The following is a 57,671-nucleotide window of genomic DNA, read 5'->3' as shown; positions in this document are numbered from 1 at the left end:
GAATTCCCGGTGGAGGTCCTGACCAATCTTTTGTATCATTTAAAGGCACAGAAACTGGATCTGACAGAGAGCGACGAAGCGCTCCTTAAAATATTTCTGTACTCCATAAGGCTCGTTCAGAGCCAGAAGGACACGAGGGCCAGTGCGCTGAGCGGTGTCATTTTAAATGAGTTCTGTCAGGAAGTGCTGGCCAAATACAGCTTTGACTTACACCAGTCCGACGAGCTGTTCAACAATATGGCGCTTCATCTGGAGTATTTAATCCGCAGGATTGATACCGGATACCGGATCGACAATCCGATTCTGCAGGATATCAAAACCCAGTATCCATATGCCTACGAAATTGCGATTCTGCTCGTCCCGATCATGTTTAAATATAAAAGCATTCCCATCCGGGATGAAGAGATCGCCTATATGGCCCTTTATGTGGCCTACTTTCTGGAAAAGGTGAACCGGCGGTTAAAAACCGTGGTGATCAGTGCTCCGCGGCAGAGCGTCAACGCGGTTATCTGCAACTGGCTGGGCGATCATTTCCAGAATCAGATTGAACTTGTAAAGGTCCTTCCCAAGCACCAGCTGGAGTATCCCTCGCCGTATGGCGGCGAGGGGGCTGTTACTGCTTCTGCGGTGGATTTGATCATTTCCACCGAAGGGCAGAGAGTAAAGACGGACATACCCGTGTTCCGGATCAATGGAATTCCAAACCAGCAGGACTTTTCAGCGCTGAACGGGTTTATCAGACGCATGCGGGTGAGCAGACGGTTTACCACGATCGTCAACAAGTATTTTAACACACAGTGCATCAAGATCTTTGCAAAGGAGGCCGGATCCGCAGACTGGAATGGAAAGGCGCCGTTTGAAATTGTCATCGAGACGCTTTCCAGGAAGTTTAAGGAGCAGGATAAGATCGAGACGGTGGAAGAATATGTGGATGACGTCCTGTCCAGAGAAGTCAACTACCCCACAGTCATCGGGGAGTCCGTGATGATTCCCCACCCGCTCATGACCTTTGCGAAGGAGACTGCGGTGGCGGCAGCCATCTTAAAGCCGCCGGTCACGATCTGCAAAAAAGCAGTGAAGGTCATCTTCCTCCTGGCGATTGAGGGAAGACCCAACGACGATGTGAGTATTCTGTTCGAATTTTTCAAACAGGTAGCCATGAATGAAAACCTGGTGCACACCCTGTATGAGGCAAAAGATGAAACAGATTTCCTGAACCGCTTAATAAGCATATCAACTTCCATCGAGCTTTTTTAAGAGACAGGATGAGAGAAACAAAATATATCTAGTAGAAGGAGAATCATAGAATATGAATAAGAAAAAATTTTCCGTAGTAATAGCAGGCGGCGGCAGTACCTATACACCGGAGATTATTCTGATGTTGCTGGACAACATGGACAGGCTTCCGCTCCGCGCCATCAAGCTGTATGACAACGATGAGGAGCGCCAGGGCAGACTGGCTAAGGCCTGCGAGATTATCGTCAGGGAAAAGGATCCTTCCATCGAGTTTGTGGCTACCACAGATCCGGAGACGGCTTATACAGACGTTGATTTCTGTCTGGCCCATATCCGCGTTGGACAGCTTCCGATGAGAGAAAAGGATGAGAAGATCCCGTTAAAATACGGCGTAGTCGGCCAGGAAACCTGCGGCCCAGGCGGAATCGCCTACGGCATGCGCTCTATCCCCGGCGTTCTGGAAAACATCGAGTACATGGAGAAATACTCCCCGAACTGCTGGATGCTGAACTACTCCAACCCGGCGGCCATCGTGGCGGAGGCGTGCAGACGCTTTAAGCCGGATGCGAGAGTCATCAACATCTGCGATATGCCGATCGGTATGGAAAACAACATTGCGAAGATCCTGGGCTTTAACGACCGCAAGGAAATGACCGTGCGCTACTTCGGCCTCAATCACTTCGGCTGGTGGACCTCCATAAAGGACGACGACGGCAACGAATACATTGATAAACTCCTTGCGCATCAGTTGGAATACGGCAATACGCTTCCTGACGAAGGAAATAACGGAGACTATACGGACAACTCCTGGTATGAGACGGCGAAGAAGGTAAAAGATTTAACCGCCATTGATCCTACTATGGCTCCCAACTCCTATTTCCAGTACTACTTATTCGGCGACGACATGGTAGCCCACACAAATCCTGAATATACGAGAGCAAATCAGGTTATGGATGGCAGAGAGAAACGCGTCTTCGGCGAATGCGCAAGGATTGCAGAAGCCGGAACCGCTGAGGGAACCTCCCTGGAGATCGGTATTCACGCTTCTTTCATCGTGGATTTAGCGACAGCACTGGCCTTCAATACGCATGAGAGAATGCTGCTCATCGTAAGAAATAACGGCGCCATCGAGAATTTCGACAAGGATGCCATGGTGGAGATTCCGTGTATCGTTGGAAAAGACGGTTACGAGCCAATCACCATCGGAACGATCCCGACATTCCAGAAGGGACTGATGGAACAGCAGGTCGCAGTGGAGAAACTGACGGTTGACGCTTACGAGCAGGGAAGCTATCATAAGCTGTGGCAGGCACTGACCTTATCGAAGACCGTACCGAGCGCCAATGTAGCCAAGAAGATTCTCGACGATTATATCGAGGTGAACAAGGAGTACTGGCCGGAATTAAAGTAGGAGGAGACAATATGAAAATATTAATTTGCTGTAATGCCGGAATGAGCAGTTCCATCATCATGAAAAAGATGAAGGACGCGGCTGAGAAGCGGAATATGGAGCTTACCTGTGAGGCGGTGCCAAATGCGGGAATCAGTGATGAAATTGGTAAGTGGGACGTGTGTCTCGTCGGACCACAGCTGGTTTATGCGGTAAACAACATAAAGAGTATTTTAAATATACCGGTTGCAAGCATTGAACCAAGGGTTTATGCACTGGCCGATGGCGATAAAGCCCTGGATTTTGCGATTGAACTGGCAAAAAAATCATGAGAAAGGCTTAAAATATGGCTGATGTTACGAAATTATCGGAATGTGCAATGCAGATCGTGACCTATGCCGGCTGTGCCAAGTCCTGTTATATGCAGGCGCTGCAGGAGGCGAAAAAAGGAAACTGGGAGCTTGTGGAGCCGAGAATCAAGGAAGGCGAGCAGTTCTACCGCCAGGCTCACGAGCAGCACGGCGAGATCCTGTTAAAAGAGGTCAATACCCTGGAGCCGCAGATCACCCTGTTAATGTCTCACGCAGAGGATCAGATCATGTCGGCGGAGCTGGTGCGCGTTTTGGTAGAAGAATTGATAGAAATCTATACGAATCAGAAGGGAGCATGAGGATGGCAAATTACACGATATGGGCAAATGCCACGACAAAGAATGGTTTTGCAGCAGATGAGATCATCTCCTGTCTGCAGAAGTCAATCCGCCGCGGAATGGTGGAGGAAGCGTGTCAGTACGCGTATGAGCTGTACACCTCTGGTCCGGCCTTACTGGAAAAGGTATGGCACCGCCTGCTGTCAATCTCTGTGGAGGACATCGGATTCGGAGATCTGGACGCGGCAGGAAAGATCAATACCTTAGATGAAATGAGAAAGAAGTTCGCTTATGACGACGGCGACCAGCCCATGTTCTTTATCCATGCGATCAGAATTCTCTGCGCATGCACGAAGGACCGTTCCAGTGATTATTTAAAGAATATCATCATTAAAGAGGCGGCCATGGGCAAAGTACCGGAGATCCTGGATGTGGCGCTGGACAAGCACACAAGGCGCGGCCAGGAGATGGGACGCGGTTCAATCCATTTCTTTGAGGAAGGTGCAAAGGTGATTCCACAGCTTGACGTGGATAACGGATATAAGGAGCGTTACAGAAAGATCCTGGAGAATTACGACCCGTCGAAGGCGGTGCCGGGAGCATTTGTTTACAGTTCGGGGAGAGATTGATAAGATAGATTGCGGGCTGAGCCGTGTTAAATGCAGCAGTGTCGGGGAGACAGGGGCATTTGAGGCGGCAGGCCGCAGGGCTGTGTCTGATTGGCGTAAAGCCGCAGACATGGCCCTGTTTTCATCCTCTGACGGATCCGGTTAAGGAACAGCGCGGAGCGTTACTGATAAAAAAAGGTTAGTATAAACTAACCACATCCGTTGACAGCCAGAAAGGCAGAATGATATACTGTTTCATATGGTTAGTTGCAACTAATCAAAGAGACAGGAGGAAGTATGATGCTAAAAAAGAAACTGGTTCGAAAAACAGCAATATCTGTGCTGGCAGCGGTCTGCATGATATCACAGACCGGGGCGGCCTGGGCGGCGGGACCCGGGGAGATAAAAAAGGGTACATGGCAGTATGAGAGCGGGGGCTGGAAATATTATGAGTCGTCGGGGAATGCCGTGTCCGGCTGGATTGAGACGGAATCGGGATGGTACTATATCAATCCGTCAGACGGGGGGATGAGCACCGGATGGCAGCAGATTGACGGAAAAAACTACTATTTTAATCAGGAAAAGGATGGGACAGCCGGACGGATGCGTACCGGGTGGTTTCAGGACGAGAACCGGAACTGGTTTTTCATGAATACGGTTCACGATGGGAGCTTCGGCAGCGCGGTAACCGGCTGGCAGTGGATCGACGGACACTGTTACTATTTTGAGGAAGCAGACGGCGACAGTGCGGGAAGAATGTATGCAGGTGAGACAACACCCGACGGTTTCCTGACCAATGCCGACGGCCGATGGACCGAAAAAGACGGCACCGTCCATTATGAGGCCGGCCGGGGAATTCCCTCGACGGAGCAGAAGGCGGCGGACGCGAGGACTGCGGGGGGGAATGACAGTAGTAGCGGTGGAAGTGGAAGTAGTGGCGGAAGCGGAAGTGGGAACAGCGGCGGAAGCGGAAGTGGGAATAGTGGCGGAAGCGACATTGGGAACAGCGGCGGAAGCGATAGTGGAAACAGCGGCGGAAGCGATGGAAACAGCGGCGGCAGCGACAACGGAAACACCGACGGTACCGATTCCGGTTCGGGATCCGGCAGCGGCGACGAGGGGCAGACAACACCGGAAGCCGCTCTGGTAAACACTCAGAAGACGAAACTTCTGGACCTGGGCTGGATACAGTACGTTGTGGTTACCTTTGAAAATGGAACCCTTGACGACTATACGGTTTCTGTTGATGGAACGGATATTACAGCGTCACTGACCAGAGTGGACGACGATGGAACTGTTGTTAAATGGGAAAGTACTGTAGTAAATCCGGAGATGGTTACGGTGGCAAGAAAGAGCGACCATAAGGAGCAGCAGGTAAGAATCGGAAATAAAGCAGCGACAGCGGCCCCTGAATCCGGCAGCGCAGATTCCGCCCCTGCAGCGATTCTCGCCAATGGTCCGGTTTCCGGTTTTGACTATTATCTCGACGTGTATGATGCCAATGGTAACGTCCGCAAAGAACCAAAGCGTACCACCTTTGATTTGACAGGAAAGCGGGACGAAAAACCAGCTGAGATACCGGCAGAATATTACGTCCCGGACGCATTGATTGATAACGAGTCAGGCGATGGAGAGATCACTGTGAAGCTGTCCTTAAAGACAGAGGCGCAGGCGGCCTGGTTTAATGGACTCGGAACGGTCCGGGCGCTTGATACGGAAAACAGCGTACTGAACGACAATCTGTCCTATATAAAGCAGACTGAATCAGGTACATACGGCAAGACAGGAATAATCCGGATCCAGCTGCCGCAGTCGAATTTATTTTCGAGAGGACGCGTCCAGATTCATCTGTCTTCCAATTACAGCAGCGCTGCCATGACGGTACCGGCACATCTTGTAGATAACAGACTTTTTACCATGCAGTTAAATACTCTGAATACGAGTCCGAAGCCGGGGGAGTGCTTTGCGTTTGTGATCAAAGGACCAGAGGGCGAGACATTCGGCACAGAGATTCTTTCCCCCATATACCGGGTGGAATTAACGACTCCGTCCGGAGAAGTAAAGACTCTGAAGGAAATCTCGGAATGGTATGAAATCGGTGATATGCTTCATATATGCGGCACTAACACCGAGGACGAAAAGGTCACAAAAGAAAACGGAATTTATAAAGTAAAGGTTTATGCAAATGGCTATCAGACCATGACAAAGTCTGTGGAAATACGTGACGGAGAGTCGAGATCAGGCTTTAATACGCTTGCATCGGTGAGAAGCTATGGAATTGATGCGATTTCCAGCGCTTCCCTTGGAGGCGGTTCCGGTTCTTCAGGAGACTCCGGTTCGTCTGGAAGCATCAATATAAATGCATTTCTGATCTTCGATCAGGATCTTCTCGCCAATGCCATGATTCTTAATGAGATTGGGATCGATAATCAGGCTTCCGAGACGGTTCTCTCACGCTGGGCCGATATGACACCGGTTTCCGTGATGGATGGAGAAGCAGAGGAGCTGTACGATTTTATCTCCTATCTGAACGCAGTGAAGGATGCGAAGCTGGAAGACGGAAAATCACTTTCCTTCAGCGAATATGCGGAAATGGGAGCGGGATTGACGAAAAACCGTCCATATCAGGTCAAACGTGTGCTTGAGGATGGCCTTCTCGGTTCTGCATTCCGTTTTAACGATGTCGTTGGGAAGAAATCCCCTCAGCTGGAAGGGGTAGAGGGCGCTCTCGGAAATGATATAGTAATCAGGTGCAGTGTAGATCCGGCTTACCTTTCCGCTGTGACCGCTTTGTATCTGGATGACAATGCGGTTCAGATGCGAAACGATGATTATATCAGCCAGTATTCTTACGATGAGGCGGAAGGTACGCTTACTATTTACGCGACAACAAAAGGAACCGCAGGAGGAACGCTTCAGCTGACCAAGGGGACTCATACCCTCCGTTTGACGGCAGAGGGCTACCAGACAGCAAACGTGGTCTTAAAGGTAGACGGTTCCCTGGAAATATTTGAATTATCTCTTGTAAATCCCAATCCGGCGGCAGGAGAAGAGTCGGAGGATGCATCTGTTTATTATACCGGACAGGACGTTCCTGTTATTGCAGCCTGCGGCGAATCCGATGAGGAGCAGAAAGAAATCCGCGGTGATTTCATGAAGCATTTGACGGGGATAACACTGAAGAGACCGGATGGAAGCAGTTCTATAGTAACGTCGGAGACAGAAGGCACCATAGGAGGAGATGATAATTACATCCGCAGCGACTATGGATTTATCCTTCAGAAAGGACTGTTTGAAGATGCCGGAAAATATACCGTAACAGCCAGGGCAAAAGGATATACGCCAAAGGTGCTGGAATTTACCATTGAAAAGAAAGCGGATCAGGGCGGTCAGGAAGAGGAAATCAAAAAGGTACCGGGAGTGGAGGCGCAGGAGTACGTGGAAGCCGGTTTCCTGTCAGGCAGTTACTATCGGGTTACATTTGATGCCTCCGATGAGGCATTGCTGAAAGAGTTTTTAAATAGCAAAGATCTTAAAGTGACTGTTAATGGAACTCCATATGCGAAGGTATTGTCGGGGCTTTATGACGATCAGACCAAATCGTATAAACTGTCCAAGGACAGCAGCGCGGTGGAGAAATATTTAGATTTGTCGACGGATGGATTTACGGAAAAAGAGAACCGCGTAGTTATGGAAGCGAAGGGATTTGAAAAGCTGGAATTTGTCATCAACGCAAAGGATAGCGCCGAAGGCAGAAAAGAGACACCGAAGATAGAATCCTATGAACTTGTGAAAGACATTTTTGTATCCTCAGGTTACTATCGGGTGAGCTTCCTCGCAGAGGATGAAGACTCATTGAAAGAATATCTGGAGAGCAGGGATTTAAAGGTAACGGTCAATGGTAAAACGTATCAGAGAACCTCGATGAGTTTCTCCGACAGTGATAAGCAGTTATTTAAAGTATCTGGAGAAAATGGAGTGATGAAGTATCTGGATCTGACCTCGGACTGTTTTACTGAGGCGGAAAATAAGGTGACAGTCGAGAACGAGGGCTATGAGACGCTGGAGTTCACGATTGATTCAGATGAAAATACAGCAGAGAAACTGACCCCGCAGATGAAGTCTTATAAATACGTTGAAAAATCCTTTTTATACGCGGATTACTACAGAGTCGTCTTTGATACAACAGACGAAAAAGCGGCAAAGGAATATCTGGAAAATGAAGCTTTAACAGTATCGGTTAACGGCGTGCCATATACGAGAATTTCCATGGGTATATATGATGACTCTGAAACCTCGTTCAAAGCAACCAGAGAAAATGGTGTAGTGAAGTATCTGGATCTGTCCGCAGATGGTTTCAGCGAAGGAGATAATACTGTGACCCTCGAAGCGGATGGCTATGAGGTGCAGGAATTTATCATCACTGTGGAAGAAAAGTCCGCAGCGGTTGACTCGGCTGATTTAGCAGTCACGGTGCCGAAGGATAATCCGGCAGAGGAAGAAAATACCGGCGCCCAGCTTCCAGAGAATGGAAAGGACAACGGAGAGGGCGAAGGAGAGAAAGTGGAAACGCCGGAAGCCGGAGATGGAGAAGGTGAAAAGGTGGAAATACCGGAAGTCGGAGATGGAGAAGGCGAGAAAGTAGAGACGCCGGAAGCCGGAAAGGAAGAAGGTGAGAAAGCAGAAACACCGGATACCGGAGAGGCCGATGGAGAGAAAATAGAAACACCGGATACGGAAGATGGAAAAGGTGAGAAAGTGGATACACAGGAAGCTGGAGATGAAGAAGGTGAGAAAGCCGGGATGCCGGAATCCGTAGATGGAAAAGTTGAGAAAGCAGAAACACCAGAGGAAGGAGATGTAGACGGGAATCTGTAGAGCACTGAATAGTTTATACCATGAATCTTAGAAATATGCCCTTAAAGATGATGATTCAAATAAAATGATCGTCTTAGGGGCATATTTTTGTATATGAGATAGAAAAATGGAAGAACCAGCCAGTTTCCGCACAAAAATCAACGGGAAAATGCCTTATCCGGCGCATAAGTGGCTGTTCTGTGTTCAAAATACTGGTTTGCAGCAGCGTATCTATGAATATAAGAAGAAAAATTTCAAAAATCGCTTGCAAAACTAAAAAAGACCAGTAAAATAGAGAGAAGACGTGTTATTCCCGCGAAAGCGGCGAAATACAGGGAAGAAATGAATAAAATGATAACGGAGTGAGACGTATGGCACTGAAAAAGAAACCGGTTACCGGCATGAAAGATATCCTGCCCGCAGAGATGGCGGTACGGGAATATGTAATGAATCAGATTCGTGAGACATACGGTGGATTTGGATTTAATTCCATCGAGACCCCGTGTGTGGAACATATTGAAAACCTGACCAGCAAGCAGGGCGGCGATAATGAGAAACTGATCTTCAAGATCATGAAGCGTGGAGACAAGTTGCGCCTCGATACCGCGGAGACGGAGAACGATCTGGCAGACAGCGGTCTTCGCTATGATTTAACCGTACCGTTATGCCGCTATTACTCCAATAATGCGGCGACGCTTCCAGTGCCGTTTAAGGCGCTTCAGATGGGCAGCGTATGGAGGGCGGACAAGCCTCAGAGAGGCAGATTCCGTCAGTTTGTTCAGTGTGATATTGATATTTTGGGCGATCCGACCAGACTGGCTGAAATCGAATTGATTCTCGCAACTACCACGCTTCTTGGCAAAGTCGGCTTTAAGGGTTACCATGTCCGCATCAATGACAGAAATATCTTAAAGGGAATGGCGTCCTACTGTGGTTTCCCGGAGGAATCCTTTGACCAGGTGTTTATCATTCTGGATAAGATGGATAAGATCGGCATGGAAGGCGTTGCGGCCGAGCTTTTAGAAGCCGGTTATGAGAAAGAGAAGATCGATCAGTATTTAGCCCTGTTCGGTTCGGTGACACCGGATGCGGCGGGGGTACGTTCTCTCGGCGAGACATTAAAAGACGTAATGGATCCCGAGATGACAGAGAATCTGGCAGCCATTATGGACAGTGTAAACAGTATCGCTACCAGTCAGTTCGATATTATATTCGATCCGACCCTGGTGCGCGGAATGTCCTACTACACCGGCACAATCTATGAGATTCAGGTGGATGGGTTCCCGGGATCTGTTGGCGGCGGCGGCCGCTACGATAAGATGATCGGCAAATTTACCGGCATGGAGACACCGGCCTGCGGCTTCTCCATCGGTTTCGAGAGAATCATTACCATCCTGATGGAAGAGGGCTTTACCGTTCCGGGAAGTACGGAGAAGAAGGCATTTCTGATCGAAAAGGGCGTCAGTGCCGATGTGATGACAGCGGCTATTCAGGAGGCCATGGACGAGCGTGCAAAGGGTGTCTGCGTTCTCGTATCTCAGATGAACAAGAACAAGAAGTTCCAGAAGGAGAATTTACAGAAGGAAGGCTATACCGAATTTAAGGAATTTTACAGGGAAGCTTTGAAATAATATTACGATTAAGTTGGAGGAACATTATGGCAGAATCAATGCTGGGACTGAAAAGATCCCATAGATGTACAGAGGTAACGAGCAGCAATGCCGGTGAGACCGTCACCGTTATGGGCTGGGTGCAGAAGAGCAGAAATAAAGGCGGAATTATTTTCGTGGATTTAAGAGACCGTTCCGGTATTCTGCAGATTATCTTCGAGGAGAGTGACTGCGGCGCTGAGAATTTTGCAAAGGCTGAGAAGCTGAGAAGCGAATTCGTAATTGCGGTAACCGGACACGTGGAGAAGCGTGCAGGCGGAGTGAACGAAAATCTGGCAACCGGTGACATTGAGGTCAGAGCAGAGAGTCTTCGCGTTCTTTCCGAATCAGAGACACCGCCATTTCCGATTGAGGAGAACAGCAAGACGAAGGAAGAACTTCGTTTAAAATACCGTTATCTTGATTTGAGAAGACCTGATATTCAGAGAAATATTATGGTCAGAAGCCAGGTCGCGATCATCACGAGAGCATTTCTGGCAGAGGAAGGCTTCTTCGAGATTGAGACTCCTACCTTGATTAAGAGCACACCGGAAGGCGCACGAGATTATCTCGTACCGAGCCGTGTTCATCCGGGAGCCTTCTATGCGCTTCCGCAGTCCCCGCAGTTATATAAGCAGCTGCTCATGTGTTCCGGCTATGACCGGTATTTCCAGCTGGCCAGATGCTACCGTGATGAAGACTTACGCGCCGACAGACAGCCGGAATTTACACAGATCGATATGGAGCTGTCCTTCGTGGACGTGGAAGACGTCCTTGAGGTAAATGAGAGACTGTTAAAGAGATTATTTAAGGAAATCTGTAATTTTGATCTGGAACTTCCAATTCCCAGAATGACATGGCGCGAGGCGATGGACCGCTTCGGTTCCGATAAGCCTGATATGCGTTTTGGCATGGAATTAAAGAACGTGTCCGATGTGGTTCGTGGTTCCGAGTTTGCAGTATTTAAAAATGCCCTGGAAGCAGGCGGTTCCGTGCGCGGTATCAATGCAGACGGCCAGGGAGCCATGCCTCGTAAGAAGATCGACGCCCTGGTGGAATTCGCAAAGGGCTTCGGTGCAAAGGGACTGGCTTACATTGCCATAGCTGAGGATGGAACTTACAAGTCCTCCTTTGCAAAATTCATGACAGAGGATGAGCTTCACGCATTAGTGGAAGCCATGGAAGGAAAGCCGGGAGACTTACTCCTCTTTGCGGCTGACAGAGATAAAGTGGTATTCGATGTATTAGGAAACTTAAGACTTGAGCTGGCCAAGCAGCAGGATTTACTGAAGAAGGACGACTTCAAGTTCTTATGGGTAACGGAATTCCCGCTTCTTGAGTATTCCGAGGAACAGGGACGTTTCGTTGCCATGCACCATCCATTTACCATGCCGATGGACGAGGACTGGCATTTAATCGACAGCGATCCGGGCGCAGTGCGTGCAAAAGCCTACGATATTGTATTAAATGGTACCGAGATGGGCGGCGGCTCTGTCCGTATCCATCAGGGAGACATCCAGTCCAAGATGTTCGAAGTACTGGGCTTCACCCCGGAGCAGGCACAGGAGCAGTTCGGATTCCTGCTTGACGCATTTAAATACGGAGTACCGCCTCACGCAGGTCTGGCTTACGGCCTCGACCGTGTGGTCATGCTCATGGTAGGTGCTGACAGCATCCGTGACGTAATCGCATTCCCTAAGGTGAAGGACGCTTCCTGCATGATGTCAGAAGCACCGGCGCCGGTTGATCCAAAACAGCTGGAAGAGCTGTACATTGAGATCGCAGAGACAGAAGAATAAAAAGAAATAGAGACAGATACAGACAGCCCGCATCTCGCGCCGGAAATGGCGCCAGGATGCGGGCTGTTGTTTGTCATTCCGTCAGCTTATTTCACTAATATAAGAAAAAAACAGGAAAACAATACCCTTATTTTACATTTATCTGTTATAATAAACTTAAAGGTAAAAAATGTAAAAAAGGAGGCTTTAAGAAATGAAAAGAAGCGGAAAAAGAAGGTTTCTGTCTCTGTGGCTCACGCTGCTGATGGTGCTGTCCCTGGCCACTGGCATGTCGTTTACTGCGGCGGCGGCAGACCACGATATCGTTGTGCTGTATACCAACGATGTCCACTGCGGCGTTGATGACAACATCGGATATGCAGGGCTGGCGCTTTATAAGAAGCAGATGCTTGAGCAGACACCGTACGTTGTCCTCGTGGACGCCGGCGATGCCATTCAGGGCGCGCCCATCGGAACGCTTTCCGATGGAGGCTACTTAATCGATATCATGAATAAGGTTGGCTATGACTTCGCCATACCTGGAAACCATGAATTCGATTACGGTATGCCCCGTTTCCTGGAACTGGCGGGGAAACTGAACTGCGGCTACTATTCCTGTAACTTCCTGGATCTGCGCACAGGACAGACCGTATTCGCCCCGTACAAGATGATGACATACGGAGATACGAAGGTTGCCCTCGTAGGCGCCAGCACACCGGAAAGCTTTACGAAATCCACTCCGGCGTATTTCCAGGATGCAAACGGAAACTATATCTACAGTTTCTGTGAGGATGAGAGCGGACAGAAGCTCTATGACCGGATTCAGTCCAGCGTGGACGCGGCCAGAGCGGATGGAGCCAATTACGTCATTCTCGTCGGCCATCTGGGAGAAAACGGAACCACCGAGCGCTGGTCATCTGACAGCGTCATTAAGAATACCAACGGGATTGATGCTGTGATCGACGGCCACTCTCATGAGACGGTTCCCTCTAAGGTTGTGAAGAACAAGGACGGAAAAGATATCACGCTTACGCAGACTGGTACGAAGCTTCAGGATATCGGAAAGATGACGATCAAAAAAGACGGAACAATCACGACAGAACTGATCTCCAAGGTAGAGGCAGGAGGCGCTTCGAGGGCGTATACGGTGAAATCCGGGGATTCCTTAAGCAGAATTGCAAAGAGAGAACTGGGATCCTATAACCGCTGGAGAGAGATTTACGATGCCAACAGAGATAAGATTAAAAATCCTGATATGCTGACGATCGGCATGCAGCTCACTCTTCCAGGCGGAAGTGCCGTCACGGAGGACGGGAAAAATGTGGACTATGACACCGATCAGTTCATCAAAGGAATTCAGGCGCAGTACAATGAGACGTTAAAAGCAGTTCTGGGGCATAGTGACGTGGACTTGACCGTCAACGATCCTGCGACGGGAGAACGCGCAGTGCGAAGCGCCGAGACGAACCTGGGCGATCTGACTGCTGATGCATACCGCTACGTACTGGGCGCCGATATCGGATTATCCAACGGCGGGGGCATCCGTGCCAACATAGCGGCAGGCAATATTACATATAACGATACACTGGCAGTATTCCCATACGGCAACATGGGATGTGTAGTGGAAGTGAAGGGTCAGCAGATTAAGGACGCTCTGGAGATGGCTTCCAGAAACTGCCCGGATGAAAACGGCGGCTTCCTTCAGGTATCAGGACTATCCTATACCATCGATACGTCTGTTCCGACTACGGTTCAGACCGATGAAAAGGGGAACTTTATAAAAGTTGGCGGCGCTTACCGCGTGACCGATATCAAGGTAGGGGCGGAAGCTCTGGATGTAAACAAGACATATACGGTCGCTTCCCATAACTACATGCTGAAATCCGGCGGTGACGGAATGACCATGTTCGCAGGTGCGAATATCACAAGGGACGAGGTCATGACGGATGTGGACATTCTTTCCGCATATATCAATACAAACTTAGGCGGCAATGTAGGCGCTGATTACGGCGACCCGCACGGCCAGGGAAGAATTACGGTAAAATAGTATCAGTGAATGAATGACATCAAATAAAATGTTATAAAATCAATACCATAAAATGACGCATTAGCGACTTTATTAATACTTATTATAAAAAGAGCGGTCTCACGATCTATAATTCGTGAGCCGCCTTTTTAATATATATCAATCGTCTTTAAGCCTTTGTCTTCATCCCCATCTATTCCTCCTCCCGTATCTCCTCCGCCAGCTCCCGTACCTTATCCCAGTCCAGGATTCGGACGCCCTTTGGTACACGCTCCAGAATCTGTTCCTCACACATGGTGGAGATTAGATGCATCAGGTGGCGGTAGGAGATCGTTAAGTACTCCGCAATCTCTGTGTATTTCACAGACAGCAGTCCGCCGTTCTGGAGAAGGAGGAGACAGGCGGCAAAATTGTTGCGGCTGGGATAGGCGGTCAGGCTCATGTATTTGCGGTTCTGGGCCACATTCTGTTTTAAGGCCATGCTGCAGCAGAACCTCAGAAACTGTGCATCCTGCAGAAGTCCGGCGCGGCAGCCCTTTGTATCGATCTCGATAAAGCGGCATCTCGTCTGTGCCACCAGGGGATAGGGGCGTTTGTTCTCCTCAAACAGCTCCGGTACGCCGAAGAGGCTGAACGGCGTAAAAAAATTAATCAGCGACTGCCGGCCATTTTTATGGAAGCCATACAGCTTCGCCGTCCCAGAAAACAGGTAGAGAATCCTCGCCAGCTGATCGGTGTTGCGGATAATATATTCGCCCTTTTCATACTCTGTGACACGGACATGAGGACGGATATCAAAGGAAAAATGGCTCTCAAACTCATGCTCCTTAAGTATCCTGTCCGTCACGGCAGTGCTCTCTGCACTCTTCATTTCGCACCTCCTAAAATTCACCAAAATGTGAGAAATCTCATATTCTTTTCATTTCCTTTATTATATACTAAGTAAAGCAAAATTAATATGAATATTTGTATAGGAGTACAAACGTGTATAAGAAAATTGATTTCAGGGTACGCCCGCCCTACGGAAATTATCTGACCATGTTCCAGAACGAACAGGCGCATTTTGCACGACTCGCAGACGCATTCGATATGACCGTCTCCGACTCACAGCGCACGGGAAATCTGGAGCAGTTTGTAAAAGAAATGGATCTGGCAGACATTGAGATCTCAGTCGTTCCCGGAAGAAAGAATCTGGGAGTGGACAGCGAGGGAATGTTTCCGCTTACAGCGAAATATCCCGGACGTTTTATGATCTTTCCCTACATCGATCCGACCGACGGGGATGAGGCTCTTTACGAGATCGACCGATGCAGAGACCGGTGGGATATCCGGGGAGTGAGCATAGAGCCGACCTATCAGCCGAAGCCCTATGCCTTCGATGATCCGATCGCATTTCCCATGTATGAAAAACTCGAAAAAGAGGATCTGGCCCTGTTTGTGAGCTACAGCGCCAAGCTTCTGCCGGTGGTTGATCCGGACACGGTACGCCAGTTGGGGAGTGTGCTGCACCATTTTCCGGATTTGAAGATCATTGTGGGCCATGGAGGTTGGCCATGGCACTTAGAGGTGATGGCCATGGCATTTAACTCACCTAATATTTACATTGTTCCGGATATGTACGGATTAACCGGAGCGGGAAGCGGGGATTATATTAAAGCGGCCAATACGCTGATGAAGCACCAGATGCTGTTCGGCACGGCCTATCCCATCCTCAACATCATGGATACAGCCAGGTTTTACGAAAACTGCGGCTTAAAAGAATCCGTAAAGCCGGATTTCTTTTACAATAATGCAGCAAAGCTGCTCAAACTGTAACTGACCTGGCTGTACAGCCACCGCCAAACGCACAAAAAGAGGAGGAACGCAACATGAAAAAAGTATTATCTATCGGACTGTCAATCTGTATGGCAGCAGCCCTGTTCGGGTGCTCGTCCGGAACTGGCAGGGACACGGCTCCGCAGACGACGGCTTCCGCAGAAGCAGACACAACGAAGGCGAAGTCGTCCATCGATGACTACGTATACGACGGCGATCCGATTGAGATTCATCTGGGGGACATCAACAGCCAGTTTCCATTAAATCTGGCTTACAATCTGGGATATTTGCAGGAAGAATTTGAGGGAAGCAACGTGACCTTTACGATGGATTACTTCCAGAACGGTCCGGCCATCTCCGAGGCGTTCGCTTCCGGTGATCTGGATTTCGCAGAGTTCGGCGAACAGGCGGCGATCGCGGGTATCTCCGCTGACTACGGTTATAAGATTATCGGCCGCAACTGCGATACGGAAACGATGTATCCGCTGGTGGCGGGCAAAGATATTACGGACGCGGAGGGACTCAAGGGGGCTAAGGTCGCCGTATCCGTCGGCACCAGCGCCCACTACCTGCTTTTGACATACTTACATTCTCTCGGACTTTCCGAGGATGACATCGAACTGGTCAACACGAACGATACGGTAACTCTTCTCGCTTCCGGTGAAGTACAGGGTGCGGCCGACCAGCTGGCAAAATTCAGTTCTATGATCGATGCCGGTGACGTACATGTACTGGCTGACGGAGCTGTCAGCGAGACCTGCCAGATCAGTGCATTTGTGGGACGTACGGAATTCTGTGAGAAATACCCGGAAATCACGGCCAAGGTCCTGAAGGTGGTTCAGCGCGTGGATGACTGGATGGCGGAGAGCGAAGATAATCAGAAAAAAGCATTTACCACACTGGCGGAAATCACCCAGCGGGAGGAAACCTGGTTTTCCACCATGTACAGCGGCTCTAATTTCGGCATCAACTTGACGGAACAGGATCTGCGCGTGTTGGGCGAGGTGCTGGAATTCATGAAGAGTAATGATCTGTTATCCAATCCGGATATCACCATGGACGATATTCTGGAACTGAAATATCTGGAAATGGCCGGTTACCGGTAAATGGCATTAAAACCGGCGGCTGTCCGTCTGACTGGATGGTCCGCCGGTTTTGCCGTACATCGGAATATATGTGACTGTTCAGCCGTGCGGCGGTTTGCGCGGAAAAGTATGTTACAAGCTTGCTTGTATAAGTACTTTTCTGTGTAAACTGACATAGGGCTGAACGCCCGAGCTTCTTGTTTTCGTGCTTTTCGAAAACAAGAAGATGCACGGCTGAACAGTTACAAATATATGGAAAGGAAGTTTACGAATGTTCAATCTCAAAACCCAAAACAGCGCAAGACAAAATAAAATACTGCCGGTAATCGCCATTGTATTTCCCATCCTGGTGATTCTTATCTGGCAGTATGCGTCAACTCACGGACTGGTGAAGGCTTCTCTTGTACCGGCTCCCCTGACGATTGCGAAGACATTTCTGTCCTATATCGAATCAGGAAAGCTCTGGAAAAACTTAAGTGTCAGCTTCGGCCGTGTGGCGTGCGGTTATGTGATCGGCGCGATGTGCGGCGTGGCAGTGGGATTTCTGATGGGGTTGTTTAAGCCGGTGAGCGCAGCCTTAAACGGTATCGTCAGCGTACTCCGCCCGATTCCGACCATCGCGCTGGTCCCGATTGTGATCCTGTTAGCTGGTATCGGATTCTCGTCTAAGGTTGCAATTATCGCTTTCGGCTCATTCTGGCCGGTGCTGCTCAATACCATGCACGGAATTCAGACCGTGGACAACAAGCTGTTGGAAGTGGCCTACACATACCGGATACGGACCTCAAAAACTATTTTAAGGATCATCGTTCCCTCCTCCATCCCCGCCATTCTCACAGGCCTCCGGCTTGGAATGAGCAATGCGTGGATGAGTGTGGTTGCCGCAGAAATGATCGCTTCCTCCACCGGAATCGGTTATTTAATCACCCTGTCCCGCGAGACGGCAAATGCCCGCGTCATGTACATGTGCGTGCTGGTCATCGGCGTGATCGGCCTGATCATCGACAAGGGCCTGACCCGGCTGGAACACTATTATCTGGCAAAGACCCGCGGCATTATCGACAGCAAATAAGGAGGGCGGATATACCATGGCAGAGAACACAAATATTCTTGAGATCAATGGCCTGCATAAGAATTTCTTTATCAGGGGGCAGAAATTCGAGGTGCTCGCAGGCGTCGATTTAACGGTTAAAAAAGGGGAGCTGCTGGCCATAGTCGGAGCCAGCGGATGTGGAAAAAGCACGCTGTTAAAGCTGATCACCACTCTGGAGACGATCAGCTCCGGCGAGATCTTACTGGATGGGGAGCCGGTAAACGGGCCATCTCCCAAATGCAGCATGATATTCCAGGAGGCAAGGCTTTTTCCCTGGCTGACCGTAGAGCAGAACATCGAGTTTGTAATATCCGATACTGTGCCGAGGACCGAGAAAAAGAAAATGGTGGATTATTACATTAAACTGGTAGGGCTGACCGAGTTTACAAACGCCGTGCCGAACCAGCTTTCCGGCGGCATGCAGCAGCGTGTCAGCATCGCCCGCGCGCTCGCCACAAGGCCTCAGCTGCTTCTTTTGGATGAACCATTCGGCGCGCTGGATGCATTTACCCGTATGGCCATGCAGCAGGAAGTGCTGCGCATATGGGAGCAGGACAAGACGACGATGATGATCGTCACGCACGATATCGACGAGGCGATCTACTTAAGCAACCGGGTTGTGATTATGGGGAAAAATCCGGGTGTTGTAAAGAAGATTGTACCTGTAAACCTGCCATTTCCAAGGGATCGTACCGATTCCGCATTCCTGGAAATCCGCGGGGAGATTATGAAAGAATTTCTGGATACGTAAATTCGGAAGCGATTGCGATAGAGACGCTGGGAAAGGTAGAGAGTACACTACGTTTCACAGCGTCTTTCTTGAATTTCCATTTCCTCCGGAACTGTGGTATACATGAAAGAAGAGGTCCGGACCCGGTTAAGGCCGCAGAAATCCTGTAAAATCTTCTGTCAGAAGCCCCCGTTGAAAACTTTCAGGAAAAATGGTACACTGTTAGTTACAAAACAGGAACAGGAGAGATATCATGCTATTGAAAGAACCACAGTCCCGCTTCGAGGAGTACTACCGTATCTATGAAGAGTCCTTCCCCAGTAAGGAGCGGAGGACTAGGGAGCAGCAGAGAGACATTTTAAGTCATCCGCGCCACCGTGTCAGGATTAAGGAGGAAGACGGCAGTATGCTGGCGTTTGTGAGCTATTGGGAACTGCCCGGCTGTCTGTTTTTGGAACATCTGGCTACCACGGAGCGATGCAGGGGAAAAGGGTATGGAAAGCAGTTGGTGGAGGAATGCCTTGCCGAGACGGACAAACCCGTGTTTCTGGAGATTGAACCCGTGACGGAGAAAGACCCGATGACGGGAAGGCGGGCCGGTTTTTATGAACGACTGGGCTTTTTCATCAATACGTTCCCCTATATGCAGCTTCCGCTGAAGGAGGAGGACCATCCCATTCCGCTGTGGGTGATGAGTTATGGAAAACCTGTGACAAAAGAAGAGTTTGAACCTTATAAGAATGAAATACACGAGATTGCCTATGGAACGGCTTCTGACCGTTTCCGGCAGAAATAGAGAAAATGACAGCGAACCGGTGCTGCGGTGAATCAGGGGAAGCCGATGAATATTAATGAAATAGCGAAGCTGGCGGGAGTGTCCAGGGCGACGGTCTCACGGTTTTTAAATGACGGCTACGTCAGTGAGGATAAAAAAGAGAAAATAAAAAAAGTGATCGAGGAGACCGGGTATAAGCCTTCCGCCCAGGCCCAGACGCTGAGGACGAAGAAGACGAATCTGATCGGGGTGATTATCCCGAAGATCAATTCCGCATCCATCAGCCGTATGGTGGCGGGGATCAGCGCAGTGCTGTCCAAAGCAGGCTACCAGCTCCTCCTTGCCAATACGGATAATGATGAGAAGGAAGAGGTCAAGTATCTGCGTGTGCTGGCCGAGAACCAGGTCGATGGAATTATCCTGATCGGAACCGTGTTTACGGCGGCTCATAAAAAGGTCCTGAAGGAGCTTGCCGTTCCGGTGGTGATCCTGGGCCAGAGCCTTGCGGGGTATTCCTGCGTCTATCACGATGACTATCACGCAGCATACGACCTGACTTCTCTGCTGCTCGCCCATGGAAAGAACCCGGCCTGCATAGGCGTGCTGGAGCGTGACGAGGCGGCTGGTAAGCGAAGAAAGGAAGGCTTTCTGGAGGCGGTGAGAGACGCCGGAATCGGCGCGGACCGGGTACCCTATGCGGAAGGCAAATTCAGCATGAATTCCGGATACGAGCAGACAAAGCTCCTTTTGCGTGAAAATCCTGAGATCGATTCCATTTTCTGCGCAACGGACAGTATCGCCATAGGCGGTGTGACGTATCTGCGGGAGATCGGAAGGCGGGTCCCGGAGGAGATTCAGATTGCCGGAATCGGAGATTCTGACACAGCACGGGTATGCGTGCCGAGGCTGACCACCGTTCACTACTACTATAAGACGAGCGGGGAGGAGGCCGCGCGTATGCTGGTCAACATGCTGAGCACCGGAGACCAGATTCGCCGGGAGGTGAAGATGGGATATGAGATTGTTTATGGGAAGAGTACGATAGTTCAGGGGGAGTAAAGTTAAGTAAAGTAAAGTAAAGTAAAGTCGGATCGGACACAGGATATGGATACTGTTCGGCCCGGCTTATTTTAATTGAAAATTAATGGAAAAATTTAATGAGAAATTTAATGAGAAATTTTAGCGCAAGATTTTAATGGGAAATGTCTTTAAATAGGAAGACCAGCAGATTTTGTGCATTTTATACAAAAAAATAGTTTTTGTTTGTTGTATTGGACGGTTTACAGTAAAGATTGTAGGGTATATAATAAAAACAAGATATGAGATCGATCTCATATAAAATTAAAAGTAAACACAAAGAAGACAGAATAATAAAAGGGAAAAAGAATGGGAACAATTTCATAAGATGTATAGGAGGGTAATTATGGATTACAGGGAATCAGCAAAACAGGTATTTGAATTGATCGGCGGAAAATCCAATCTGATATCGGCAGCCCACTGTGCCACCAGACTGCGCCTTGTGGTGGCAGATGAGTCGGTCTGCAAAAAGGGAGCCATAGAAAATGTAGACGGGGTGAAGGGAGTATTCAGTGCCTCCGGCCAGCTTCAGATCATTTTCGGCACGGGCACGGTGAATAAAGTCTATGAGGAGTTTATCACTGTGGCCGGGATTACAGCCGCATCGAAGGATGAGGTAAAGCAGGCCGCCGCGAAGAAGGGGAATCCGTTCCAGAGAGCGATCAAGGCGCTCGGTGATGTGTTCGTCCCCATTATTCCGGCCATCGTTGCCAGCGGTCTCCTGATGGGACTTTTAGAAGGTATCTGCAAGGTATACCCGGCGCTTGCCGGATCGGGAACCTATACGATTCTTCACCTGATGAGCAGTGCGGCCTTCACTTTCCTTCCTGTCTTAATTGCGTTCAGCGCGGCAAAGGTTTTCGGCGGCAATCCATTTCTGGGAGCCGTTATCGGTATGGTCATGATCCATCCGGACCTCCTAAACGCATGGTCCGTGGCGGGAGCCGAGTCGATTCCGACTGCTTCCGTGTGGTTTGGTCTCTATAATATTAATCTAACCGGTTATCAGGGCCATGTAATACCGGTCGTCATCGCGGTGTTCTTCATGTCGAAGCTGGAGAAGAAGCTGCATAAAGTCGTTCCTGAGATGTTTGACTTATTTGTAACTCCGCTAGTGACGGTCCTTGTGACAGGATACGTAACTCTGACTGTTTTTGGCCCGGTCTTCTCGCTGCTGGAAAATGGCGTCCTGGAAGGCGTGAAGTTCCTGATCACCATTCCATTTGGCATCGGTTCGTTCTTTGCCGGCGCGGTCTACGCCCCGACGGTTGTGGCCGGAGTTCATCATATGTATAATGCACTGGAAGCCGGTCTGTTAAGCTCTGCCGGAATCAACACCTGGATGCCGATTGCCACGGCTGCCAATGTGGCCCAGGGCGGGGCGGCTCTCGCTATAGCCATGAAGACGAAGAATAAAAAAATGAAAGAGCTGGCGCTTCCGGCCTCCCTCTCCGCATTTCTGGGAATTACGGAACCTGTTATTTTCGGTGTGAACTTAAGATTTATAAAATCCTTTATTGCCGGCTGCATCGGCGGCGCCTGCGGAGCCATGGTATCCGGTATTCTCGGTGTCGGCGCTTCCGCTTACGGAATCACAGGATTGTTCGGATTCCTCATCACTACCGACTATGTATGGCAGTATGCGCTGGTCATTCTCGTGGCAGCAGCAGTGGCGTTCTTCCTTTCCTGGTCATTTTTCCACGACGAGAAGGAAGAAAAAGAGGCAAACGATAAAAAAGATGCAGACAACGAGTCTCATGATTCCAAAGAACCTTTCGTGAACACAACCGCAGAAAGTACTCCGAACACGCCTCATACCGTTTACAGCCCTCTGAGCGGAACTGTCATCCCTATGACAGAAGTAAAGGATCCTACATTTGCTGCTGAAGTTCTCGGTAAGGGAGCGGCGGTGGTACCATCTGAGGGAAAAGTCTTTTCCCCGTGTGACGGCACTGTAGTCACGATCTTTGAGACCTGCCATGCGATTGGACTGATGTCCGGAGATGGAACGGAGATTTTAATCCACGTAGGGCTCGACACCGTACAGCTGGGAGGAAAGCATTTTACTCCTCATGTGAAGAGCGGAGACACCGTGAAAAAGGGGGATTTAATGCTGGAATTCGATGCGGAAGCCATTCAGTCGGCGGGATACGATATTACGACACCAGTGATCATCTCCAACAGTTATGCATATTCGTCTGTGGCAATGAGCGCGGAGGGCGCCGTCAGAGCAGGAGATGTTTTGATTACAGTAACCGAAGGATGACCGCATCGGGATTTCCCCAGAATAAAACCGATGCGGCGCCAGATTTGAAAGGAGCCGGCCATGAACCGAACCACCGGAAATGAAACAAAGGACCCTTATCGTTTAAAACTTCATTTGACGCCCCCCGCTGGCTGGCTCAACGATCCCAACGGCTTATGTCAGTATCACGGCACATACCATGCATTTTATCAGTATGTGCCGGAGAACGCCCTGGGAAAGGGGAGAAAATGCTGGGGTCACGCGGTCAGCAGCGATCTGATCCACTGGAAAGACGAGGGCATTTTCCTGGAACCCGACCGTCCCTTCGACCGGGATGGCGTCTATTCCGGATGCGCCTGGACCGATGAAAATGGAATCCATCTCTTTTACACCGGAAATGTAAAGGAAGAGGGAGATTATGATTATATCCACGAGGGCAGGCAGGCCGCCCAGGTATTGGTGGAGACAAAAGACGGAAGCAGGGCGGGAGAGAAGAGGCTGCTTCTCACCAATGATGACTATCCGAAGGACTGCACGCTTCACGTCAGAGATCCCAAGATCTGGAAGGAAAATGGCAGATATCATATGATGCTGGGCGCCCGGAAGAACAGCGGCCAGGGCGCGGTGCTTCTCTATGAATCGGCCGATATGGTGACCTGGGAGTATGTCGGTGAGATGACAACAAAAAATCCATTTGGCTATATGTGGGAATGTCCGGACTGTTTTGAGATGGAGGACGCCGCATTTTTATCCATCTGTCCGCAGGGGCTGCCCCGGGGTGAATTTCAAAATCAGAATGTCTACCAGTCCGGTTATGTCCACCTTAAGGAAGGGATCGCCAAACCTCAGATAGTGGAAGCGGAGGCATTTACGGAGTGGGACAAGGGCTTTGATTTCTACGCACCGCAGACATTTACCGATGAACAGGGAAGGAGAATCTTAATTGGCTGGATGGGGCTCCCTGATATCGAGGGAGAGTACAGCAATCCGACGGTGGGCGATGGCTGGCAGCATGCCCTGACGCTTCCGCGGGAAATCACGTATGAGGCCGGCCGGCTGTGCCAGAGGCCGGTGGAAGAATTAAAGCGGCTGCGCCGAAATGAGAGAGAGGTAAAAACAGGAGAAACCTCCGTCCTTTCTGAGGGGATATATGAGGTAGAGATAGATAAAATAGAAATAAATCAGAAAGATATCAATCAAAAAGGTATCAATGGAATGGAACCGGCTTCCTGCCGTATCTGTTTTAACCAGGACCTGGTTCTGGATTATAAGGACGGAGTTTTCTCCATGAAATTTTTAAACCGGACGGGCGCAGGGCGTACTGTGAGGCGTGCCGAAATCGGCAGTCTGGAGGATATCCGCATCATCATGGATACCTCTGCAATTGAAGTTTATGTAAACCAAGGCAGCACGGTATTCACTTCCAGATACTATCCGGTATCCAGAGAATCTCGTGTCATGATCGATTGTGAGAAGAGCAGAATCAGACTGTGGGACTTAGAAAGTGTCTGATAATTGTGTTTCACTGTCCGGTCAATGGGTTCAGGGGGGATCAGGATTGGTTTACCTGACAGCGTCTTCCATGTTGTCAAGGTAAAGAAGGCAATCCATGATATCCCCCCTGGAAAGATCTATGCATTCCCTCATATAGGCGAAATGCTGTTCATCCAGCCCACTGCCTTGATTGATCGCCTTATCGTTAGAAAAATTCACATCTTCACAGGCAAAAAACATGTAGACATACAGATTGCCGCCTTCCATTGTCTTGAAATACGCCTCCAGATAAGCGTGCTCATCTTTTAACAAGGCCTCTCCTGCCTTCCGGTTGGCGTTTAAGAAATTCAGCCATTCTTCTGCGGTTTCCTCTTTCCCTTTGATGATCTCATACTTATACAGCCTGATATCCATTTCCTTTTTCATGTGTAGGACCTCCTTTTGAAATAGAGTTCTTTTTATTTGAAATATGGTTAGATGTAACTAACTATATTATACATGATTGATGCCTATGCGGCAATCATTCCTTTTAAATTTTATCAGCGCTCTTTTCTTTCGCTAATCATCTGGTATAATAAAACATAATGCTATAGGCGGTGATCATAAAGTAAAACTACAAAACCATAGCGGTATTAAAAGGAGAGACAAAAATCATGGCAAAATTTACGATTGTATTTCACAGTGTCTGCGGAAACACGTATCAGATCGCAGACTGTTTTTACAGAGCGCTTCAGGAGAGAGGGCAGGAGGTGGCTCTTTACAGAACCGCGGATGCCTCCTTCGAGTCAGGGGAAAAGAGGATAGAGGATTTCAAGTGTCTGCAGGATGCAATAGAGGCGGTGCCGGTCATAGAGGAAGCGGCGCAGGTTCTGGGAAGTGATGTGCTGCTTCTCGGTTCTCCGACGTATTACGGATGCGTTTCGGCGCAGATGAAGGCATTTATGGATTCCTTCGAAAAATTGTGGGTGGAAGCGCCTACGGCCGGGATGTATTTCGGGTGCTTCACATCAGCGGGAGACGGATGCGGCGGGCCGGAGCTCTGCCTGCAGGTGATGAATACCTTTGCCCAGCATATGGGCATGGTTCCGATCTCTGTTCCGTGCAATATCAAAGGAGCGGTTCAGCCGGCGTATGGAATCAAACACGTGTCCGGCGAGATGGCGGACCGGGCGGTGACGGAAGAGACAAAAACAGCGGTGCAAAATTATGTGGACCACATTCTGAAGGTCATTTCGTGACGGCAAAAGGCGGATGGAGGAGAGAAAGAAGGGCCTGAGACACGTAGAAAAGATACACAATTTTCAGGAAAAGATGTTCTTTTTTATGATATCTCAAAGAAAGGATTGAATTAAAAACTTCCTTGTGTTACCATGAGATTGGTCAGTTATTTCTACAAATTAATACATATTACAAGGAGGGTTCTTAATAAATGGATATCCGTTATTCAGCCAATCAGAAGGATTTTAAACGTTACACAACAGAAGAGACGAGAAATGAATTTTTAATCGAGAATTTATATGCTGCTAATGAAGTCGTAGCCGTATACTCCCACGTAGACCGTATGGTTACACTGGGATGCATGCCGACTACGGAGACTGTTTCCATCGACAAGGGAATCGACATCTGGAAAAACTTCGGGACAGGCTATTTCCTGGAGAGACGTGAGATCGGTATTTTCAACATCGGCGGAGCCGGCAAGATCACAGCTGACGGCGAAGTTTTCGATATGAACTATAAAGACTGCTTATACATCACAAAGGGAACAAAGGAAGTACTCTTCTCCAGCAACGATGCAGCGAACCCTGCAAAGTTCTACATGGTGAGTGCACCGGCTCACAAGGCCTGCAAGACAACCTTTATTCCGATTGAGAAGGCAGCAAAGAAGCCACTGGGCGCTATGGAGACTTCCAATAAGCGCGTAATCAATCAGTTCATCCATCCGGACGTTCTTGAGACCTGCCAGCTTTCCATGGGCATGACCGTGCTTGATCCGGGCAGCGTATGGAACACCATGCCGGCTCATACTCATGAGAGACGTATGGAAGTTTACATGTACTTCGAGATTCCGGAGAACAATGTGGTATTCCACATGATGGGCGAAGGAAACGAGACAAGACACATCGTAATGCAGAACGAGCAGGCTGTTATCAGCCCATCCTGGAGCATTCACGCAGGCGCAGGCACCAGCAACTATACATTTATCTGGGCTATGGGCGGCGAGAACCAGGCATTTGATGATATGGATGTAATCTCTACGACGGAACTTAGATAATGTAAATTCCATTGCCGTACAGGATACTTTCTGACGAAAAGAACGGGAATTGGCATAATTGATATGCCATTCCCGTTCTTTTTGTGTTACCTGTCCTGGAGTGTGTCTTAAGAATTTTCTGTGCAGTATCACCTTACAGAGGGGGAAAACGGCCTGAAATATGGATAAAAAATATAAAAATGTTAAAAAATGCAATAAAATATTAGAAATTACAATTCATATTGATTTTTGAAGCTGGTATGATTGTATCATCTTATAGAGAAGGAAAATCGTTCAAAGGAGGATCATATGAAAAGAAAATGGATGGCGGGGTTACTTACAGCAGCAGTGGTAATGGGACTTGCAGGATGCAGTTCGGGAAACAAAACGGAGCCGGCGGGGACTACGGCAGGGGAAGCTGCGGCAGAAACGACGAAAGAGGCAGCGGACCAGAAGGAGGCGGAGCAGGAAAAGGTAGAGCTGGAGCTGTTTCTTTCCAAAACAGAGATACAGCCGGTTATGGAAGAGCTGGCAAAGAAATTTGAAGAGGAAAATCCGAATATCAAGATCAATATAACTGTGACAAGCGATGGGCGGACTGTTCTGCAGACCAGACTTTCAACAAATGAGATGCCGGACCTGCTGAACACCTATCCGGCGGAGCAGTTTTATAAAGATATGTTCCGGGAAGGAATCATGATTGATATCTCGGACCAGGAATTCTTAAATCAGGTATCCCAGGAATCCCGGGATATGACAGTCTGTGACGGTAAGTACTATGCCCTTCCTTATTCGGTCAGCGCATTTGGTATCTACTGTAATAGCCGGTTGTTTGAACAGCAGGGAATCGAGCTGCCAACCACGTATGAAGAGCTGATTGCAGCGTGCGACAAGTTCCAGGCAGCAGGGATTCAGCCCATGGTGTCCATCGATAAAGAGCTTGGCAATATCGCACAGCGGTTTGAGCGTCTGGTCGGAGTCATCAACAATGACAGCAACTCCGAATTTGAGAAAATTGCAAAAGGGGAGATCAAGGCAGAGGATTCCGTAGCTTTGAATACCATAGCCGATGTCATGTATAAACTGTATGGATACAGCGGAGATGACTCCCTCGGTGTTGACAGCAATATCGGATATGCGGCCATGGCAAATGAGGAAGCCGCTATGATGCTGTGCGGTACCTGGGGGCTTACCACACTGAGAAATAATAATCCGGACGTCGATGTGGTTCTGATCCCATTCCCGAATCCGACCGGAGAGAAGACTAATGTTCCGATTAATGTAGACTGTTCCTTCAGCGTATGCACGAATACGAAGCATCCGGAAGAAGCCACGAAGTTCTTGGAATTTTTATCGCGCACAGAAAATGCACAGACCTACTGTGACGCCGATGGAAACCCGAATCTGATCAAAGGCGTGGAATATAAAGTAAGCGAGCATGAGCAGATCAACGCTGCGATTCAGAGCGGAGATACCTTCTTGACCGCAGTTAATTTCTGGCCTAATTCCCTTCGCGAGGAACTGCGGACACCAGTTCAGCAGCTATTCATAGACGGAGATAAGGAAGAATTCCTGCAGTCCTGCGATACCGCAATAAAGAGCTTCTATAATCAATAAATGACAGGGGAGAGAGTAAACATCTCTCTCCTTTTTTAAAGGAGAAGATAGAATGTCAAAAAGCAAAGCTGATGCAAAAAAGAGAAGGACATTTATGGTATTTACGATTCCTGGTTTCCTTCTGTATTCTGCTTTTTTTATTTTTCCTATCCTGATGGGAGCGTATTACAGCCTGACGGATTGGGATGGGGTAAAAAAGAAGTTCAACATGATAGGAATGCAGAATTACGTGAAGATCTTCCAGGATAAGCAGTTTATCAATGCGCTCGGATTCACACTGAAGTATAGCCTGTTTCTGATTATTCTGACCATTATTCTTGCGGTATGTCTGGCGCTGTTTTTGAATCAATCGGTAAAGGGCCGCGGGTTCTTCCGCTCCATGTATTTTATACCGGCGGTGCTCAGCATGCTGACGGTCGGTCTGATTTTTAATCAGATTTTTTATTATATACTGCCGCCGATTGGAAAAGCTCTTGGAAATCCCACCTTAAGCAAGAGCCTGTTAAGCAGCCCCAGAATGGCGATATGGGCAATTCTCTTCGTCAATTTGTGGCAGGGGCTTCCGATCCCGACGCTGTTGATTCTGGCCGGTTTACAGTCCATCCCCATGGATTTGCTGGAAGCCGCCTCTTTAGACGGAGCCAGGGATTTTCAGAAATTTCGGTTTATCACGGTTCCGTTTATTTTGCCGGTGCTCAGTGTCGTGTTGGTCCTGACACTGAAGGGTGGTCTGATGGTCTTCGATTATATCCAGAGTATGACCGGGGGCGGCCCGGGCGGAGCGACAAGAAGTATCGCACTATTGATTTATGAACATGGATTTACACAGAACAAATATGCTTACAGCATCGCGGAAGCCATCATCGCAGGTATTATTATCGCCGCGATTTCTGCGGTCCAGATTACATTTACGAATAAGAAGAAGGGGGTGTAAGTACGTGACAAAAAAGAAAAAAGTTCGTATACTTACCTATTTCGTTCTGATTTTGGGGCTGATTCTCATTCTGTTTCCGCTTTATATCACGATCGTGACAGCGTTTAAGACGAATATCCAGACGGCCAAAAGCTTTTTTACGCCCCCTCTCCCTGCAACCATGGAAAATGTGTGGGTAATCCTGACATCAAAGGAGTATTGGTCCGCCTTTAAGAACACTGCGTATATCACCGTGTTTGTGCTTCTGGGCAATATGATTATCATGCCTGCCATGAGCTACGCCATAGCGAGAAGTATGCCGTCAAGCCGTGTCTACCGGTGGATCTACTATTTTCTCCTGCTGGGAATCTTCATTCCGTTTCAGGTGAAGATGATGCCGTTGGTTAAGATGATGAGTTACCTGCATATGTTAAATCCCACGGGTCTGATCATTCTGTGCATCTCCAGTTCTACCTGCGAAAGTGTATTCCTGTTGGTCGGATATATGGGAGCGATTCCCCAGGAGATGGAAGAGGCGGCTTATGTAGATGGGGCCAGCACGTTTCAGACCTATACGAAAATTGTGTTCCCGCTGTTAAAGCCCATGCTTGCAACGGTTCTGATTAAAATGGCGCTCTGGACGTGGAACGATTTCATGCTCCCGCTGGTTACCTTAAACCGCTCCTGGAAGTACTGGACGCTGACATTGTTCCAGTATAATTTTAAGACGGAATATATGATTAACTATGGCTTGACCTTTGCAACGATTCTCATGTCCATGCTGCCGATTCTTATCTTTTACGCGTTTATGCAGAAATACATTATCAGCGGACTGACCAGTGGTGCCGTAAAATCATAGGAGGCTGTGAATGAAAATACAATATCTTGGAACCGCGGCAGCGGAAGGCTGGCCAGGGATCTTCTGTAACTGTCCGGTATGCAGGGAGGCTGTCAGAAGAGGCGGTAAAAATATACGGAGCCGCAGTCAGGCCCTGGTCGATGATTCCCTGTTAATCGATTTTCCGCCGGATTCCTATTACCATATGATTCAGTACCACGTCCCGATGGCGGCCGTGCAGAATATTCTTCTGACTCATGCCCACCAGGACCATTTTTATCCCCTGGACCTGACCATGAGAGGAAACGGATTCTCGGATGAGGTAACGGGAATCCTTCAGATCTATGGAAACGAATTATGCTGCGAATGGTTCGGGGAGGCCGTGAGAACCGCATCTCCATACATGGAACTGGATCGCAGACTTGCCTTTCATACCATAACGAAATTTCAAACTCTGAATTTACAGGGATATACCATTACTCCCCTTCCTGCGCTTCATGACAGGAGGCAGAACTGCCTGATCTATCTCCTGAAAAAGGACGGGAAGAAACTGCTGTATGGAAATGATACCGGCTGGTTTCCGGATGAGACCTGGAGGTTTCTGGAACGGGAGGGGCACCTTGACGGAGTCAGCTTAGACTGTACCATGGGAAGGCAAAAGGAGGGAACCAACCATATGGGAATTCCGGATAACCGGGAGGTCATAAAACGGCTTAAATTGTATGGATGCGTGGATTCGGATACGAAAATAGTGATCACCCATTTTTCCCATCATGGCGGTGTCCTTCATGAGGAATTGGAGCAGGAAGTGGGAACCGATGGCTGGTATGTGGCATACGATGGCTTTTGCCTGGAGATATAGTGGAGATGAAAAAGCTTACAAGAAAGGTAGAAACGCTGCTGCGGGGAATATCCATACGGCAGAGGCTGCTGTCTCTTGGACTGATCGTGCTGGCTGTGGCATGCGCCTGTCTGTTTTATCTGACGCTCAGATCGGTACAGGTGACCAGGGCGACCATCCGGAACAGTAACTCTACGGTGGTGACTGTCATCTCCATCAACCTGGATGACTGGCTGAGAGATTTGTATATTGCCACGAAAATGCCGATTCTGCAGGCGCCGGACCGGACGGAAATCTATAATTTTCTGACCGCCAATCAGGGCGATATAACAAGAAGCTCCAGCGAAGACCGGTATACCTATTTCTATAATGCATATAAGGAATGCTACGCCCTGATGGAAATGAATTCCCGCGTTTCGACGATTGATATTACAGACTTAAAGGGAAATTACTTAAGAACGCTTTCCACGGAAGATCACGATATGGTATATAAAGAGATATCCGGAAATTACTATTATATGCACAGCTACGTGATGGGGAAGATGAATCTGGATAAAACGTGGACGGAGCGCGTCATGAAGCTGCGAGGCCGGATGTACTGCCTTCCTAAGGATCTGATTGAAGGGACAGACCATTTCATAAAACAGGATACTTCGTTCTATGCAGCTCGGGCGATCGTGAATTCCGACACGGTAAGACCGATCGGTATGATCCTGATCCGATGTGACGTAGAGCCGCTTCTGGACTATTTCAAAGATAAACGGACGTTTTCCAGCCAGAAGCTGTCTGTTTTTAACCGGGAGGGAGAATTGCTGTTCGGTGATTTGGATGCAGAATACACATCGGAACTTTCACGGGCGCTTTCCTTTGGGGATGACAACAAAAAGACATCGGCCCGTTCACAAAAGCTGAATATCGGAGGCAGGCGGTATCTGGGCGATTATACGGTGACAGCGGAGGGATATACAGCGGCCGTCCTGACCCCTTATGATGTCTATGTGGAATATATCATACGCCAGGAACGGGCATTTTTTATTTTCATGTGCCTTGTGCTGGCAGGACTTGCCGTTTGCTTCAGCAGTATTGTGAACAGTATCAGGAATCCCCTGCGCCATTTAGAAGCGGCCTGCAAGGAGGTGGAAAAGGGGAACTTTTCGATAACACTGGATGATGAGGGAAAGGATGAACTGACTCATTTTTCAAAGTCCTTCGAGACCATGACCTCCGAGATTCAGCTCCTGATCCAGGAAAAGTATGAGCAGAAGCTGCAGTATAACCACCTGGAGATCCAGATGCTCCGGGCGCAGATCAATCCTCATTTTTTATATAATACGCTGGAGAGCATATCTGCTGGAGCCTATTTGAAAGGAGAAAAGGAGCTTGCCTATATGGCTGTCCTTTTAGGGCGCAGTCTTCGCTACAGTATCTCCCAGCCGGATGATACGGTTACCGTGCGCCAGGAACTGGACGAACTCCACGATTATATGGAGCTTCAGAAAATCCGCTATAAGGAGCAGCTGAATTTCTGTGTCAGCATAGAGGAAGAACTCTATGACCACCGGATTTTGAAGCTTCTGCTGCAGCCGCTGATTGAAAATGCGGTCTACCACGGCATCAGCATGCAGACGCAGAACGGCAGCATTGAGCTGCTGGGATATGTGAAGAACGAAAAAATCATCTTTAAGGTCATTGATAACGGTCCGGGGATTGAAGAACCGTACCTGACGGATTTGAATGATTACATACAGGGGAAAAATGAGAAATTTAAGACCATAGGACTGCGCAATGTAAACCGGAGGATACAGCTGTTTTATGGATCGCAGTATGATGTCCATATCGAATCCAGTCCCCCTTTCGGAACCAGTGTGATCGTGGTTATTCCCGCAAGGGCATATGCTGCGTCGCTTGCGGCAGGGGGCCTGGCTCCATTTGCAGAAAGGAAGATGTGAATTTGCAGATTTTAATAGTTGATGACGACGATGCGATCCGTGCGGTTATACGGAAATTTATAAAAGAGGATTCCCAGTGCAGTTTTGCGGCTGTCTTTGAAAGCAGGGATGGGATCGAGGCATTTGAAAAAGTATGTATGTATCCTATTGATATTATATTTACCGATGTAAAGATGCCAAGGTGCTCCGGAATCGGACTGATGGAACGGCTTAACGGTCTTCAGTATGATGGGCAGATCATAGTGATCAGCGGATTTGATGATTACGAATACGTCCATTCGGCACTCCGTTATGGGGCGGTGGACTACCTTCTGAAGCCGATTGATCCTGACGATTTTTCCATGGTCCTTCAAAAGTGCATGAGAAGCGCAGAGCGGACAAACTATCTGAAAAAATTTTACAACCACCAGATGGGGCTGGAAAAGCTGATGCTGATCCAGCAGCACCGGGTGGAACAGCTGATGCAGAACGATAAAATCGATGAACTGGTCTCGGAATACGCCGGAGATTCTGTCATGGTTCTGCAGGAGGTGTTCCGCGGCTATCAGCCCAAAAAGGAGGAGACCGAGACACTTTTTATCGCCACTCAGAATGCGTATGCAAAGGTCAGCAGCAGTTTTAAGCTGCTGCAGGGGATTTATCAGGGACTCTGGGTGGTGATCGTCAATGATATCAGTAAAAAGCAGTATGAAAAGCTGAAAGTAATGCTAAAGAAAAAATATAAATATATTGCAGTCAGCGATTTATTCTGCCTTTCCAGTGCAGACCATGTCTTTGACCAGTGCAGACAGGCCCTCAGCCTGACCTTTTACGATTTCCCGGACAAAGGAACTGATGAAGGAGAGTCCTCCGCGGGCCTGGTGGATGAGGTATGCCTTCATATCTGTAACGGCAGCTTTGACGGGCTGCAGAAGTCCTCGGAGAAGCTGTTTGCCTATCTGTGCAGGTCCAGAAAGAATGTAGGAGATACGAAGAAGCTGCTGTCTGATATCGTGTACAGGGTGATGGCGAAGGACAACGGGTTTATCCGGGTCATCAGCCATTACAAACTGACCGATATGGACCTGGTAAATGTCATACAGACAGCGTATTCGGCTTACGATTTATATAAGCGTTTTCTGGAGCTGTGGCATCAGTATATTTACGATTACCACGAATATGCAAAAGAGAGTGCAAACAGCTTTATGGTTCAGAAAGCGGTCCGGTACATTGAGGCTAATTACAGGAAGGAAATTACACTCCCGGATGTGGCTGACGAGGTGAAGCTTCATCCCAATTATTTTTCTACACTCTTTAAAAATGAGACGGGAGTGACTTTTGTCCGTTACCTGCGCCGATACCGCATCCAGAAGGCGCTCCAGCTGATGAAGGACTCGTCTCTGAAGCTGTATGAGATTGGAGAGCTGATTGGGTACCCGGATACGACTACCTTTTATCGTGTCTTTAAGGAAGAGATGGACATGTCCCCCAACCAGTACCGCAAGATGATTGATATCGATAAATAAGTGCACGGGTATCAGTACGCCCTGCACCCTCTAATAGATAAGATTCATCACAATCCCCTGCGGAAAATCTCCGTACTTTTCCCCGAATAAATTGATGCCTCCGATATGCCTGGCATCTTTTTTTATCTGGATTAGCAGCGAGATGTAGGGGTGATCCTGGAGCTTTAAGTCTTTGAGAGACAGCTGCGGATCGATCAGGCGCCCGTCTAAGTAGCTGCCGCTTTCCCGGACGGAGAAGTTTTTTAACAGTCCGTACTGCGTGCGGCCATTGGGCCAGGCGGGGGGAGTCAGGCGGCCGCGGCGGGCGCCGTAATCTCCGGGGGAACAGTAGGTGGCGACCTCGTGTCCATTGATGGAGACGGTGATGTCGGACGGCCAGTCCTCCAGGAAGCCGGGGGCTTCGGAACAGAGCTCCATGCAGAAAGAAATTTCGTGGAGCTCCAATAAGGGATTGGTCAGGTTGGGAAAGCGGTATTCCACGAAGCCCTGCTGAAACCAGATCAGCTGTGCATTTCCGCGCAGCGGGGAGTAGAAGGTGCGGGCGCTGTCGTATGCATCCATGACGCCGTTCTCATCCGCCAGACCGCAGGTAGGCTCCACCTCGATCTGATAGTAATTGCCCACAGGCATATCCAGGGTGATCGTATTATCAGCCAGATCCGCGTCCGCGTCAAAGGTCTCCAGGTGAAAAGTCTGCATGCTGCAGATACAGACACGCATGGAACCATGCAGTCCGGGCTGGGTTTCCGTGACGATCAGCTTCGCCTCTTCCAGGATCTTGATGTGCAGCGCCGTGGAGGACACGGGGATGGAGAGAATGTCTGCGATCTCCTGTAAAGAGAGGGGCGTATTTTTCAACAGGTTTAAAATATTGAGACGGATTGGAGAGGACAGGGCTTTTCCGATCCTGACAATCTGCTCGTGATGGGCCGGATTGCTTAAGTGAAGCTGGATATCACGCTCACCGATGATCTTAACCGGGGCTTTCTGTTTTCGTGACATGAACGGTTCCTCCTTTTCTTACATTATTTTTTAATTACTGTAATTTAAAACCATATATTTATTATATAAAAAATGTAATAAAATATCAACTGTAATAAAAAAGCAGTACAATATTTAGCAAAATTACATAAAAATATAGACGTAATATAAAACATACTTGATATAATATACAAAATATGGTAAGATAAATTATGTAATAAATGTGGAATGACAGAGAGGGGATTACATAAACTGGGGTGAATTTTCTCTGTTTAATACATATTTATTGTAATTAAAGTTGGGTTAAAAATCAAGTAGGAATAAAAAAGAAAAGGAGAGGGAGAAATGAGAAAAATGAAGAAAATGATGTCACTGACAATGGCGGCGGTTATGACTCTGTCGTTAGCAGGATGCGGCGGCGGAGGAACAGCACCGGCGACGAAAGCGGCGGAACCGGCGGAGACCAAGGCGGAGACAACGGCCGAGGCCAAAGCGGAGGAGACGACTGCGGCACAGCCGGCGGGGGAAAAGACGACGATTACGTTTATCAACGGCTTTACCGGCGGCGACGGTCCGTTTATGACCAAGATTGTGGATGCGTTTAATGAGTCCCAGGATCAGTACTTTATCGAGCAGCTTCAGGATGCAGACCATTACACGAAGTTCAAATCGGATGATTTCGACATGCTGATTATCCATGCGGACTGGATTTCCACGTATCACGCGCTGGGCCTTTTAAGAGAAGTATCTGACATCTATGAGAAGGCGGGGCTGTCCTTTGAGAATGACTGGCATCCGATTACCCAGACGTATGCCAAGTACGACGACGGAATTTTTGCTTTCCCGTTAGACTTATACGCAGAGACCTTCTACTACAATAAAGAATACGTAAAAGAAATACCGAAGACGTACGACGATATGAAGGCACTGCGCGATCAGCTGGATTCTGAAAATTCAGGAATCTACCCGATGTCGATCCCGCTTACCGGCGACCATCAGTGGGCATGGATGACGGCTCTCGGCCAGTCCGGATGCAACTGGGTGGAAGGCGAGCACATCAAGATGGACACCGATGAGATCGCAGACGCATTTATGAAGATTCATGACCTGATCTATAAGGATCATATCAGCGCGGCCGGCTTAGGCGACAACGACCATTTCAACACCTTTATCAAAGAATCCAAGGACAACACCAATGTCAGCGCAGCTACAGCTCTGACGGGACCGTGGAATTACACGGCTGCCAAAGAAGTTCTGGGCGACAATCTGGGAATCGGCACACTTCCGCAGCTGTACGGTGACACGAAAGTGGTTCCGGCCGGCGGCCATACCTTCGGCGTATCTGCAAAGGTGACAGACGAGAAGAAGATTGACGGAATCGCAGCATTTATGAAATTCGCATACCAGCCGGAGATCATGTTAAACTGGGCAGATTCCGGTCAGGCTCCGATTCATTTAAAGACCATGGAACTGGTAAAACAGTCTCCAGAGAAGTATCCGGTTGCCAATGTAAACTATCAGATCTTTGATTACGCCATGATTCTTCCGGCCATCTACAATATCAGGGAACAGGTGAAATACGTCAATACAACCGTATGGTCCATGGTAATCCAGACTCCTGATTTAAAGAAAGAGGATTTGATGGAGGAGCTGAAGAACGCAACGGAGATTGCGACAGAATTATCTGAATTATAATCGTTAAACCATGAGGGGCTGCCGCTTTTTAAGAATATGAGTGCGGCAGCCCTTTCTGAGTCGCTGTTCCCGCGGGGGAGCAGCAATATTTCTGACGCAAGCTGCAGGGCAGCAGACGGGAGGTTATCATGAAGAAAAGAAAAGGCACGGCAGTGCTGTTTATCATTCCCTTTCTACTGTTTTTTCTACTGTTCTGGCTGATCCCATTTGTATACGGTATCGCGATGAGCGTAACAAAATACAGTCTGATTCAGGGAAACAAAGGGTTCGTGGGATTCGCGAACTACATCAAGATTTTATTTTCCTCATCCATGTACCACAAATCATTTATTCAGGGATTGAGCAATACGGTAATATTCGTCGTGCTCACCACTCCGTTTCTGGTGTTTGGAAGCCTGTTTCTGGCGCTTCTGCTGGACCGGCTGCCGGAACGGATGAAGGGGATTTTCCGGACGATTTATTTTGCATCCTATTCCGTTTCCGTAACCGCTGTGGCGGCGGTGTTCGTATGGCTGATGAAGGGAAACGGCGGTTATTTTAACAACATGCTGCTCAGCATGGGAATCATTAAGTCACCGATTCCCTGGATGGAGCAGCAGCCATTTGTATGGGTGGCGCTGACGGTAGCCACGGTCTGGTGGACGATCGGCTACAATATGATGCTGTTTGTCAACGCACTCAATGAAATTGACACCAATCTGTACGAGGCCTCCGCCATGGATGGCGCAGGATTCTGGGTACAGCTCCGATACATCATTCTGCCAAATATCAAAAACGTGTTTTTCTTTGTCCTGATGACGACAATCATCGCTTCCTTCAACGTCTACGGCCAGCCAAGGCTGATGACGAAGGGCGGGCCGGGAGAGACTACGAAGCCCCTGATCATGATGATCACCTCTACGATCATGGACCGCAACGATCTGGGCGTGGGAAGTGCGATGACGATTCTCATGGGAGTGGTCATCATCCTCTGCTCTGTCGGACAGTATTACCTGACCAAAGAGAAAGATAATTTAAAATAGGAGGGCGGCAAGATGAAAAAGAAATATTTTAACCGGATTTTGCTGGTCATGTGTGCCTGCGTGATCGCATACGCGTTTCTGCTGCCGCTGCTCTTCATGCTGTTTACCAGCTTTAAGGGCCTGGCGGAGGCGATGACCTCTTCTACACTGCTGCCCCATACATGGACGCTGCAGAATTACAGGGATTTGTTTGCCAGCACCTCCACGGCGCCGATCTTTAAATGGCTGATGAATACGGCGGTGGTGACGGTCAGCGGTACGATATTGAGAATTACGACCAGCGTTCTCGCGGCTTACGCGCTGGCGCGTCTTCCGGTTCCCGGAAAGCGGTTCATCGTGGTGGGGCTTGTATGGGCGATGGCAATTCCGGAGATCGTGACATTTTTCCCATTGTTTTATATCTTCAAGCAGATTAATATGCTCAATTCGCTGCTGCCGCTGATCTTACCCTCCGGCTCCGGCGTTATGTGTATCTATCTGATCTATAACTTCCTGCTGGCGTTCCCGAAGGAGCTGGAGGAGGCCGGGCTGGTGGAAGGCGCCAATGTCTTCCAGGTGCTGTGGCACATCGTTCTTCCGTCGGTGAAGCCGGTGGTGATCACACAGGCCTTTATCACATTTCTCGGACTCTATAACAGCTACCTCTGGCCGTCGCTGGTGGTCAACAAGCAGGAGAACCGGACTGTGACACTGGGAATCGCCGCGCTGGTCCTGGGGGAAAATTATACGAACCCCGGCCTTATGATGGCATCGACCCTCGTATCGGTGGTGCCTGTCCTGATTATTTTTATGTTTGCCAATAAGTATGTCGTTAAAGGATTTACACAGTCGGGTATCAAATAAGCTTGGAGGATTAAGTATGAGAGATGAGTATCCGCGTCCTGATTTTGTGAGGAGTGAATGGGTAAATTTAAATGGGGCCTGGGATTTTTATCTGGGCGGAGAAAAGAGAACGATCGAGGTGCCATACGTATGCCAGTGCAGAAAGAGCGGGATCGGTGAGCGGATTCGTGAGGATGCCGTCGTGTATGAACGGACCTTTTTCGTGCCGGATACCTGGAAAGGGCGGTCGGTGCTGCTGAATTTCGGTGCGGTCGATTACTTTTGCCGGGTGTGGGTCAACGGGCAGTGCGTCGGGACCCATTCCGGAGGCCAGACGCCTTTCAGCTTTGATGTGACCCACTGCCTGAACTGGGGGGAAGAGTGCATCCGCGTGGAGGTGGAAGACTGGCTGAAGGATGAGCAGATCGCCAGGGGAAAACAGTACTGGGAGGATGAATCCAGCTTTATCTGGTATACACCCAGCACTGGAATCTGGCAGACGGTATGGCTGGAGCCGGTGTCCGCGTCGCGGTTTTCCTGGATTCGCTTCACGCCGGACATCGATGAAGGTACGGTGAAGATTGACTACCGGCTGGAGCAGGGGACTGCGCTTCCGTGCGAGGCGATGATCACCATCTGCCGGGAGGAAAAGCCTGTTTTTAAAGGTACCGTGTGGTGCCGCGAGTTGTGCAGCACCATCACGGTGGATGTATTTCAGAAGAAGGCGTTAAACGGTTCCTTTCATTTTGTGGGAGCATACTGGTCTCCGGAAAATCCCAATCTCTATGAGGTCACCATGGAGCTTAAAAACGGCACGGAGGTGACCGACCGGGTGGAAAGCTATTTCGGCATGCGGAAGGTCCGGATCGAAGGCGGAAGAATCTATCTAAACAACCAGCCCTACTATCAGAAGCTTCTCTTAGACCAGGGGTACTGGGAGGAGAGCCTGATCACGGCGCCGTCCGATGAGGATTACAAAAATGATATCCTGATGTCCAAGGCCATGGGTTTTAATGGGTGCAGGAAGCATGAAAAGGTGGAAGATCCCAGATTCTTATACTGGGCGGACCATCTGGGATTTCTGGTGTGGGAGGCGATGGCCAGCTTCTGGGTCTATACGCCGGAGGGGGCCTGTGCCTTTATGAGAGAGTGGATGGATGTGATCCGCAGGGATTACAATCATCCCAGCATCATTGTGTGGGGGATGCTGAATGAGAGCTGGGGCGTCCCCGGCATCTACGAGAATCAGGAGCAGCAGAGCTTTTCAAAATCCCTCTATTATATGGCCCGCAGCCTGGATTCCACCCGCCTGGTGATCTCCAATGACGGCTGGGAGATGACGGATACAGATATCTGTGCGGTTCACTCCTACCAGCACGGAAGAGAGGACGACCAGAAGCAGCAGGAATTATATAAAAATTGTTTAAAAGAGATCGACGTGCTGCCTAAGATTGTGGAAAAACGGTTGTTTGCAAAGGGTCATTCCTATCAGAAGCAGCCGGTGGTGCTGACTGAGTTCGGCGGAATCGCTGTCTCGGAGGACGAGAGCGGCTGGGGCTATACGGCGATCGGACGGTCGGAATTCTTAAAGGAATACAGCAGGATTCTTGACGCGGTCTACGATTCAGACTTGATCTGCGGATACTGTTATACGCAGCTGACTGATGTGGAACAGGAGACCAACGGCCTTCTGACAAGCACCCATCAGTATAAATTTGACCCGGAAAAAATTAAGGAAATCAATGACAGGAGGAACCGGTAATGAAAGTAGTTGCACACCGGGGATACAGCGGAAGGTATCCCGAGAATACGATGCTGGCGTTTCAGAAGGCGGTGGAGGCCGGATGTGATGAGATTGAGCTGGATATCCAGCTGACAAAGGATGATGTGGTGGTGGTCCTTCACGATGAGCGGATCGACCGGACCACGGACGGCGCCGGCTATGTCCGTGATTATACATACGAGGAATTAAAGCAGTTTAACGCGGCCAAATGCTGGGACGGAAGGTACGACAGGATGGCGGTTCCCACGTTTGAGGAGTACTGCATCTGGGTGAAGGATGAGCCTGTGACCACTAATATCGAGTTTAAAACCAGCATTTACTATTATGAGGGGCTGGAAGAAAAGACGATAGACCTTTTGAGAAAGTATCATCTGGAAGAGAAGGTGATGTTCTCGTCCTTCAACCACGTGTCCCTGTTAAAAGCGAAGGAGCTGGAACCGGATATAGCGTGCGGAATACTGGTGGACGACGAACTGGGCAACGCGGGATATTACTGCAGCCAGTACGGCTTTGAGTGTTACCACCCCAACGGAGCGAAGCTGACCGGCGCCGTGGCGGAGAGCTGCGCCCGCCATGGGATCAAAATCAATGCCTGGACCATCAATGATATGGCTCTGCTGGAAAGGCTGGGCGACTTGAACTGCAGCGGGGCGATTACGAATTTTCCGGGTATCTGCCGCGCCTGGCAGCAGGCAATGCAGAAATAGGGAAGATTACTTTACATACAGGGAAGGCGGAAATAAGTCGTTGAAGGAACAGAGAACTGCACTGCTTGAAAAAACTGAATTGCTTAATAAAACAGAATTGCTTAATAAAACAGAATTATTTGTCCTGGACATGGATGGAACCTTTTATCTGGGTGACCGGATTCTGGATGGAGCGCTTGACTTTTTAAAGACCGTGGAGGAAACGGGGCGCAGATACCTGTTTTTTACGAACAATTCTTCAAAATCACCGAAGGCCTATCTTGAAAAACTGAAGGGGATGAACTGCATAATCGGCCGGGAGCAGATTATGACCTCCGGAGATGTGATGATCCAGTACTTAAAGAGCGGCTATGCGGACTGCTCCGTGTATCTGGTCGGCACACCGGCTCTGGAGGAGAGCTTTCGGGAGGAGGGAATCCGTCTGACGCAGGAGATGCCGGACGTGGTGGTAATCGGTTTCGATCTGACCCTGACCTACGAAAAGCTGGAGCGGGCGTGTACCTATATCAGGAACGGAGCTGAATTCCTGGCAACCCATCTGGATATCAACTGCCCTACGGAAGAAGGCTTTATCCCGGACTGCGGCGCATTCTGCGCGGCCATCTCCCTGTCTACGGGAAAGCAGCCGAGATACGTCGGTAAGCCTTTCCCCGAGACCGTGGAAATGATCTTGAAGAAAACAGGCGTGGACAGGGATCGTATCGCCTTCGTGGGCGACCGCCTGTACACAGACGTGGCCACCGGTGTGAACAATGGCGCCATGGGAATGCTGGTGCTGACCGGGGAAACGAAGAGGGGGGATCTGGAGGGGGCGGAGGTCGTCCCGGATGGCGTGTATCTTTCCTTGAAGGAGATGGGGGAGCTGCTGAGGACTCATCGGGAAGATTGAGAGCGGCATACTGCCAGAAAGCTGGACTTGACATTTAAATCTGCTTCTGCTATTATAAACATACCGACGGTATGTATGTAAAAGGAGGGGAGATTATGGCACGTAATAAGTATCCGGAGGAGACTGTTCAGAAGATCCTGGATGTGTCCCGCACATTGTTCCGGGAGAAGGGGTATGAGCATACGACGATCCAGGATATTGTAAGTGCACTGGGAATGTCGAAGGGAGCAGTCTACCACCACTTTAAGTCAAAGGAAGAGATTATGGACCGGCTGACCGATGTCTACTACGACGAGGCCGGGTGGTTTATGGATATTCGGCTGGACCCATCCTTAAATGGCCTGGAAAAGCTGAAGGAGATATTTTATTATCTGTTTACGGATAAGAAAAAATTTGAGCTGGATAAGCTGATGCCGTATACCAACAGGGATAATCCGAGGCTCCGTACCCTGATTCTGGATTCCACCATACATGATTCTGCGCCGTTTATCGCAGATCTGATCGAGGAGGGAATCCGGGATGGCTCCATTTCTGCCACACGGCCCAAGGAACTGTCTGAGATGATGATGATTCTGATGAATGTGTGGGTGGGCATGTACGCGGAAAACAGAGAGGATTTTCTTGTAAAGGTCGATTATTACCAGGAATTCTGTGAGAAGATGGGCATTCCGGTTATCGATGACCGCATAAAGGAAGCTTTTATCTGTTATTTTGATGAGGTAATAAAAGAACAGCCAGGGTGGGCGTAATCCCACCCTTCCTTTTTACAGTTATACATACCAACCGTCGGTATTAAAAATAAGGAGAATATAAAAAATATGAATTCACGCCTGTTTCAACGAGATTTTACGATTATGATTCTGGGACAGATTATTTCGCTGTTCGGCAATGCGATTCTGCGTTTTTCACTGTCACTGTATGTTCTGGAGGTTACGGGATCGGCTGCGGTGTTTGGCACCATTCTGGCCGTATCCATGATTCCCACGGTGCTGCTGTCACCGTTCGGCGGTGTTTTGGCGGACCGTCTTCCGAAGCAGAAGATCATGACGATTCTGGATTTTGTAACGGCCGGACTGATCGTGTTTTATAATGCGGTTTATGGGAGTGCGGGGAATCTGGCCGCTGTCACGATCTTTATGATTCTGCTGACTCTGATCCAGGCATTTTACCAGCCGTCTGTTCAGGCCAGCATCCCGCTTCTGGCTTCCCAGGAGGAATTGATGGCGGCTAACGGGATTGTGATGCAGGTCCAGGCGCTTGCAGGCCTGCTGGGGCCGATCCTGGCCGGGATGCTGTACGGGATTGGGGGCGTGAAGCCCATACTTGCGGCCAGCGCGGTCTGCTTTTTCTTATCGGCGGTGATGGAGCTGTTTCTGCGTATCCCTCACGAAAAGAGAGAGGCCGATGGATCACCGGTGCGTATGGCACTTCTCGATTTAAAGGGAGCCGTCACTTACTTAATCCGGGAAAATACCTGTCTTTTTAAGCTGCTCATCGTGGTTGCAGGAATCAATCTCTTCTTATCTGCCCTCTTTATCATAGGTCTGCCGTATCTGGTTAAAATATATTTAGGTATGTCGGCGCAGGCTTATGGATTTGCCGAGGCGGCCATGGGGATGGGCTCGATTCTAGGGGGGCTGGTATCCGGTCTGGCAGGGAAGAAGATTCCATTTAAGCATTCCCACTATTTCCTGTTGGGGACGCCGCTGCTTTTGATACCGGTGATTCTGATTCTGCTGTTCCAGGCTCCTGGGAAGATGATTTATGCGGTTCTTCTTTTTTCTGTTATGATCGGAATGGGCTTCGCTGCGTTATTTACCATTGCGGCGCAGACCTTTATTCAGAAGAGCACGCCGGTTCATATGCTGGGGAAAGTCGGCGCATTCGTATCCACCATCTGCGTCTGTGCGCTGCCCATCGGCCAGGCGATGTACGGCGGACTCTTTGAGCTGTTTTCCGGCAGTCCATGGGTGGTGGTTTTGGTTGGAACCGTGATCAGCATGATGCTGGCGTACGCGGCCAAGAGGACATTACGGAACGCAGAGGCGTAAATACCGCTGTTTTATGTGAAATCTCTGTGAAAATGTAGAATTTATCCGGCCGTTTTGTTACAATAATAATCAGAAAATGGCTTACAGTTCAGGAGGTTATCATGGAACAGTTGAAGATATTAGTAGTAGATGACGAGGCCAGAATGAGAAAGCTGGTAAAGGATTTCTTGAGTGTTAAGGGATTTACGGTGCTCGAGGCTTCCAACGGTGAAGAGGCGGTGGATCTGTTTTTCGATCAGAAGGATATTGCACTGATTATTCTGGATGTGATGATGCCGAAGATGGATGGCTGGGAGACATGCAGAACGATCAGAAAATATTCCCAGGTGCCGATCATTATGCTGACGGCCAGAAGCGAGGAGCGCGACGAGCTGCAGGGCTTCAACCTGGGTGTGGACGAATACATTTCCAAGCCGTTCAGCCCGAAGATTCTGGTGGCGCGCGTGGAAGCGATCTTACGAAGAAGCAACGCTGTCTCTTCCGACTTAATCGAGATCGGAGGAATCCGCATTGATAAGGCGGCGCATCAGGTTACGATCGACGGTCAGAACATTGATTTGAGCTATAAGGAATTTGAGCTTCTGACGTATTTTGTAGAGAACCAGGGAATTGCCCTTTCGAGAGAGAAGATTCTTAATAATGTGTGGAATTACGATTACTTCGGAGATGCGAGGACGATCGATACCCATGTAAAGAAGCTCCGGAGCAAGATGGGAGAGAAAGGGGACTATATAAGGACCATCTGGGGAATGGGCTATAAATTCGAGGTGACTGAATGAGACATTCCATAAAAGCCCGGTTTGCCATGGTATTCGTAGGGCTGATGGCATTCGTGCTGATTGCTACCTGGTGTGTGAACAACTGGTTTCTGGAAAGCTTTTATACCATGGACAAGGTAGCCACACTGGAAAAGGCATACAACGGAATCGACCGGATCGTTACGGAAACCGAAAAAAAGGGCACCGATATATTCGAGTATTTTAAGAGCACCTATGATCCGAACCGTGAAAATGAAGGTCCGGTCCAGCAGATGTTCAGGGTCCTCGGTGAAAAATATAATATGAACATCGTGCTGATGGACAGCGCCACCGATCAGGTTCTGATCTCCAATACGGGGGAGCGCGACTATTTGTCCAGCCGGGTTCAGGGGTATATCTTTGGCAAGGACATGCCCAAGGTCAGTATTTTAAAGACCCACGACAATTATTTTATCCAGAAGACGTATGACAAGCGCTCCGATTCTTATTATCTGGAGAGCTGGGGGTATTTTTCGGATAATGCGACCATCTTTCTGATGTCCACGCCGCTGGCCAGTATCCGGGAGAGCGTGGATCTGGCCAACCGTTTCCTGGCATACGTGGGAATCGCGGCGCTGTTTGTGGGAAGTGTGTTTATTTACTTTACCACGAAAAAGATCACTTCCCCGATTCTCCAGCTTGCGAATCTGTCGGAGAAGATGTCCAACCTGGATTTCGACGCCAAATACACAGGCCAGGCGGAGGATGAGATCGGTGTGCTGGGGAACAGCATGAACCGTCTGTCCGATACACTTAAGGAGACCATCGGTCAGCTGAGAACGGCCAACACGGAGCTGCAGCAGGACATCGAGGAAAAGATCAAGGTCGATGAGATGCGTAAGGATTTCATAGCCAACGTGTCCCATGAGCTGAAGACGCCGATCGCGCTGATTCAGGGGTACGCGGAAGGCCTGACGGAAGGGATGGCAGAGGACCCGGAGAGCAGGGATTATTACTGTGAAGTCATCATGGATGAGGCCAATAAGATGAATAAGATGGTGCGCCAGCTCCTGACCCTGTCAGCGCTGGAGGCCGGCAACGACGCCCCGGTCATGGACCGGTTTGACTTAACTGACTTAGTCCGCGGAGTAATCACGTCCGCAGGTATTCTGATTCAGCAGAAGGAAGCGGAGGTGCACTTAGAGGACTGCGGTCCGGTCTACGTATGCGCGGATGAGTTTAAGATCGAAGAGGTAGTGACAAACTATTTGAATAATGCGCTGAACCATCTGGCCGGCGAGAAAAAGATCGTCATCACTGTGGAAGACAACGGGGAGGAAGCTCTCGTCACGGTATTTAATACAGGAAATAATATCCCGGATGAGGATATCCCCAATCTGTGGACGAAGTTCTATAAGGTGGATAAGTCTCATACGAGGGAATACGGCGGCAGCGGAATCGGGCTGTCGATCGTGAAGGCGATCATGGACTCACACAGAAAGGCCTGCGGAGTGAGAAATGTGGAAGGCGGAGTGGAGTTCTGGTTTACGCTGGATTGTTATAGGGAACAGGGATAGATCTGGTATAATGTATTGTAAGCCCTTGTGCATAGAGTGCCTGATATTCGCATCAGGCACTCTATGCACAAGGGCTTATGATACGTTATGCTAGTGTCAGGCGGTGTGGAATGGCGGCACCGCCTGACATATAATATGAGTTATAAATACGCATGATGGTTGTAAAGTGATCCGCGATATGATAAAATAAATTTGTATAATTGAATAGAAGTCAGAGGATAGCTTGATGATTCCCCTCAGAAGCTGGATATACCACGGACAGCGGCCGGATGGCAATGCTGTTATGAGAATCCGGTTTGCTGCTTTCGCGAGAATGGGCGAAGGGGGAAATGTAATATGAATACACTTGAAGTGTTGACATTAGTGCTGGTGATATTTGCAGCACTGACTTACATAGAGATTCATCAGAATAGAAAATAGCTATCCTCTATTGCAGTAGAGGATAGCTGTGTAACTAAAAATTACACCAGATATCTGAAGCGTAATCATCAGACGAACGACTGTCTCTTTGATTACTTCTAAGTAAATTATACACTGGGGGCTTGTTTTTTTCAAGCCCCTTTTTAAATTTAGCTTTTGACAATGTTTCTGGTTGAAGCTTCCGAAATACAAGCTTCGCTGGCTGCGGCCGTTTAGCCGGGAGTGATCTTCCTGTCCTGACAAGATAAAGTAAGTGCTGTCATCTTGTCCGCAACGCGTAAAATTTTATTACGGGTTACTGCAGTCTTTCGCAAACAGCCGCTGCTGCCTCTCCACCCGTTCCTTCACCTGTTTCAGAAAGCTTTCCGGCCCCAGCACCTTTACCACCGGTCCGAAGGAGAGAATCTGTATCAACAGCTCCGTCTCCACATCTCTGCTGTAATAGATCCGGCAGAGGTACTTACCGGAGTCACCCAGCTTTTCCGTCCGTTTCTTGTAGCAGGCGAAATGAAGCATGGTCCGTTCCAGCGCATTGCGCTCATTGGATATTTCCAGGACCACAGGTTCCCGGCAGAGGGAGTGTTCTAAGCAGGCATCGATATCGGGCCGAATCTCCAGGGATTTTCCAGTATCTTTAATCCGCATGATCCGCGACAGATTCAGGATAGTCAGACGGCTTAAGCTGTCATCCTTCCGAACCCGGACTGCCATGAGACGGAATTTGTCGTCCCTGGCAGAGTATTCGAGCCGGCAGGGAAGGTATCGGAATGTAGTTAAGTGGTTTTTTGCCGAAAAGTAATCGATGGCCAGGATCCGGTTCTCCCGGATCCCTTCCAGAACCGCTTGAAAATGCTCCCGGTATGAATCGAGTTCATACCCGTCTCCGTCGGAATACTGGTCAAAATAAGAAAAGTCCTCCGGATAAAACAACGGCTGAACATTTCTTAACGAAAGATCCAGCTTCCAGCACTCCTCATCAGTAAAAAACAGGCGAAATCTGGGATCAGCGGAGACGGCTTTCAGCCAGGAACGCTGGAGCCCGGTCAGCGGCAGCGGCTCCGGTGCCTTTACCCGGGAGTAAAAGAGCGGCTTGCCGGACGGCCCCTCCGGCGACTTGACGAGTAAATTCCATTCCCCGCTCACCAGCTTCGGGACGATGGCAAGGGCACTTTCCTCATAGCCGTATGTATCCGCAATACAGTTTAAGTCGCTTTCTGACAGCCCGTGTTCTGCGGCCTCGTCCAGAATTCGCCGGACGACCAGAAAGTAACAGTTATAGATTTCAGAAAACAGTTCAGATTCCATCCTTGTTCACCTCCGATTCCGCCGAGAGTAAGTGAGGGGGACTTTCCGACCATTCCGCTGAACGTAAATGAGGGGGACTTTCCGCATACATCTTCGCCATGCGATCCATATCCCGGAAGAATTTCTTTTCAATCATGGAATTGGAGCAGGAGAAGGAGAGAATCCGTCCTGTAAATGTTTTGACCCACGGCATCATCTCGTTGCAGTCAAAACACTCCCGCGTGTAGCTCCAGACACCGTGATCCAACCGCGTTATGGTACCGCCGCGGCCCTCCCGTTCCAGACGCCCGATAATGTGAGCCTCCCGCTCTTCATCCAGAGACAGCGTAAAAGAAATCGACTCCATCCGTGCAGTTCGTTCCGCCGGACGCCGGAGAGGGGGACTTTCCTTTTTCCGGCCGTCACCAAAGGAAACGCCCCATGTCTTAAAAAGATTCTTTTCCAGATCCTTTTTGTGCTGTTCGTAACGGGCTTCCCCGTCATCTCCCCCTGACTCTAAGCGCGTCACCGACAGGAGATAGTCCAGCCTGAAGCTGGAGAAACGTTTTGATTTTGTCTGATGAACGATGACGTAGCGCCGGCCGGTCTGGGTACTCACCAGAATCTTTAAAGGAGTCCCTTCCACCTGTTCGGTCCGGCCTGTCTTTGCGCTCTTATTTTCCAACTGGATTTCTTTTCGTTCCCTCATGGCGCGCAGGAGCTCCAGGAGAATCTCGTCCTCCAGCGTATGGACCAGAAAGTCGTGTTTGAGACGGAATACGGTATTTTCCTTCTGAAGATTATCCAGTATGGTGCTGCCGATAAATCCGAAGGCGGCACTTCCCTGATAGAAACTGACCATATCAAGGAATCTGGGGGAACCGGTCATCTTTTCCAGCCAATCCATGGAACTCAGATTCGAGGTATTTTCCTCACAACGATTCTCACGCTTTCCGTAAAGCAGCCTTCGCCCTTCCTTCTTCGCAGTTAAAATTCCCAAAGACTCGTACTCCACCAGCTTTTTTCGAACAGTCTGGGAGTCAAAGAGGACTCCGTACCGGCTCTGGAGCTCGTCTGCCGTCTCATCTGCCGTGTGGAATCCGCCGTCTGCGAGAAAATCCAGAATCAAGAAATGCAGCATGATGTCATTGGAGGTAAAGCTCTTCGATTTCCAGGCGGAAAACAGCGGGTTGACGGCGATCCGGTTGCTGTGGGCGATGATGGCCACCGTTTTCTTCCGTTCCTCGTTGTACTCGCTGTGAATATAGGGAGAAAACCAGCTTTCGATCCTGCGGCGCTCGTTGTCGTAGGTCCGGCCGCTGCCATCGCTGTAGTCCTCCCGGGTCTTAAACCCATATACGTAAAAATCCCGCACATAGGTACGGATCCGGTCGAACCGTTTCACAAGCTCTGAAAATTCTTTCATGGTATCTTCACTTCCTTCTGGACTTCTTCTTTTGCCGCTCCGCCGGGCTCTGGGCATGTTTGAAAATTCATTCCTGCCATCTGCACGCCCCATTTCGCGGGAGCGTTGCCCCGTATTCGCTTAACGTAGCCCACTACGCTGCGCTCATTCGGGACAACGTTCCCACAAAATGTGACGCACATCTGACAGAAAGAAATTTTCAAACATGCCCTTGTAACAGCTGTTAAATTTGATTATACTTCCAATTTTTCCTGCTGTCACCAGGTTCGCACCCTTTTTTAAATGATTCCTCCGGTAAATGCTGGTAAGATAAAGTCACAACAGAGAACAAAGAACAGGAAATGGGGAATGAGATTATGTTTACATGGAAAGAAGAGCAGATGAATAAGCCGGTGAGAATCTGGCTGGAAAATATAGAAGAGGTTGAGGAAGGATGCCTGGAGCAGGCGCGCCATTTAGCGCAGCTTCCATTTATCCATAAATGGGCGTGCCTGATGCCGGATACTCACCAGGGAAAAGGAATGCCGATCGGCGGAGTCATCGCTGCGGACGGCGTCATCATTCCAAATGCAGTGGGCGTCGATATCGGCTGCGGAATGAATTTTGTCTCTACCAATATAAAAGCAGAAGATCTTAAACCGATTATGACCGGCAATGGAACCATGTTCCAGGCCATTACCGGAGAGATCATGAGAAATATTCCGGTTGGCTATAACTCTTATAAGAAGAGACAGGAATCGGAGGTATTGGACCGGTGCCTGGCGCATGCAGCCGATTATGAGAAGAATGAGACGCTGTTTCCGTTAATTGAGGATGCCTTTTACCAGATCGGTACGCTGGGAGGCGGCAACCATTTTATCGAGCTTCAGGAAGATCAGGATGGGTATCTGGGGATCATGATACACTCCGGAAGCCGCCATTTTGGAAAGGAAATCTGTGACCATTTCCACAACAGAGCGAGAGTATTAAATACCGCGTGGCACAGCGCTGTTCCGGATTCGTACCGTTTGGCGTTCCTTCCTGTGGACAGCGCGGAGGGACAGGACTATATCCTGTGGATGAACCTGGCGCTGGAATACGCGTTTGAAAACAGAAAGCGCATGATGGAGAAAACTTTGGAGATTGTGGCTCAGAAGGTGGAAAAGTACCTGGATACGACCATGGAATTTACCGAGCAGATCAATTGTCACCATAATTACGCTTCTTTGGAGACCCATTACGGGAAAGAGGTATGGGTGCACCGGAAGGGCGCCACCAGAGCCGGTAACGGTGAGTTGGCCGTGATCCCGGGTGCCATGGGTTCCTACAGCTATGTCGTCATGGGAAAAGGAAACCCGGAGAGCTTCGAGAGCTCGTCCCACGGGGCGGGAAGGGCCTATTCCAGAAAGGCCGCGATGGAGAAATTCTCCTGCGAGGAAGTCATTAATGATTTAAAAGCCCAGGGCGTCGTCCTCGGGAAAATGAACAAATCCGATGTGGCGGAGGAAAGCCGCTTCGCCTACAAAGACATTGACCATGTGATGGATCAGCAGAAAGATTTGGTCGTTCCGGTCAAAAAGCTGAAGACGGTCGGCGTGGTGAAAGGCTAGTACTGCGTTATTAATGCAAAGCTGTACTAGAACTGCATTACGCCGGAAAGAAATTAATCATAGCTGCAGAAATCATGGCGTAAAAGCCAGATGGTGCCGGCTGCTCTGCAGTACGGTATGCCGCAGTGAATTCCATCGTCCGCAAGGGCGAGGAATTATATATGATAGCGCCGAAACGGCAGGCAACTGCCATCGGAGGATGATGTGTCGCGGGTTCGAATCCCGTCTGCCTGATTCAGGCAGTAGCTAAGTTGGTATAGCAATCATTAGACACCTTTTTAGTGTCCCCTAAAAGATGGGGAGAAGGCCGGACTGCCAGGCTGAGGATCGTATTTTAGTCCTGCGGCCAGCATGAAAAGAGCCATGCGATGAGGCGGCTACCGCAGATTTCGAGTTATGCCCTGATCGGCCGAACAGGCGGAGGTGGTGAGTCATATGCCGCAGCCCGCTGCCGGCCCGGTCACGGCGAATGAAGAATCTGCCAAAGTCCATCCCGCTTTTTTGTGCGGTGGTCCGGTGTTTCAACCCGTGTAAAGAAAAGTCCGCCCGCGCGAAATGGCGATGTTCACCAGCGTAAAGTGGATTATAAAAATAGAAAAGAGGGAAGGTATATGCGTATTAATGTAAATCAGACCCAGTGCGGTTTCGTTATGAAAAATGGCTGTTATGAGAAAATGATATTTGCCGGAACGTACCACTATCCGGCCTGCATGGGATATAAGGTGATTATAGAAGAGATGCGTGGGAGAGTGGGATTTAAGGAAGTCCCCTTAAAGGTTTTAAAAGAAGATGCCGCGTTTATGAGCCGTGTCACGATGGTGGAGGTACCGGAGGGGCAGCTGGGAATCCTGTATATTAACCATGCGGCGAGCGCTGTTGTAACAGACCGCGAGGCTGCTTACTGGAATGTATGGGAACCGTGTGAGCTGCGTTTCATCGACATGAGGGAGCCGGTCATGGACCGGAACGTGGAAAAGAACCTTCTGCGTCTGATCGCCCAGCAGTATTATAAAAAGATTGAGATTCTTCCGGGAGAGATGGGACTGTTGTACCAGGATAATATTCTGACGGATGAGCTGGGACCCGGAACGTATTATTACTGGCTGTACGCCCGTGATGTCTTATGCCGTATTGTGGATTTAAAAATGAAGGAACTGGAGATCAGCGGCCAGGAGATCCTGACGGCTGACCGTGTGGGAATCCGGCTGAATTTAACTGCTACATACCGGATCGCAGATCCGAAGCGGCTGGTGGAGACCATCAAGGGTGTGGAAAATCAGCTTTATACCCGTATCCAGCTGATTGTACGGGAGTATGTGGGGCGTTACCGCCTGGATGAGATACTGGAACAGAAGGAGGTCATATCCGGTTTTCTGGCACAGCGGATGAGGGAAGAGCAGGAGCAGTACTGCGTGGAGGTTCAGACCATCGGAATCAAGGATATTATTCTTCCGGGGGAGATTCGGGACATCATGAACACGGTACTGATCGCGGAAAAGAGAGCGCAGGCCAATGTCATCACGCGGCGCGAGGAGGTCGCCTCCACACGGTCACTGTTAAACACCGCGAAACTGATGGATGAGAACAAGACGCTTTACAAGTTAAAGGAATTGGAATGCCTGGAGAGAATCTGTACTCAGGTTGGAAATATATCCGTGGCAGGCAGCGGAACTCTGATTCAGCAGCTCAGAGAACTGATGGGAACGTAATAATAGACTAGTGCCGCACTGCGTAAATTCGCCGGGCGGCACTAGGAATTTAACTTCATATCGGACACACCGTGAAGGCGGCTGTCCTGCAACCGGGAAATTGATTGCAGGACAGCCGCTTTCCCTGGTATGCGCACTTTGCGCTGAAACGTGCAGTCTGACTTCGTTCTTGTAACAAGTGCACAATACCTTTTGATCAGTATTAACAAAAATACAGAGACGCTGGGAAAAGACTTGTTTTTACGTTTGAATTATAATATTATAATGTTATAACTTTTGGAAAGGCGGCAGCAGGAAAAATGTATTTGATGTTAGATGTTGGCGGGACAGAGATTAAGGCCGGCGTACTCGATGAACACGGCGCCATTCAGGGCGGGATCCGCCATTTTTCTTCCAATGCGAAGGCGGATCAAGAGGCGATCCTGGATCATTTTTCCATGATCATAAAGGAGATGGCGGGCCGATGGAAAGGTGTCTCCATCGATGGAATCGGCATGGCGTTTCCAGGGCCGTTCGATTATGAACGGGGTATCAGCCTGATGCAGGGACTGGATAAATATGATTCTATTTACGGTATTTCTATAGAAGAAGAGATAAAAAAGCGGACAGACTTTCTTCAGGATACAATTTTTTGTTTTCTCCACGATGTGGAGGCGTTTGCACTGGGGGAAAGCTGGTTCGGGGAAGGCCGGGAGGCGGGGCGGCTTCTGTGCCTCTGCATTGGAACGGGCACCGGGTCCGCATTTATAGAGAATAAAAAGGTGATAAAAGAGAAGACGGAGGGAGTGCCTGATCATGGCTGGATCTATAACCTGCCCTACCGGGATTCCATCATTGATGATTATCTCTCCGTTCGGGGACTTTTAAAAATCAGCAGGGAGATTACGGGAACCGAGCTGAATGGAAAAGAGCTGTATGAGCGGTGTCTGGAACAGGAGGAGAAGGCGCTCCTGGTATATCATAGATTTGGTGAGGAATTAAACCGCTGCATGTGTCCGTTTCTGGATGCGTTCCATCCGGACTGTGTCGTGCTCGGAGGGCAGATCTCAAAAAGCTTCCCCTATTTCGGGGAAGCCTTTAAAAAAGAATGTGAAAAACGGAACACGACGGTCTGCCTGGAACCGGAGACCTCGGCCAGAGCCATGCAGGGACTGTTTGTTGCCATGAGCCATTAGGATAACAGAAGATGAGGAGGGACAGAATATGTTAAATCATGAAAAGGGAGCGCCGCCACTTTATTCGCAGCTGGAATCCATAATCAAGATGCAGATCGAGCGGGGAGAGTATAACCGGGGGGATTTTCTGCCGACGGAAAAGATGCTGATGGATCAGTATGAGGTCTCGAGAGTGACGGTCAGGCAGGCCATGGCGGCCCTGTCCCAGGCCGGATATATCAAATGCTCCAGGGGAATCGGCACAGAGGTGATCTATGAGAAAATCGACGAACACATGAAGAGCGTCATCAGCTTTACGGATGAGATGAAACAGCACAATATCACTATGGAAACCACCTATTGCCGCATGGAGAAGGTCATGCCGGGTACCACCGTGGCATCAGCGCTTCAGATTCCTAAAACGGAGATGTGCTACTGCCTGACCAGAGTCCGCAGTGTCCAGGGGAAACCGCTGGTGTATACCGTTACGTATCTGAGAGATATCGTGGAGCTTCCTATGGACAGCCAGTATTATATGGAGTCTCTGTACAAATATTTAAGTGAAATCCATGAAATAAGAATTGTAAAAGGAAGGGACACACTGGAAGCGGCGCTGCCCTCTCCGGAGGTTCAGAAATTCCTGGAAATAGAGGCTCAGATGCCGGTATTTAAGCGGATCCGCCAGACATTTCTGCCGGGAGAAGACTTTCCCGAGCTGCATAACGGCGGAAAGGATGGGCTGGTCTTCGAATACTCCGTCTGCTACTATCCGGGAAACCGTTACAAATATACAGTCGATCTATAGTAACGATTCAGCCGTGGATCATCTTGCTGCCTTACGGCTGAATCGTTACGAAATTACCATGAATAACAGGGAGGCAATATCATGAATATCGCAGGTAAATATAACAATTACGATCCGCATCCGAAAAAGGTGATTCCAGGATTTGAGGATCAGGCGTGGGAAGGCGTCCCAGGTGTCAAGGCGGAGCTGACCCGCAAGGCAGAGGACATCCTGAGCCGGGAAAAAAGAGCGGTTCTCTGTCTGGATTTCTATCCCGGTGTCGCCAAAGAGGAACTGATGGAGCTGGCGCTCTCCTTAAATCCAGCAAAAATCATGGATATGGAAGACTATGCGAAATCAGAGGAAGTACTGAACCGCGAGTTTCATGACTTCATCACGGAAGACCGCGTATTCGGAGTGATCTGCCACAAGAAGCTGGCCGATTTCTTTGACGCGGCCAAGCTGGAAGCGGCGGCAGCGGAGCTGGAAGCGCAGAAGGAAGGGCTGGTGGTGATCGCCGGCGTAGGAGCCGGTCTCATAAGCAGAGGCGATATTTACGTTTACTGCGGCATAACGAGATGGGAAATCCAGCTGCGCTACCGGAAGGGAATGCCCAACTGGCACTGCACCAACAGAGATGCTCCCATTTTAACAAAATATAAGCGGGCCTTTTTTATCGAGTGGAGGCTGGCGGACCGTTACAAGAAGGAGCGGTATGATCAGTTTGATTATGTGCTGGAGAGCGAAGAAACCGGTAATCCCAAACTGATAACAGGCCAGGCTTTTCGCGGCGGCTTAGAAAAAGTCAGCGCAGAGCCGTTCAGAATGGAACCGTATTTCGATCCCGGCGTATGGGGCGGTCACTGGATGCAGGAGAATTTCGGACTGGATCCGGAGAAGGAGAATTTTGCGTGGAGTTTCGACGGAGTACCCGAGGAAAATTGCCTGAATCTTACATATGGAGACATAACCGTAAAAATACCAGCTATCGACCTGGTAATGTATCGTCCTCATGAGCTTCTGGGAGAACGGGTTCACGGCCGTTTTGGCGCGGAGTTCCCCATTCGTTTTGACCTTCTGGATACCATGGGAGGCGGCAATCTGTCTCTTCAGGTCCATCCGCTGACGGAGTATATTCAGGATTCCTTTGGAATGCACTACACACAGGACGAGAGCTATTATCTTCTTGATGCGGCAGAGGACGAAGAGACTTACGTCTATTTAGGCGTGAAAAATGGGGTAGACCGCGACGCCATGGCCCGTGATCTGAAACGGGCGGAAAAGGGGGAAATTCCATTTCCGGCGGAAGAGTATGTGAACCGGGTACCGGTAAAGAAACACGATCATATTCTGATCCCGGCGGGAACCATCCATTGCTCCGGCAAAAATACCATGGTGCTGGAGATCAGCGCCACCCCCTATATCTTTACCTTTAAGCTGTGGGACTGGGGCCGAGTGGGACTCGACGGAATCCCGCGCCCGATTCACGTGGAGCACGGTTTAAAAAATATTCAGTGGGACCGTGACACGGACTGGATATACGATAACATTGTACACCAGGAAACGGTACTGTCCAATGAATCGGGGAAAATGGTGGAGCGCACCGGACTTCACAACCGGGAGTTCATCGATACCTGCCGTTATACGCTGACCGAGGCTGCTTCAGTTGAGATGGACGATTCCGTTCATGTGATGAATCTGGTAGACGGCAGATGCGCCCGCATTGAAAGCATGGATGGCAGTTTTGAGCCATTTGAGATTCATTATGCGGAGACTGCCATTGTGCCGGCTGCCGCAAAGTGCTACCGGATTGTTCCGGAAGACGGAGAGATAAAAATGGTCGTGGCATCGGTACGCCGATAGAGAATAACAAGCAGGGGCCCCGGCTAAGCAGCAGATTCACTGCTTTGCCCGGGCCTTTGCTGTGATTAAGATGAGCGTATTGTGTGTCATAGAGAAATAAACACCATATATTGTGTATGAAAACATAAAATTGAGGGTATAATAAAAAATATCAAAAAAATTCAAAAAACATGTTGACTTTTGTCGGCTGCTTTGATATGATATACCTCGCCGCTGAAAACGGCGGCAAACTTTTCCAAAAATCTTCCAGCTGAACCGCTGAGAAAGTTTTGAAGAAAATGAAAAAAGTGGTTGACAAAAACAAATCACTGTGATAAGATATAAAAGTTGCTGCTGACATAGATCGACAGCAAACGCACTTTGAAAACAGAAGATTGAACAGTATGTAAAACCCTGAAAATTCTAATAAAATAAGCCATTGTTTGATGGCTTTGAATGAGAAAATTCAGAACGAATACAATTATTGTATACGAACCAAACAACAAGTAAAACGGGAAATAAATTAGCTAGTTAGTTGATTTTGACCCCGGATCAAACGAAGGGGTAACGACCTCATTACTAAGTTCGAAAGAACCTCACTAAGTAATGAGTCGTATGTTTCGACTAAACTCGAAAATACCTCGTTAAGTCGAAGACTATAACATGAGAGTTCGATCCTGGCTCAGGATGAACGCTGGCGGCGTGCTTAACACATGCAAGTCGAGCGAAGCGGTTTCAATGAAGTTTTCGGATGGATTTGAAATCGACTTAGCGGCGG

General features: G+C 49.1%; 47 protein-coding genes and 1 rRNA gene (1 of these 48 running past the window's edge). 42 read left to right on the top strand and 6 right to left on the bottom strand.

All coding sequences use genetic code 11. The annotated features are described in order from the left end of the window. The 10 genes from H8S75_RS04560 to H8S75_RS04515 form a co-directional block, all read left to right on the top strand. Positions 1-1,257, top strand: the 3' portion of a protein-coding gene (locus H8S75_RS04560) for a BglG family transcription antiterminator (protein WP_187019704.1). The gene continues 762 nt to the left of window position 1, outside the view; only the last 1,257 of its 2,019 coding nucleotides appear in the window; the start codon falls outside the window, past its left edge; it ends in the stop codon at positions 1,255-1,257. A gap of 52 nt (positions 1,258-1,309) precedes the next feature. Beyond that, entirely contained in the window at positions 1,310-2,647 is a 1,338-nt protein-coding gene (locus tag H8S75_RS04555; protein ID WP_187019702.1) for a 6-phospho-alpha-glucosidase, read from the top strand. A gap of 11 nt (positions 2,648-2,658) precedes the next feature. Beyond that, positions 2,659-2,958: a PTS sugar transporter subunit IIB gene (locus H8S75_RS04550; RefSeq protein ID WP_002602171.1), complete on the top strand. Its 300-nt coding sequence runs from the start codon at positions 2,659-2,661 to the stop codon at positions 2,956-2,958. A gap of 14 nt (positions 2,959-2,972) precedes the next feature. Beyond that, on the top strand, positions 2,973-3,296 hold the full coding sequence (locus tag H8S75_RS04545) for a PTS sugar transporter subunit IIA (RefSeq protein WP_002602172.1): 324 nt from the start codon (positions 2,973-2,975) through the stop codon (positions 3,294-3,296). A 2-nt stretch (positions 3,297-3,298) separates the two neighbouring features. After that, complete coding sequence (locus H8S75_RS04540) at positions 3,299-3,904, top strand: hypothetical protein (RefSeq protein WP_242354504.1); 606 nt, start codon at positions 3,299-3,301, stop codon at positions 3,902-3,904. A gap of 276 nt (positions 3,905-4,180) precedes the next feature. Beyond that, a complete protein-coding gene (locus tag H8S75_RS04535; RefSeq protein ID WP_187019701.1) occupies positions 4,181-8,761 on the top strand; it encodes a hemoblobin-interacting domain-containing protein in 4,581 nt (1,526 codons plus the stop codon). Positions 8,762-8,867: 106 nt separating this feature from the next. Then, complete coding sequence (locus H8S75_RS04530) at positions 8,868-9,017, top strand: hypothetical protein (protein WP_187019700.1); 150 nt, start codon at positions 8,868-8,870, stop codon at positions 9,015-9,017. A 94-nt stretch (positions 9,018-9,111) separates the two neighbouring features. Continuing rightward, entirely contained in the window at positions 9,112-10,371 is a 1,260-nt protein-coding gene (gene hisS / locus H8S75_RS04525) for a histidine--tRNA ligase (protein WP_187019699.1), read from the top strand. A 26-nt stretch (positions 10,372-10,397) separates the two neighbouring features. Continuing rightward, positions 10,398-12,188, top strand: a complete 1,791-nt coding sequence (gene aspS, locus H8S75_RS04520; protein ID WP_002602177.1) for an aspartate--tRNA ligase — start codon at positions 10,398-10,400, stop codon at positions 12,186-12,188. Between the two features lie 193 nt (positions 12,189-12,381). Then, complete coding sequence (locus H8S75_RS04515) at positions 12,382-14,214, top strand: bifunctional metallophosphatase/5'-nucleotidase (RefSeq protein ID WP_187019698.1); 1,833 nt, start codon at positions 12,382-12,384, stop codon at positions 14,212-14,214. Positions 14,215-14,386: 172 nt separating this feature from the next. On the opposite strand, the gene H8S75_RS04510 is transcribed toward H8S75_RS04515, so the two are convergent. Further along, positions 14,387-15,064 (bottom strand): cyclic nucleotide-binding domain-containing protein, encoded by a 678-nt coding sequence (locus H8S75_RS04510; RefSeq protein WP_187019697.1) that lies wholly within the window; start codon positions 15,062-15,064, stop codon positions 14,387-14,389. Positions 15,065-15,177: 113 nt separating this feature from the next. Between H8S75_RS04510 and H8S75_RS04505 the strand changes: the two genes are divergently transcribed. The 8 genes from H8S75_RS04505 (at position 15,178) to H8S75_RS04470 (ending at position 24,525) form a co-directional block, all read left to right on the top strand. Beyond that, positions 15,178-16,008 (top strand): amidohydrolase family protein, encoded by an 831-nt coding sequence (locus tag H8S75_RS04505; protein ID WP_349768864.1) that lies wholly within the window; start codon positions 15,178-15,180, stop codon positions 16,006-16,008. Between the two features lie 53 nt (positions 16,009-16,061). Continuing rightward, positions 16,062-17,114, top strand: a complete 1,053-nt coding sequence (locus tag H8S75_RS04500) for an ABC transporter substrate-binding protein (protein WP_187019696.1) — start codon at positions 16,062-16,064, stop codon at positions 17,112-17,114. Between the two features lie 250 nt (positions 17,115-17,364). Beyond that, positions 17,365-18,165, top strand: coding sequence for an ABC transporter permease (locus H8S75_RS04495; RefSeq protein WP_187019695.1), 801 nt, complete (start codon positions 17,365-17,367; stop codon positions 18,163-18,165). A 16-nt stretch (positions 18,166-18,181) separates the two neighbouring features. Continuing rightward, a complete protein-coding gene (locus H8S75_RS04490; protein ID WP_187019694.1) occupies positions 18,182-18,937 on the top strand; it encodes an ABC transporter ATP-binding protein in 756 nt (251 codons plus the stop codon). Between the two features lie 232 nt (positions 18,938-19,169). Continuing rightward, positions 19,170-19,712, top strand: coding sequence for a GNAT family N-acetyltransferase (locus tag H8S75_RS04485; RefSeq protein ID WP_187019693.1), 543 nt, complete (start codon positions 19,170-19,172; stop codon positions 19,710-19,712). A gap of 45 nt (positions 19,713-19,757) precedes the next feature. Beyond that, positions 19,758-20,750 (top strand): LacI family DNA-binding transcriptional regulator, encoded by a 993-nt coding sequence (locus H8S75_RS04480; protein WP_187019691.1) that lies wholly within the window; start codon positions 19,758-19,760, stop codon positions 20,748-20,750. A gap of 364 nt (positions 20,751-21,114) precedes the next feature. Next, entirely contained in the window at positions 21,115-23,034 is a 1,920-nt protein-coding gene (locus tag H8S75_RS04475) for a PTS sucrose transporter subunit IIABC (RefSeq protein ID WP_187019689.1), read from the top strand. Positions 23,035-23,094: 60 nt separating this feature from the next. Beyond that, on the top strand, positions 23,095-24,525 hold the full coding sequence (locus H8S75_RS04470) for a glycoside hydrolase family 32 protein (protein WP_187019688.1): 1,431 nt from the start codon (positions 23,095-23,097) through the stop codon (positions 24,523-24,525). A gap of 51 nt (positions 24,526-24,576) precedes the next feature. Here H8S75_RS04470 and H8S75_RS04465 read toward each other — a convergent pair whose 3' ends face one another. Beyond that, on the bottom strand, positions 24,577-24,933 hold the full coding sequence (locus H8S75_RS04465) for a DUF6176 family protein (RefSeq protein WP_187019686.1): 357 nt from the start codon (positions 24,931-24,933) through the stop codon (positions 24,577-24,579). A gap of 227 nt (positions 24,934-25,160) precedes the next feature. On the opposite strand from H8S75_RS04465, the gene H8S75_RS04460 reads away from it, so the two are divergent. From H8S75_RS04460 to H8S75_RS04425, 8 genes are all read left to right on the top strand, one after another. Continuing rightward, positions 25,161-25,745, top strand: coding sequence for a flavodoxin family protein (locus tag H8S75_RS04460; RefSeq protein ID WP_025531180.1), 585 nt, complete (start codon positions 25,161-25,163; stop codon positions 25,743-25,745). A 191-nt stretch (positions 25,746-25,936) separates the two neighbouring features. After that, positions 25,937-26,779, top strand: a complete 843-nt coding sequence (kduI, locus tag H8S75_RS04455) for a 5-dehydro-4-deoxy-D-glucuronate isomerase (protein ID WP_002602190.1) — start codon at positions 25,937-25,939, stop codon at positions 26,777-26,779. Between the two features lie 288 nt (positions 26,780-27,067). Next, positions 27,068-28,375 (top strand): ABC transporter substrate-binding protein, encoded by a 1,308-nt coding sequence (locus tag H8S75_RS04450; RefSeq protein ID WP_187019684.1) that lies wholly within the window; start codon positions 27,068-27,070, stop codon positions 28,373-28,375. 52 nt (positions 28,376-28,427) lie between these two features. Beyond that, complete coding sequence (locus H8S75_RS04445) at positions 28,428-29,309, top strand: carbohydrate ABC transporter permease (protein WP_038257721.1); 882 nt, start codon at positions 28,428-28,430, stop codon at positions 29,307-29,309. Between the two features lie 4 nt (positions 29,310-29,313). Beyond that, entirely contained in the window at positions 29,314-30,147 is an 834-nt protein-coding gene (locus H8S75_RS04440; protein ID WP_002602193.1) for a carbohydrate ABC transporter permease, read from the top strand. Between the two features lie 10 nt (positions 30,148-30,157). Then, entirely contained in the window at positions 30,158-30,988 is an 831-nt protein-coding gene (locus H8S75_RS04435) for an MBL fold metallo-hydrolase (protein WP_002602194.1), read from the top strand. Between the two features lie 5 nt (positions 30,989-30,993). Next, complete coding sequence (locus H8S75_RS04430) at positions 30,994-32,916, top strand: sensor histidine kinase (protein ID WP_187019683.1); 1,923 nt, start codon at positions 30,994-30,996, stop codon at positions 32,914-32,916. 2 nt (positions 32,917-32,918) lie between these two features. Next, entirely contained in the window at positions 32,919-34,421 is a 1,503-nt protein-coding gene (locus H8S75_RS04425; RefSeq protein WP_025531176.1) for a response regulator transcription factor, read from the top strand. 30 nt (positions 34,422-34,451) lie between these two features. Here the strand turns inward: H8S75_RS04425 and H8S75_RS04420 are convergent, their stop codons facing one another. After that, a complete protein-coding gene (locus tag H8S75_RS04420; protein WP_187019681.1) occupies positions 34,452-35,423 on the bottom strand; it encodes an ArsR/SmtB family transcription factor in 972 nt (323 codons plus the stop codon). A 324-nt stretch (positions 35,424-35,747) separates the two neighbouring features. On the opposite strand from H8S75_RS04420, the gene H8S75_RS04415 reads away from it, so the two are divergent. The 10 genes from H8S75_RS04415 (at position 35,748) to H8S75_RS04370 (ending at position 46,685) form a co-directional block, all read left to right on the top strand. After that, positions 35,748-37,097: an ABC transporter substrate-binding protein gene (locus H8S75_RS04415; protein ID WP_187019679.1), complete on the top strand. Its 1,350-nt coding sequence runs from the start codon at positions 35,748-35,750 to the stop codon at positions 37,095-37,097. A gap of 128 nt (positions 37,098-37,225) precedes the next feature. Then, on the top strand, positions 37,226-38,119 hold the full coding sequence (locus H8S75_RS04410) for a carbohydrate ABC transporter permease (protein ID WP_187019677.1): 894 nt from the start codon (positions 37,226-37,228) through the stop codon (positions 38,117-38,119). 12 nt (positions 38,120-38,131) lie between these two features. Further along, on the top strand, positions 38,132-38,962 hold the full coding sequence (locus tag H8S75_RS04405) for a carbohydrate ABC transporter permease (RefSeq protein WP_025531175.1): 831 nt from the start codon (positions 38,132-38,134) through the stop codon (positions 38,960-38,962). 16 nt (positions 38,963-38,978) lie between these two features. Continuing rightward, entirely contained in the window at positions 38,979-40,703 is a 1,725-nt protein-coding gene (locus H8S75_RS04400; protein WP_187019676.1) for a glycoside hydrolase family 2 protein, read from the top strand. After that, positions 40,703-41,431: a glycerophosphodiester phosphodiesterase gene (locus H8S75_RS04395; protein ID WP_187019674.1), complete on the top strand. Its 729-nt coding sequence runs from the start codon at positions 40,703-40,705 to the stop codon at positions 41,429-41,431. The genes H8S75_RS04400 and H8S75_RS04395 overlap by 1 nt, the downstream gene beginning before the upstream one ends. 40 nt (positions 41,432-41,471) lie before the next feature. Then, complete coding sequence (locus H8S75_RS04390) at positions 41,472-42,320, top strand: HAD-IIA family hydrolase (RefSeq protein WP_187019672.1); 849 nt, start codon at positions 41,472-41,474, stop codon at positions 42,318-42,320. Positions 42,321-42,415: 95 nt separating this feature from the next. After that, the gene (locus H8S75_RS04385) at positions 42,416-43,069 is read left to right on the top strand and encodes a TetR/AcrR family transcriptional regulator (RefSeq protein ID WP_187019670.1); all 654 of its coding nucleotides are present in this window, start codon (positions 42,416-42,418) and stop codon (positions 43,067-43,069) included. 69 nt (positions 43,070-43,138) lie between these two features. Beyond that, positions 43,139-44,371 carry an MFS transporter gene (locus H8S75_RS04380; protein ID WP_187019668.1) on the top strand — a complete coding sequence of 411 codons (1,233 nt, stop codon included), beginning with the start codon at positions 43,139-43,141 and terminating at the stop codon, positions 44,369-44,371. A gap of 101 nt (positions 44,372-44,472) precedes the next feature. Further along, a complete protein-coding gene (locus H8S75_RS04375; protein ID WP_187019666.1) occupies positions 44,473-45,150 on the top strand; it encodes a response regulator transcription factor in 678 nt (225 codons plus the stop codon). Beyond that, entirely contained in the window at positions 45,147-46,685 is a 1,539-nt protein-coding gene (locus H8S75_RS04370) for a sensor histidine kinase (RefSeq protein ID WP_002602207.1), read from the top strand. Before H8S75_RS04375 ends, H8S75_RS04370 begins: the two co-directional genes overlap by 4 nt. A 708-nt stretch (positions 46,686-47,393) precedes the next feature. Here the strand turns inward: H8S75_RS04370 and H8S75_RS04365 are convergent. From H8S75_RS04365 to H8S75_RS33280, 3 genes are read right to left on the bottom strand one after another with little or no spacing between them, the layout of a single operon-like run. Beyond that, positions 47,394-48,410 (bottom strand): WYL domain-containing protein, encoded by a 1,017-nt coding sequence (locus H8S75_RS04365; protein WP_187019664.1) that lies wholly within the window; start codon positions 48,408-48,410, stop codon positions 47,394-47,396. Then, positions 48,400-49,815 (bottom strand): WYL domain-containing protein, encoded by a 1,416-nt coding sequence (locus tag H8S75_RS04360; protein ID WP_187019663.1) that lies wholly within the window; start codon positions 49,813-49,815, stop codon positions 48,400-48,402. The genes H8S75_RS04365 and H8S75_RS04360 overlap by 11 nt, the downstream gene beginning before the upstream one ends. Then, a complete protein-coding gene (locus H8S75_RS33280; RefSeq protein ID WP_432764180.1) occupies positions 49,812-49,997 on the bottom strand; it encodes a DUF6783 domain-containing protein in 186 nt (61 codons plus the stop codon). Before H8S75_RS33280 ends, H8S75_RS04360 begins: the two co-directional genes overlap by 4 nt. A 174-nt stretch (positions 49,998-50,171) precedes the next feature. On the opposite strand from H8S75_RS33280, the gene H8S75_RS04355 reads away from it, so the two are divergent. The 6 genes from H8S75_RS04355 to H8S75_RS04330 all read left to right on the top strand — a co-directional run. Next, complete coding sequence (locus H8S75_RS04355) at positions 50,172-51,404, top strand: RtcB family protein (protein ID WP_187019661.1); 1,233 nt, start codon at positions 50,172-50,174, stop codon at positions 51,402-51,404. A 611-nt stretch (positions 51,405-52,015) separates the two neighbouring features. After that, positions 52,016-53,113: a slipin family protein gene (locus tag H8S75_RS04350; RefSeq protein ID WP_187019660.1), complete on the top strand. Its 1,098-nt coding sequence runs from the start codon at positions 52,016-52,018 to the stop codon at positions 53,111-53,113. A 308-nt stretch (positions 53,114-53,421) separates the two neighbouring features. Next, on the top strand, positions 53,422-54,288 hold the full coding sequence (locus tag H8S75_RS04345) for an ROK family protein (RefSeq protein ID WP_243270200.1): 867 nt from the start codon (positions 53,422-53,424) through the stop codon (positions 54,286-54,288). 28 nt (positions 54,289-54,316) lie between these two features. Next, positions 54,317-55,072, top strand: a complete 756-nt coding sequence (locus H8S75_RS04340; RefSeq protein ID WP_187019656.1) for a GntR family transcriptional regulator — start codon at positions 54,317-54,319, stop codon at positions 55,070-55,072. Between the two features lie 81 nt (positions 55,073-55,153). Next, positions 55,154-56,914, top strand: coding sequence for a class I mannose-6-phosphate isomerase (locus tag H8S75_RS04335; RefSeq protein WP_187019654.1), 1,761 nt, complete (start codon positions 55,154-55,156; stop codon positions 56,912-56,914). 638 nt (positions 56,915-57,552) lie between these two features. Then, positions 57,553-57,671, top strand: a 16S ribosomal RNA gene (locus H8S75_RS04330); the annotation flags it as partial.

The organism is Hungatella hominis (assembly GCF_014288005.1).
In the GTDB taxonomy this organism is placed as follows: Bacteria; Bacillota; Clostridia; order Lachnospirales; family Lachnospiraceae; genus Hungatella; species Hungatella effluvii.
The sequence above is the reverse complement of the archived record's forward strand: the minus strand, read 5'-3'. Positions and strand labels throughout refer to the sequence as shown.

What these genes read in the sequence shown, in the direction of transcription:
- H8S75_RS04395 (WP_187019674.1), top strand. Translation starts at nt 40,703, where the DNA reads ATGAAAGTAGTTGCACACCGGGGATACAGCGGAAGGTATCCCGAGAAT.
- H8S75_RS04545 (WP_002602172.1), top strand. Translation starts at nt 2,973, where the DNA reads ATGGCTGATGTTACGAAATTATCGGAATGTGCAATGCAGATCGTGACC.
- H8S75_RS04410 (WP_187019677.1), top strand. Translation starts at nt 37,226, where the DNA reads ATGAAGAAAAGAAAAGGCACGGCAGTGCTGTTTATCATTCCCTTTCTA.
- H8S75_RS04350 (WP_187019660.1), top strand. Translation starts at nt 52,016, where the DNA reads ATGCGTATTAATGTAAATCAGACCCAGTGCGGTTTCGTTATGAAAAAT.
- H8S75_RS04340 (WP_187019656.1), top strand. Translation starts at nt 54,317, where the DNA reads ATGTTAAATCATGAAAAGGGAGCGCCGCCACTTTATTCGCAGCTGGAA.
- H8S75_RS04510 (WP_187019697.1), bottom strand. Translation starts at nt 15,064, where the DNA reads ATGAAGAGTGCAGAGAGCACTGCCGTGACGGACAGGATACTTAAGGAG.
- aspS (WP_002602177.1), top strand. Translation starts at nt 10,398, where the DNA reads ATGGCAGAATCAATGCTGGGACTGAAAAGATCCCATAGATGTACAGAG.
- H8S75_RS04370 (WP_002602207.1), top strand. Translation starts at nt 45,147, where the DNA reads ATGAGACATTCCATAAAAGCCCGGTTTGCCATGGTATTCGTAGGGCTG.
- H8S75_RS04470 (WP_187019688.1), top strand. Translation starts at nt 23,095, where the DNA reads ATGAACCGAACCACCGGAAATGAAACAAAGGACCCTTATCGTTTAAAA.
- H8S75_RS33280 (WP_432764180.1), bottom strand. Translation starts at nt 49,997, where the DNA reads ATGTGCGTCACATTTTGTGGGAACGTTGTCCCGAATGAGCGCAGCGTA.
- H8S75_RS04500 (WP_187019696.1), top strand. Translation starts at nt 16,062, where the DNA reads ATGAAAAAAGTATTATCTATCGGACTGTCAATCTGTATGGCAGCAGCC.
- H8S75_RS04555 (WP_187019702.1), top strand. Translation starts at nt 1,310, where the DNA reads ATGAATAAGAAAAAATTTTCCGTAGTAATAGCAGGCGGCGGCAGTACC.
- H8S75_RS04465 (WP_187019686.1), bottom strand. Translation starts at nt 24,933, where the DNA reads ATGAAAAAGGAAATGGATATCAGGCTGTATAAGTATGAGATCATCAAA.
- kduI (WP_002602190.1), top strand. Translation starts at nt 25,937, where the DNA reads ATGGATATCCGTTATTCAGCCAATCAGAAGGATTTTAAACGTTACACA.
- H8S75_RS04405 (WP_025531175.1), top strand. Translation starts at nt 38,132, where the DNA reads ATGAAAAAGAAATATTTTAACCGGATTTTGCTGGTCATGTGTGCCTGC.
- H8S75_RS04460 (WP_025531180.1), top strand. Translation starts at nt 25,161, where the DNA reads ATGGCAAAATTTACGATTGTATTTCACAGTGTCTGCGGAAACACGTAT.
- H8S75_RS04385 (WP_187019670.1), top strand. Translation starts at nt 42,416, where the DNA reads ATGGCACGTAATAAGTATCCGGAGGAGACTGTTCAGAAGATCCTGGAT.
- H8S75_RS04380 (WP_187019668.1), top strand. Translation starts at nt 43,139, where the DNA reads ATGAATTCACGCCTGTTTCAACGAGATTTTACGATTATGATTCTGGGA.
- H8S75_RS04540 (WP_242354504.1), top strand. Translation starts at nt 3,299, where the DNA reads ATGGCAAATTACACGATATGGGCAAATGCCACGACAAAGAATGGTTTT.
- H8S75_RS04365 (WP_187019664.1), bottom strand. Translation starts at nt 48,410, where the DNA reads ATGGAATCTGAACTGTTTTCTGAAATCTATAACTGTTACTTTCTGGTC.
- H8S75_RS04480 (WP_187019691.1), top strand. Translation starts at nt 19,758, where the DNA reads ATGAATATTAATGAAATAGCGAAGCTGGCGGGAGTGTCCAGGGCGACG.
- H8S75_RS04450 (WP_187019684.1), top strand. Translation starts at nt 27,068, where the DNA reads ATGAAAAGAAAATGGATGGCGGGGTTACTTACAGCAGCAGTGGTAATG.
- H8S75_RS04495 (WP_187019695.1), top strand. Translation starts at nt 17,365, where the DNA reads ATGTTCAATCTCAAAACCCAAAACAGCGCAAGACAAAATAAAATACTG.
- H8S75_RS04335 (WP_187019654.1), top strand. Translation starts at nt 55,154, where the DNA reads ATGAATATCGCAGGTAAATATAACAATTACGATCCGCATCCGAAAAAG.
- H8S75_RS04400 (WP_187019676.1), top strand. Translation starts at nt 38,979, where the DNA reads ATGAGAGATGAGTATCCGCGTCCTGATTTTGTGAGGAGTGAATGGGTA.
- H8S75_RS04420 (WP_187019681.1), bottom strand. Translation starts at nt 35,423, where the DNA reads ATGTCACGAAAACAGAAAGCCCCGGTTAAGATCATCGGTGAGCGTGAT.
- H8S75_RS04345 (WP_243270200.1), top strand. Translation starts at nt 53,422, where the DNA reads ATGTTAGATGTTGGCGGGACAGAGATTAAGGCCGGCGTACTCGATGAA.
- H8S75_RS04445 (WP_038257721.1), top strand. Translation starts at nt 28,428, where the DNA reads ATGTCAAAAAGCAAAGCTGATGCAAAAAAGAGAAGGACATTTATGGTA.
- H8S75_RS04490 (WP_187019694.1), top strand. Translation starts at nt 18,182, where the DNA reads ATGGCAGAGAACACAAATATTCTTGAGATCAATGGCCTGCATAAGAAT.
- H8S75_RS04415 (WP_187019679.1), top strand. Translation starts at nt 35,748, where the DNA reads ATGAGAAAAATGAAGAAAATGATGTCACTGACAATGGCGGCGGTTATG.
- H8S75_RS04550 (WP_002602171.1), top strand. Translation starts at nt 2,659, where the DNA reads ATGAAAATATTAATTTGCTGTAATGCCGGAATGAGCAGTTCCATCATC.
- H8S75_RS04475 (WP_187019689.1), top strand. Translation starts at nt 21,115, where the DNA reads ATGGATTACAGGGAATCAGCAAAACAGGTATTTGAATTGATCGGCGGA.
- H8S75_RS04515 (WP_187019698.1), top strand. Translation starts at nt 12,382, where the DNA reads ATGAAAAGAAGCGGAAAAAGAAGGTTTCTGTCTCTGTGGCTCACGCTG.
- H8S75_RS04535 (WP_187019701.1), top strand. Translation starts at nt 4,181, where the DNA reads ATGATGCTAAAAAAGAAACTGGTTCGAAAAACAGCAATATCTGTGCTG.
- hisS (WP_187019699.1), top strand. Translation starts at nt 9,112, where the DNA reads ATGGCACTGAAAAAGAAACCGGTTACCGGCATGAAAGATATCCTGCCC.
- H8S75_RS04375 (WP_187019666.1), top strand. Translation starts at nt 44,473, where the DNA reads ATGGAACAGTTGAAGATATTAGTAGTAGATGACGAGGCCAGAATGAGA.
- H8S75_RS04360 (WP_187019663.1), bottom strand. Translation starts at nt 49,815, where the DNA reads ATGAAAGAATTTTCAGAGCTTGTGAAACGGTTCGACCGGATCCGTACC.
- H8S75_RS04430 (WP_187019683.1), top strand. Translation starts at nt 30,994, where the DNA reads ATGAAAAAGCTTACAAGAAAGGTAGAAACGCTGCTGCGGGGAATATCC.
- H8S75_RS04355 (WP_187019661.1), top strand. Translation starts at nt 50,172, where the DNA reads ATGTTTACATGGAAAGAAGAGCAGATGAATAAGCCGGTGAGAATCTGG.
- H8S75_RS04530 (WP_187019700.1), top strand. Translation starts at nt 8,868, where the DNA reads ATGGAAGAACCAGCCAGTTTCCGCACAAAAATCAACGGGAAAATGCCT.
- H8S75_RS04435 (WP_002602194.1), top strand. Translation starts at nt 30,158, where the DNA reads ATGAAAATACAATATCTTGGAACCGCGGCAGCGGAAGGCTGGCCAGGG.
- H8S75_RS04485 (WP_187019693.1), top strand. Translation starts at nt 19,170, where the DNA reads ATGCTATTGAAAGAACCACAGTCCCGCTTCGAGGAGTACTACCGTATC.